40 protein-coding genes, 2 tRNA genes and 1 other RNA gene (1 of these 43 running past the window's edge) are annotated in these 48,262 nt (G+C 44.7%); 29 read left to right on the top strand and 14 right to left on the bottom strand.

What is annotated here, in order from left to right:
- Together MSG33_RS12115 and MSG33_RS12110 are read right to left on the bottom strand one after the other, a co-directional pair.
- A tRNA-Tyr gene (locus MSG33_RS12115) sits at positions 1-67 on the bottom strand.
- A 92-nt stretch (positions 68-159) separates the two neighbouring features.
- Positions 160-244 (bottom strand) — tRNA-Tyr (locus MSG33_RS12110).
- A 284-nt stretch (positions 245-528) separates the two neighbouring features.
- On the opposite strand from MSG33_RS12110, the gene MSG33_RS12105 reads away from it, so the two are divergent.
- From MSG33_RS12105 to MSG33_RS12095, 3 genes are all read left to right on the top strand, one after another.
- Positions 529-1,638: an efflux RND transporter periplasmic adaptor subunit gene (locus MSG33_RS12105; protein ID WP_104971436.1), complete on the top strand. Its 1,110-nt coding sequence runs from the start codon at positions 529-531 to the stop codon at positions 1,636-1,638.
- Positions 1,638-4,751 carry a multidrug efflux RND transporter permease subunit gene (vmeF, locus tag MSG33_RS12100; protein ID WP_248381184.1) on the top strand — a complete coding sequence of 1,038 codons (3,114 nt, stop codon included), beginning with the start codon at positions 1,638-1,640 and terminating at the stop codon, positions 4,749-4,751. The genes MSG33_RS12105 and vmeF overlap by 1 nt, the downstream gene beginning before the upstream one ends.
- 222 nt (positions 4,752-4,973) lie before the next feature.
- The gene (locus MSG33_RS12095) at positions 4,974-5,171 is read left to right on the top strand and encodes a type II secretion system protein (protein WP_005390570.1); all 198 of its coding nucleotides are present in this window, start codon (positions 4,974-4,976) and stop codon (positions 5,169-5,171) included.
- A gap of 90 nt (positions 5,172-5,261) precedes the next feature.
- Here MSG33_RS12095 and MSG33_RS12090 read toward each other — a convergent pair whose 3' ends face one another.
- Positions 5,262-5,837: a porin family protein gene (locus tag MSG33_RS12090; protein WP_012842010.1), complete on the bottom strand. Its 576-nt coding sequence runs from the start codon at positions 5,835-5,837 to the stop codon at positions 5,262-5,264.
- A 213-nt stretch (positions 5,838-6,050) separates the two neighbouring features.
- Between MSG33_RS12090 and MSG33_RS12085 the strand changes: the two genes are divergently transcribed.
- Positions 6,051-6,368 carry a DUF1244 domain-containing protein gene (locus MSG33_RS12085; protein ID WP_005390574.1) on the top strand — a complete coding sequence of 106 codons (318 nt, stop codon included), beginning with the start codon at positions 6,051-6,053 and terminating at the stop codon, positions 6,366-6,368.
- A 63-nt stretch (positions 6,369-6,431) separates the two neighbouring features.
- On the opposite strand, the gene MSG33_RS12080 is transcribed toward MSG33_RS12085, so the two are convergent.
- Entirely contained in the window at positions 6,432-7,526 is a 1,095-nt protein-coding gene (locus MSG33_RS12080; protein WP_005390576.1) for a PLP-dependent cysteine synthase family protein, read from the bottom strand.
- 138 nt (positions 7,527-7,664) lie between these two features.
- On the opposite strand from MSG33_RS12080, the gene MSG33_RS12075 reads away from it, so the two are divergent.
- Positions 7,665-8,129, top strand: coding sequence for an Lrp/AsnC family transcriptional regulator (locus MSG33_RS12075; RefSeq protein WP_053807138.1), 465 nt, complete (start codon positions 7,665-7,667; stop codon positions 8,127-8,129).
- A gap of 461 nt (positions 8,130-8,590) precedes the next feature.
- On the top strand, positions 8,591-11,632 hold the full coding sequence (locus MSG33_RS12070) for a cadherin repeat domain-containing protein (RefSeq protein WP_248381183.1): 3,042 nt from the start codon (positions 8,591-8,593) through the stop codon (positions 11,630-11,632).
- A 64-nt stretch (positions 11,633-11,696) separates the two neighbouring features.
- On the opposite strand, the gene tesB is transcribed toward MSG33_RS12070, so the two are convergent.
- Positions 11,697-12,557 (bottom strand): acyl-CoA thioesterase II, encoded by an 861-nt coding sequence (gene tesB, locus MSG33_RS12065; protein ID WP_005390581.1) that lies wholly within the window; start codon positions 12,555-12,557, stop codon positions 11,697-11,699.
- A 240-nt stretch (positions 12,558-12,797) separates the two neighbouring features.
- Between tesB and MSG33_RS12060 the strand changes: the two genes are divergently transcribed.
- The gene (locus tag MSG33_RS12060) at positions 12,798-13,232 is read left to right on the top strand and encodes a YbaY family lipoprotein (protein ID WP_248381182.1); all 435 of its coding nucleotides are present in this window, start codon (positions 12,798-12,800) and stop codon (positions 13,230-13,232) included.
- A 30-nt stretch (positions 13,233-13,262) separates the two neighbouring features.
- Here the strand turns inward: MSG33_RS12060 and MSG33_RS12055 are convergent, their stop codons facing one another.
- Positions 13,263-13,565: a DNA base-flipping protein gene (locus MSG33_RS12055; protein ID WP_005390592.1), complete on the bottom strand. Its 303-nt coding sequence runs from the start codon at positions 13,563-13,565 to the stop codon at positions 13,263-13,265.
- A gap of 257 nt (positions 13,566-13,822) precedes the next feature.
- Here MSG33_RS12055 and MSG33_RS12050 point away from each other — a divergent pair, with 257 nt between their 5' ends.
- From MSG33_RS12050 to udp, 7 genes are all read left to right on the top strand, one after another.
- Positions 13,823-14,566 (top strand): hypothetical protein, encoded by a 744-nt coding sequence (locus MSG33_RS12050; RefSeq protein WP_005390598.1) that lies wholly within the window; start codon positions 13,823-13,825, stop codon positions 14,564-14,566.
- A gap of 152 nt (positions 14,567-14,718) precedes the next feature.
- Positions 14,719-16,722: a GGDEF domain-containing protein gene (locus tag MSG33_RS12045; protein ID WP_248381181.1), complete on the top strand. Its 2,004-nt coding sequence runs from the start codon at positions 14,719-14,721 to the stop codon at positions 16,720-16,722.
- 137 nt (positions 16,723-16,859) lie between these two features.
- Positions 16,860-16,956, top strand: an RNA gene (gene ffs, locus MSG33_RS12040) — signal recognition particle sRNA small type.
- Positions 16,957-17,164: 208 nt separating this feature from the next.
- Positions 17,165-17,899: an RNA methyltransferase gene (locus MSG33_RS12035; protein WP_248381180.1), complete on the top strand. Its 735-nt coding sequence runs from the start codon at positions 17,165-17,167 to the stop codon at positions 17,897-17,899.
- A gap of 248 nt (positions 17,900-18,147) precedes the next feature.
- A complete protein-coding gene (locus MSG33_RS12030) occupies positions 18,148-18,567 on the top strand; it encodes a CBS domain-containing protein (RefSeq protein WP_005390603.1) in 420 nt (139 codons plus the stop codon).
- Positions 18,568-18,745: 178 nt separating this feature from the next.
- Positions 18,746-21,052: a zinc/cadmium/mercury/lead-transporting ATPase gene (locus MSG33_RS12025; RefSeq protein WP_248381179.1), complete on the top strand. Its 2,307-nt coding sequence runs from the start codon at positions 18,746-18,748 to the stop codon at positions 21,050-21,052.
- A gap of 305 nt (positions 21,053-21,357) precedes the next feature.
- Positions 21,358-22,116 carry a uridine phosphorylase gene (gene udp / locus MSG33_RS12020; RefSeq protein WP_012842006.1) on the top strand — a complete coding sequence of 253 codons (759 nt, stop codon included), beginning with the start codon at positions 21,358-21,360 and terminating at the stop codon, positions 22,114-22,116.
- 156 nt (positions 22,117-22,272) lie between these two features.
- Here the strand turns inward: udp and MSG33_RS12015 are convergent, their stop codons facing one another.
- Positions 22,273-23,433 (bottom strand): DUF1887 family protein, encoded by a 1,161-nt coding sequence (locus MSG33_RS12015; protein WP_005390608.1) that lies wholly within the window; start codon positions 23,431-23,433, stop codon positions 22,273-22,275.
- Between the two features lie 163 nt (positions 23,434-23,596).
- Positions 23,597-25,588 carry a methyl-accepting chemotaxis protein gene (locus MSG33_RS12010; RefSeq protein WP_248381178.1) on the bottom strand — a complete coding sequence of 664 codons (1,992 nt, stop codon included), beginning with the start codon at positions 25,586-25,588 and terminating at the stop codon, positions 23,597-23,599.
- 267 nt (positions 25,589-25,855) lie between these two features.
- Between MSG33_RS12010 and hinT the strand changes: the two genes are divergently transcribed.
- The 7 genes from hinT to MSG33_RS11975 all read left to right on the top strand — a co-directional run bounded on the left by hinT (position 25,856) and on the right by MSG33_RS11975 (position 32,074).
- Entirely contained in the window at positions 25,856-26,206 is a 351-nt protein-coding gene (gene hinT / locus MSG33_RS12005) for a purine nucleoside phosphoramidase (protein ID WP_005390611.1), read from the top strand.
- Between the two features lie 71 nt (positions 26,207-26,277).
- Positions 26,278-27,675 (top strand): hypothetical protein, encoded by a 1,398-nt coding sequence (locus MSG33_RS12000; protein ID WP_104974316.1) that lies wholly within the window; start codon positions 26,278-26,280, stop codon positions 27,673-27,675.
- Positions 27,675-28,067, top strand: coding sequence for a YcfL family protein (locus MSG33_RS11995; RefSeq protein ID WP_248381177.1), 393 nt, complete (start codon positions 27,675-27,677; stop codon positions 28,065-28,067). The genes MSG33_RS12000 and MSG33_RS11995 overlap by 1 nt, the downstream gene beginning before the upstream one ends.
- Positions 28,068-28,133: 66 nt before the next feature.
- The gene (gene lpoB / locus MSG33_RS11990) at positions 28,134-28,724 is read left to right on the top strand and encodes a penicillin-binding protein activator LpoB (protein ID WP_005378467.1); all 591 of its coding nucleotides are present in this window, start codon (positions 28,134-28,136) and stop codon (positions 28,722-28,724) included.
- A 24-nt stretch (positions 28,725-28,748) separates the two neighbouring features.
- Positions 28,749-29,630 carry a thiamine kinase gene (gene thiK, locus MSG33_RS11985; RefSeq protein WP_225462306.1) on the top strand — a complete coding sequence of 294 codons (882 nt, stop codon included), beginning with the start codon at positions 28,749-28,751 and terminating at the stop codon, positions 29,628-29,630.
- Positions 29,631-29,705: 75 nt separating this feature from the next.
- Complete coding sequence (ycfP, locus tag MSG33_RS11980) at positions 29,706-30,245, top strand: alpha/beta hydrolase YcfP (protein ID WP_012842003.1); 540 nt, start codon at positions 29,706-29,708, stop codon at positions 30,243-30,245.
- A gap of 539 nt (positions 30,246-30,784) precedes the next feature.
- Complete coding sequence (locus tag MSG33_RS11975) at positions 30,785-32,074, top strand: NAD(P)/FAD-dependent oxidoreductase (protein ID WP_006742157.1); 1,290 nt, start codon at positions 30,785-30,787, stop codon at positions 32,072-32,074.
- Positions 32,075-32,155: 81 nt separating this feature from the next.
- Here the strand turns inward: MSG33_RS11975 and MSG33_RS11970 are convergent, their stop codons facing one another.
- The 4 genes from MSG33_RS11970 to MSG33_RS11955 form a co-directional block, all read right to left on the bottom strand.
- On the bottom strand, positions 32,156-32,704 hold the full coding sequence (locus MSG33_RS11970) for a GNAT family protein (RefSeq protein WP_005390628.1): 549 nt from the start codon (positions 32,702-32,704) through the stop codon (positions 32,156-32,158).
- Positions 32,705-32,867: 163 nt separating this feature from the next.
- Complete coding sequence (locus MSG33_RS11965) at positions 32,868-33,638, bottom strand: peptidoglycan binding protein CsiV (protein ID WP_006742156.1); 771 nt, start codon at positions 33,636-33,638, stop codon at positions 32,868-32,870.
- Between the two features lie 7 nt (positions 33,639-33,645).
- Positions 33,646-37,107: a transcription-repair coupling factor gene (gene mfd, locus MSG33_RS11960; RefSeq protein ID WP_248381176.1), complete on the bottom strand. Its 3,462-nt coding sequence runs from the start codon at positions 37,105-37,107 to the stop codon at positions 33,646-33,648.
- 5 nt (positions 37,108-37,112) lie between these two features.
- Entirely contained in the window at positions 37,113-37,682 is a 570-nt protein-coding gene (locus tag MSG33_RS11955; protein WP_046874711.1) for a hypothetical protein, read from the bottom strand.
- 249 nt (positions 37,683-37,931) lie between these two features.
- Here MSG33_RS11955 and lolC point away from each other — a divergent pair, with 249 nt between their 5' ends.
- From lolC to lolE, 3 genes are read left to right on the top strand one after another with little or no spacing between them, the layout of a single operon-like run.
- The gene (lolC, locus tag MSG33_RS11950) at positions 37,932-39,140 is read left to right on the top strand and encodes a lipoprotein-releasing ABC transporter permease subunit LolC (protein ID WP_248381170.1); all 1,209 of its coding nucleotides are present in this window, start codon (positions 37,932-37,934) and stop codon (positions 39,138-39,140) included.
- Complete coding sequence (lolD, locus tag MSG33_RS11945; protein ID WP_005378457.1) at positions 39,133-39,840, top strand: lipoprotein-releasing ABC transporter ATP-binding protein LolD; 708 nt, start codon at positions 39,133-39,135, stop codon at positions 39,838-39,840. Before lolC ends, lolD begins: the two co-directional genes overlap by 8 nt.
- A 2-nt stretch (positions 39,841-39,842) precedes the next feature.
- Positions 39,843-41,087: a lipoprotein-releasing ABC transporter permease subunit LolE gene (lolE, locus tag MSG33_RS11940; protein ID WP_048626175.1), complete on the top strand. Its 1,245-nt coding sequence runs from the start codon at positions 39,843-39,845 to the stop codon at positions 41,085-41,087.
- Positions 41,088-41,235: 148 nt separating this feature from the next.
- On the opposite strand, the gene MSG33_RS11935 is transcribed toward lolE, so the two are convergent.
- Positions 41,236-41,745: a DUF2062 domain-containing protein gene (locus MSG33_RS11935; protein ID WP_005390643.1), complete on the bottom strand. Its 510-nt coding sequence runs from the start codon at positions 41,743-41,745 to the stop codon at positions 41,236-41,238.
- Positions 41,746-41,753: 8 nt separating this feature from the next.
- Between MSG33_RS11935 and MSG33_RS11930 the strand changes: the two genes are divergently transcribed.
- From MSG33_RS11930 to kdsB, 5 genes are read left to right on the top strand one after another with little or no spacing between them, the layout of a single operon-like run.
- Positions 41,754-44,012 (top strand): DNA internalization-related competence protein ComEC/Rec2, encoded by a 2,259-nt coding sequence (locus tag MSG33_RS11930; protein ID WP_248381168.1) that lies wholly within the window; start codon positions 41,754-41,756, stop codon positions 44,010-44,012.
- Between the two features lie 31 nt (positions 44,013-44,043).
- Positions 44,044-45,792, top strand: coding sequence for a lipid A ABC transporter ATP-binding protein/permease MsbA (gene msbA, locus MSG33_RS11925; protein ID WP_005390646.1), 1,749 nt, complete (start codon positions 44,044-44,046; stop codon positions 45,790-45,792).
- A gap of 5 nt (positions 45,793-45,797) precedes the next feature.
- Entirely contained in the window at positions 45,798-46,805 is a 1,008-nt protein-coding gene (lpxK, locus tag MSG33_RS11920) for a tetraacyldisaccharide 4'-kinase (RefSeq protein WP_248381166.1), read from the top strand.
- On the top strand, positions 46,786-46,965 hold the full coding sequence (locus tag MSG33_RS11915) for a Trm112 family protein (RefSeq protein ID WP_005390649.1): 180 nt from the start codon (positions 46,786-46,788) through the stop codon (positions 46,963-46,965). Before lpxK ends, MSG33_RS11915 begins: the two co-directional genes overlap by 20 nt.
- Positions 46,965-47,720: a 3-deoxy-manno-octulosonate cytidylyltransferase gene (gene kdsB / locus MSG33_RS11910; protein WP_248381164.1), complete on the top strand. Its 756-nt coding sequence runs from the start codon at positions 46,965-46,967 to the stop codon at positions 47,718-47,720. Before MSG33_RS11915 ends, kdsB begins: the two co-directional genes overlap by 1 nt.
- 77 nt (positions 47,721-47,797) lie before the next feature.
- Here kdsB and MSG33_RS11905 read toward each other — a convergent pair whose 3' ends face one another.
- Positions 47,798-48,262 carry the final stretch of a SpoVR family protein gene (locus tag MSG33_RS11905; protein WP_006742146.1) on the bottom strand. Its footprint extends 1,095 nt past the window's final position, so 465 of the gene's 1,560 nt are visible here — the last part of the coding sequence; its start codon lies off the right edge, out of view — the gene reads right to left on this strand; its stop codon occupies positions 47,798-47,800.

The raw sequence follows: 48,262 nt of genomic DNA, 5'->3' as shown, positions 1-48,262 counted from the left end.
GGACGGATTCGAACCATCGAAGGCAGTGCCGGCAGATTTACAGTCTGCTCCCTTTGGCCACTCGGGAACCCCTCCAGGGTGTTTTATACTTAAAAGATAGTTTCCCAACCTAGCTTTCAAGTTGTTCTTATGTTTAAAGGAAAAACACAAGAAAGAATATGGTGGAGGGGGACGGATTCGAACCATCGAAGGCAGTGCCGGCAGATTTACAGTCTGCTCCCTTTGGCCACTCGGGAACCCCTCCAGAGGATTTTTATACTTAGCAAGATGTTTTCCCAACTCATCTCCCAAGTGCGGAGCGAATCATAGCAAACTCGCTCAGGCTGTAAAGCGTTTTTCTTGCGTTTTTACGTTGAATGCTGTCTTTTTGGGCAAAGATGGTAGAAAGTCAGCGTTTTGTGCGTCCTTTGAACAGAAGAGAAACGCTCTTTTTACTTGAATTTACACTACTTGACGTTAAACCACGTATCTACTGATAAAATGTAAGCAGTTTAATGACATAAGTTTATTCGTTTAGAAGTCAATATCATGAGCATGAAAGCCACGTTATCGTTATCTGTTTTAACGCTTTCTATATTAATGAGTTCTCCATCAGCTTTCGCAGCTATGCGAGGCTCAGCAGTTACCGTCGTAACTGAACAAGTAGAAACGCACGAGATCAATCAATCCTTATCGCTTATCGGTAAATTAGAAGCGGCGGAGTCTGTGGTTGTTGCATCGGAAGTCGCCGGCAAAGTGAATCAAATCGCTGTTAAAGCGAATCAAAATGTCCAACAAGGTCAGCTGTTAATCAAGTTGGATGATGATAAGGCTCAAGCTGCTTTGATTGAGGCAAAGGCGTACCTTAAAGATGAACAACGTAAGCTAAAAGAGTTTCAACGTTTGGTTAAGCGAAATGCTATAACCCAAACTGAGATCGACGCACAAAAAGCAAGTGTTGAAATCGCACAAGCAAGGCTGGACGCCGCTCAAGCAAATTTGGCCGATCTTCATATTACGGCTCCATTCTCTGGCACTGTTGGTTTCATTGACTTTAGTCGCGGTAAAATGGTTAGCGCGGGTACAGAGCTGTTGACCTTGGATGACCTTTCCGTCATGGAGCTGGATTTACAAGTACCGGAGCGCTATTTATCGATGCTTTCTATTGGTATGGAAGTCATTGCCAAAACCAGTGCATGGGGTGAACAGACGTTTACTGGTCAAGTCACAGGCATTGATACGCGGATTAGCTCAGAAACGCTGAACCTGCGTGTACGTATTGAGTTTGAAAACCCTGAAAACCTCTTAAAGCCGGGCATGTTAATGAATGCATCATTGGCCTTCCCTGCGATTGAAGCGCCAATTATCCCGGTTCAAGCACTAGAATACTCTGGCACCAAGCGTTACGTATACGTCATCGATGGCAACAATAAAGCGACTCGACAAGAAGTCATTCTCGGTGCTCGTGTCGATAACGAAGTCGTTATTGAATCAGGCGTTGAAGTTGGCGACAAAATTGTTGTACAGGGCATCGTTAATATGCGAGATGGTGTTGAAGTTAAGGAAATTGTCGCACCAGGAAAGTCAAAAACAGCTAACGCAACTGGTAATCAAGGTGTTCAAAGCACGCAAGACGAAGCGGCTAAGGAAGCAAACTAATGTTACTTTCTGACGTTTCTGTAAAACGCCCAGTCGCAGCGTTGGTATTGAGTATGCTGCTGTGTGTATTTGGCTTTGTATCCTTTACGAAACTAGCGGTGCGAGAAATGCCGGACATTGAAAGTCCGGTCGTTTCCATTAGTACGCGTTACGAGGGCGCTTCCGCGACGATCATCGAGAGTCAAATTACGTCTGTATTAGAAGATCAGCTTTCAGGCATCAGCGGAATCGATGAGATCAGTTCGACGACGCGAAACAGCAGTTCGCGTATTACGATCACTTTTGAGCTAGGCTACGATCTCAATACGGGTGTTAGTGATGTTCGCGATGCGGTGGCTCGCGCTCAACGTTCGCTACCTGATGAAGCGGACGATCCAATTGTCTACAAGAATAACGGTTCAGGTCAGGCCTCCCTCTATATTAACCTCAGCTCTGCAGAGATGGACCGCACTCAATTGACGGATTATGCCGAACGTGTATTGATGGATCGCTTTAGCTTGATCTCTGGGGTGAGCTCCATTGATCTCTCTGGTGGTTTGTACAAGGTGATGTACGTGAAGCTTAAGCCAGAGCTGATGGCGGGGCGCTCAGTCACGGCTTCGGACATTACATCGGCACTGCGAAGTGAAAACTTAGAAAGTCCGGGTGGTGAAGTTCGCAATGACTCGACAGTCATGTCGGTACGGACAGCGCGTAGCTATAACACGCCGGAAGATTTTCAGTACCTCGTGATTAAAAGAGCAAGCGACAACACGCCTATCTATTTGAAAGATGTCGCTGATGTTTTTATCGGTGCAGAAAACGAAAACTCGACCTTTAAAAGCGATGGCGTTGTCAATGTTAGTTTGGGGGTTGTTCCTCAGTCTGATGCGAACCCGTTAGAAGTAGCAAAATTAGTTCGAGCTGAAGTTGATAACATCCAGAAGTTCTTGCCGGAAGGAACGCGGCTTGCTATCGACTACGATGCGACGGTGTTTATCGAGCGCTCGATAGAAGAGGTATATAGCACGCTATTTATTACGGGCGGTTTGGTCATTTTGGTGTTGTACATCTTCATTGGTCAAGCTCGTGCAACCTTGATCCCAGCTGTTACGGTTCCGGTATCGCTGATTTCTTCGTTCATTGCCGCTTATTACTTTGGCTTTTCTATCAACTTAATCACCTTGATGGCGTTGATCCTGTCTATCGGCTTGGTAGTGGATGACGCGATTGTGGTTGTTGAAAACATCTTCCACCATATCGAACGTGGTGAATCGCCTTTGCTTGCGGCCTATAAAGGCACGCGGGAAGTAGGCTTTGCCGTTATCGCGACAACGCTAGTGCTGGTGATGGTATTCCTGCCGATTTCTTTTATGGATGGCATGGTAGGTCTGCTATTTACTGAGTTTTCTGTCTTGTTGGCGATGTCTGTGATTTTCTCGTCTTTGATCGCCCTGACATTAACTCCTGTATTGGGTAGTCAGATTTTGAAGGCGAACGTAAAACCAAATCGATTTAATCAAGTGGTCGATCGCCTATTTAGTAAACTTGAGAGTGGTTACCGCTCATTATTGAAAGGCGCATTGAAAATGCGTTGGGCTGCACCGCTGGTGATTTTGGCGTGTTTGGGCGGCAGTTACTTCTTGATGAACCAAGTGCCAGCCCAGTTGACCCCTCAAGAAGATCGCGGCGTGATGTTTGCGTTTGTACGCGGGGCTGATGCCACGTCATACAATCGTATGTCAGCCAATATGGACATTGTTGAAGACCGATTGATGCCATTACTCGGACAAGGGTATCTGAAGTCGTTTAGTATCCAAACGCCTGCATTTGGTGGACAGGCAGGCGATCAAACCGGCTTTGTTATCATGATTCTAGAAGACTGGAACGAGCGAGATGTAACAGCTCAGGAAGCGCTTAACAAAGTGCGTGGTGCACTGGCTGGTATACCTGATGTTCGAGTGTTCCCATTCATGCCTGGTTTCCAAGGTGGTTCGAGTGAGCCTGTTCAGTTTGTGTTAGGTGGCTCTGATTACGATGAACTCCTCGTCTGGGCTGACATGTTGAAAAACAAAGCAGAAGAATCGCCAATGATGGAAGGCGCTGAGATCGATTACTCAGAGAAAACGCCAGAGCTATTGGTTACGGTCGACAGACAGCGTGCCGCAGAACTAGGGGTCAGTGTCAAAGACATTTCTGATACGCTAGAAATCATGCTTGGTGGTAAAAGTGAAACGACTTATGTTGAGCGTGGCGAAGAGTATGATGTGTATCTTCGTGGTGATGAAAACAGCTTTAATAATGCTGCGGATTTAAGCCAGATTTATCTGCGAACCAATAGTGGGCAGTTAGTGACGTTAGACGCGGTCACTAAAATTGAAGAAGTGGCAGCTTCTATTCGTCTATCTCACTACAACAAACAGAAATCCATCACTATTACAGCCAACTTGTCAGAAGGCTACACATTAGGAGACGCGCTGAATTACCTTGATCAACAAGCGATAGACAACTTACCAGGTGACATCTCGGTGAGTTATTCTGGCGAGTCAAAAGACTTTAAAGAGAACCAAGCGAGTGTTGCTGTCGTGTTTGCGTTGGCATTGCTTGTGGCGTATCTCGTGTTGGCGGCTCAGTTTGAAAGCTTCGTGAACCCGTTAGTGGTGATGTTTACGGTGCCGATGGGCGTATTTGGTGGCTTCCTTGGCTTGGTTGTGATGGGGCAAGGCATGAACATTTACAGCCAGATTGGCATGATCATGTTGATCGGCATGGTGACGAAAAACGGCATTTTGATTGTCGAATTTGCCAACCAGTTGCGAGACCGTGGTGTTGAATTCGAAAAAGCGGTTATTGATGCAGCTGCGCGACGTCTACGCCCGATCTTGATGACAGCATTTACCACGCTTGCTGGTGCCATCCCACTGATCGTTTCGACAGGGGCAGGTTATGAGAGTCGTATTGCTGTGGGTACCGTGATCTTTTTCGGGATGGGATTTGCAACATTGGTGACCTTATTTGTCATCCCGGCTATGTACCGATTGATTTCGGCGAAAACACAGGCGCCAGGTCATGTAGAAGCAGAATTGAACAAAGCACTCAGCCACGATACAAAAGGCCGTATTGCTCATCCTTAGCCGCTGTACGTAAAGCTTTGATTGAAAACACCGAACAAAAGTTGTTCGGTGTTTTTTTATATTGAGAGTGATTACTTATAGATCTAATGATTATTTTTGTTTATTATTTCGCCGCTTCTTCGAGGGGCACAGGACTCGCTCATCGTATTGACTGAATGTCGGGTCTTGTTAGGTGTCATGCCGGGAAAGCAGCATATACCTATTATTATTTGAGGTGTTCTCTTGAAAAAAGTACGTGGTAGTTACATGGTAGAAATGGTTTTAGTTGCGGGTGTTATGGCGTTGTTAGCGACCACTGCACTTCCGACGTTAACGAATGCACTAAAAGATCGTCAAGATGGCATTTTACACTCTCTCGATGCCGGGCAACCAAGTAGCCATGTGAATCAAGAGACAACAGAAAAGTTCTCCGCTCAGTAACTGATGACACTCCGTAGATTGTAAAACAAGCCGAGGTAAAAACCTCGGCTTGTTTGTATTTCAATTCTGGTAACTTGGTGCTACCTAATGTTAGAAGCGTTTCCCTAAGCTAACTTGCACACCTTCGTAGCTGTCGTAAAAATCTTCAAAGCCCATATCTGCGACATTATAGATGTACTCTGCGCGCAACCAGATGTCTTTGCTCATATCCCAATGGACACCAGCACCGATATTGAATAGTGCTCCTGAATCATCGGTGACTTTTTGTTGGTTTGGAACGTACATTTCTGCCTGAGTCCCTAACGCGGTCACGCGGCCAAACAAAGAAAGTGGCGTATCGCCAAGGTTATCACTGGTCAATACAGCTGACATACCCGCTTGGTAATAGTGCAAATCCAAATCTGTTTTCAGTTTGTCGTTCTTAAGTTCGTTTTGGGAATAGCGAAGCACACCTTCAAACGCAAGGTATTGATTAACATGATAGCCCCAACCAACAGTGATATGTGGTGTGGACCACTCATTGTCTCTGTCTGAGCCAAAATAGGGTGTATCAAAACCGACGTTACCAGTACCCAGATAAAAATAAGATTGATGAGTTTGTTCTTGAGCAGCAAAAGTCGGCACACTGATGGTCAAGGCAGACAATAATAGAATGGCGTTTTTCATAACTTGACGATAACCTTTGTAAAAGACCGTTGTAATGAGTTGTGTTAATATTAATTTAATCAATAAGATAGATGGCGTTTATCATATCAGCTTTTACGCAAAGGTAGTCATTTAGACTGGGAATTGTTGCGCTAAAGCAGACTTCCTAGGTTGGAGAACTTACTATTCGGTATGGTGACTAACGTCAATCAAATAAGAGAGAAGGAAAGGAAAGTGGCTGAATTCAAATATAAAAACCTGACTCAAGAAGAACAAGATAAGTTAGACGCGGCGACATTTCGTCGTTTATTGGCGCATTTAGACGCGAATAAAGACGTGCAGAACATCGACCTCATGATTCTTGCGGGCTTCTGTCGCAACTGCTTTAGCAAATGGTACAAAGCTGAAGCGGAAAATCTCGGTGTGGATTTAGATATTGATGACGCTCGCGAACGTGTTTACGGCATGACTTACGATGAATGGAAACAAAATCATCAGCCAGCGGCAACGCCAGAACAATTGGCGGCGTTTGAAGCGCGTCAGAAAAAGTAATACTCATTTCCAAAAAACAGCTCGCACATCAGCGGGCTGTTTTTTTACATTCGAATTTACATATTAAGCGGTAATTGGACCGCAACATGCAGGTTCGACACAGCCTTTCGCTTGAATGACTTCAAGTTGCGCGAGGTAAGGTTGAATATCACCGATGTTCTCTTTTACCCATGCTAAGTCGTAATACGTATCTAAGTAACGCTCACCAGAGTCACATAAAAGTGTCACGATAGAGCCTGTTTCACCGCGTTGTTTCATTTCGCAGGCCAGTTGAAGCACACCGTAGAGGTTCGTCCCCGTTGATGCGCCTACTTTACGCCCAATCAGTTGAGAAACCCAATGTGCAGTTGCCACACTGGCAGCGTCTGGAATTTTGCGCATCTCGTCAATAACACCTGCAATAAAGCTTGGCTCGACACGTGGTCGACCGATGCCTTCAATTTTGCTGCCGGTCTCACCTTTTAATGAGTGATTACCTGACTGGAAAGCGTCGTAAAACACCGAGTTTTCAGGGTCTACGACACAAAGTTTGGTGTCGTATTTTTGGTAACGAATAAAACGGCCAATGGTTGCAGACGTGCCACCAGTTCCTGGGCTCATTACTACCCAATTAGGAATTGGGTGATCTTCTAGTTCCATTTGGCTAAAGATAGAGTTCGCAATGTTGTTGTTGCCGCGCCAGTCAGTCGCACGTTCAGCATAAGTAAACTGATCCATGTAGTGGCCATTTAACTCTTGAGCCAAACGTCGAGACTCGTCATAAATCTGATCTGAGCGCTCTACAAGATGCGCTTTACCACCGTAAAACTCAATTTGTTCAATCTTTTTACGTGCGGTGGTTTTCGGCATAACAGCAATGAACGGTAAGCCAAGCAAGCGAGCAAAATACGCTTCTGAAACGGCAGTGCTGCCTGAGGACGCTTCAATCACTGTGGTTTCAGGACCAATCCATCCGTTACAAATCGCATAAAGAAACAACGAGCGTGCCAATCGGTGTTTCAGAGAGCCTGTTGGGTGCGTGCTCTCATCTTTTAGGTAGATATCGATACCATCAAGAGAAGGCAGTTCGAGTTTAAATAAATGAGTATCAGCAGAACGTTGAAAGTCTGCTTCAATTTTACGCACTGCATTGTTGATCCAGTTGTGGTCAGTACACATGGCGTCTCTCCTTGGAAATCGATAGATAAGCATTAGATGGGAATAATTTACCTATAATATGAGAGAAAAACTTTGCTATAGTTGCTGGTAATGAATGTTTTGATAGAAAAATTTTCTACATTTTGTGGGTTTTATAGGATGATTTTGGATCGAGTCGATAAGCAGCTGCTTGCGTTGTTACAAACCGACAGCACCTTGTCATTAAATGAGTTAGCAGAGCAGGTAAATCTGACAACGACGCCATGTTGGAAGCGTTTGAAAAGGTTGGAAGAAGAAGGCTACATCGAAAAGCGCGTGGCGTTACTGAGTGCAGAAAAACTCGACCTGTCTTTTATCGCTTTTGTTCAGCTAAAAACCATCGATCACTCCGAAGATTGGTATCACCACTTTGTTACAACAGTGAGTGATTTCCCTGAGGTGATGGAGTTTTATCGTATGGCCGGCGAGTATGACTACATGATGAAAGTGCTAGTCAAAGATATGAAGTGTTTTGACGAGTTTTATAAGCGCTTAGTTAATAGTGTAAAGGGGCTGTCTAATGTGACTTCAACATTTGCTATGGAATCCATTAAATATACGACTGAGTTACCACTTCTCAACTAAATAGCTTTATACGAATTTTATTTAATGGTTACTCTATCTGTTAGCATTTTAAATGTTAACAGGTAGCAGGGTTATTCTAACTACGTTACTTTTTACTGGGTTGGAATAAATATAAACGATATTTATTCTCTCTTCTATTTCCGCATTAACTGTTTGTTTTTTATCCTCCATCAAGCACTGATACAGCAAAACGCATGAAAAAATAACGCAATTTTTTCTCTTTATTTTTCGTGTTTTATTTTTATTGAATATTCATTTTTACTAAATTAATTAATTAGTTTGATTTAAACGTTTGCTTTGTGTTGTTTTGTGTATTTTAGTCACCACTTCTGAACATTTATTTTTATGCGTAATACAGTAGCAAATACTTAAGTAATAAAGTACTCAAAAATGGATATAGTGATTAATAAAACATCGTATTATTATCGCTAGCACTTATTTGTGACAAAGTGTTTCTAAAAATGAACAGAAAATATTATTTGCTTTTTCTTGCGGCTTTACTCGCTGGTTGTGGTGGTGGAGGTGACTCTAAAACGAACAATACAAAGACACCAACTACGATAACAAAGCAGAGTCGTCCACAGTTAAAAGCTGAAGACACGGTATTGAAGTTTGAGGGCGTGGGAACCGTTACAGAGGCAAAATTGAGCAATGTACATGGCTCGGTGTCTTATCAAGTCATTGACTCTAATCCGCTAAATGTTGTGAAAGTTAATGACTCTGGAATGCTACAAATTTTGCGTCCAGGAACGGCAACAATTCTGGCTACGGATAGCAGTTCTGCTTATGAATCCTCTGAAGCACGATTTTCTATCACTGTGGAACGAGGTATTAACACAGACCTTTCGGTTAGTGATCTAAACTTCAATGCAATCGAATCTGAAGGGAAAGCGCTGGCCGTTCGTGGCCAAAAAGGTGAATTGAGTTATGAAGTAGAAAGTGGTCATAACTTGATTCGGGTTGATCAGAACGGTTCGGTATATTCATTAGGCTCAATTGGTCAGGCGTCGGTACTGATTACTGACTCAGGTAACGAGCTTTATCTGCCGAAGCAAGTTCGCGCGACGGTGAAGCTTCATGGAGTAGCATCCGGGCAACTTCAATTCGCCTTGCTGGAAGACGAATATAGAAAAGGGCTGACGTTAGAACCTGCACGTTTAGATAAAGCTCAAACGCAAAGCATCACATACAAAATTATTCGCAGCGAACCAGACAACAAAGTTGCCGAGTTACTCAACCCTGAGTCAGGTGTGCTCCTTGTTCATAATGTTGGGCAGTTAACCGTTGAAGCGACAGCAACTTACAGCGATGCCTTTCTAGATAAGCAGCAAACGGCGCAATTTGTTGTGGATGTAAAACAAGGTCAACGCGAAGCAATCAGCGTAGCGGATGTTGTGAAAACTTATGAGGAAGGTGGCCGAATTTTCCCTAAGGTGACGAACGCTCGCGGCGACTATTCACTGCGAATTATTAGCGGCACAGATGTTATCGCTAAATCTATGAGCAGTGAAGCACTGCTGATCAAAGGTGTAGGTACGGCTGAAGTTGAAATCTACGAGCATGAAATGCGTAATTATCCTGCAAGCAAAGCTCGCTTCAATGTTGAAGTTAATCGCGCGCCTCATCCAGTGATGAACGACATTGAAATGTCGCTTATTTATCAGCCTAGCCTCTCAATTCCTTTGGCATTTTCAGGACAAAAAGGCAACGTAAGCCTAGTCGGTAGTTTACCGGACGGTTTAAGAATGACCGATGGCAAATTAGAAGTAGAGACGGCTGGTGAATATAGTCTTAAGTTTGAAGATGATGGTGGGGATTTATATCAACCAATTCAGTTTAATGTAGTCATCAAAGTAGCGAAAGCTGCGGGACAAGCCATGGTGACTCAAGATTATGAAATGGTGTATAGCAAAGACTATAGCTTTGATCTTCGTCGTGACTTTGGTTTAAGTACAAGTAACGATCATGTAGAACTCGTTGATAACACTGCTACAGATGTTATAGAGGTTACTGCGGATGGACGTGCCTATGTTTACAAAGCGGGTAAAGCGACGTTAACAGTTCGCAGACAGGAGAGCGCGAATTATACTGCGGGTCCAGATCAGAAAGTGTACGTTAATATTCTGAGTGCGCCGAGTCGGATTGATGTGCAATCCGAAGTGGAAGAGACTTGGAAAACCAGCCAGCCTTATGTTCAAAAACCGACCATCTCTGGTACGGTTGGCGAAGTTTCGTATCGATTTGCAGAAAATGCAGCAACGGATGTGGTTTCCCTAGACAGCAAAACGGGCGAGATGCGCATCCTCAATGCTGGCAGCACAAGAGTTGTTGTATCGGATGCGGGGGACGATAAATTTACTCCGGGTGAAAGCAGTTTCTCTGTCACGATCAAACAGGGCACAAACCCTGTATCGATTGCTTATCCAACGGTAGACTTTTCAGCGGGTACTATTATCTCACCAGTGATGAGTGGAGGAGAGGCGAAAGCCAGCTATCGTCTTATTAACCAAAAAGATCCTGTGGTTGAGTTAGTCTCTTCTGAAACGGGGCGTTTGAAGATTTTGCACGCAGGCGAGTACCAATTAGAAGTGACGTTAACTGCACGTAACTATACAACTAAAACCGTATTGGTTAACGGCACCATTAATAAAGCGGATCATCCCGGTCTTACCACGAAACTTCAAACCGTTGAGTTTACGCCTTTCAAGGCAATTGACTTAGATTTCGGTAGAACGGTCGGTACTCGCACTTACTCATTTGGCGATACTGTGAGCAAAGATCTTGCTACGTTAGACAATGCGAATTCTGAGTTGACGCTAACCAATTATTCTCAATACCATTCTATTGCGCTAGATATCTCTGAGAGTGAATCGCGAGATTACAAAGCGTTACCAAGAACAAAAGTCACGGTTAGTGTCGATTTGGCAGAGTCGGGTGTTGCAGATAAATACACACAACTTAATAGCGAACAAACCGTCATTGTGAGCACGCTTAGTGCCCCACAGTTTGCCAATTTAGAAGAGAGTGAATTTGGTATCTTGGGTTCGCGTTCGGTACGTGAACCGACGGATGACGAGCTGCAAAAACACGGTAAAGGTAAGGTTGTGCTATTTATGTTTAAGCCAGTTGGTAGCGATGACCAAAGACAAGAAAAGGCTGCATGGGTGCATGTTGCTCGATTCGATGGATGTACATCAGAGCTATTTGCTGATGACCTTAAGCCTTTTAATGCAATTAGTTATGATGATCCAGGGTATTGCACCAGCGGTAGCACTATCCGTATGACTCGGTTCTTAGTGATTGATGATTCTAATTTGGAAGACATAGAGTATGAGTTGGCTGCACCAATCATTACTTACCGTCGTGGGGTGCGTGAATTTTTAGTAACGGATAAAGGTGGATTCTATGCTGACCCAAATGTCGTTTACGGGAAAAGCGAATACGGTTACCCGAAATCACTTTACGAATGGTCGGTCATTACTATGAAGTATCAACCGAATTAATCATCGTTTGATACCCACTAAAAAGGAGTGCTGAGCACTCCTTTTGTCGTTTAAGGTTTAGCGGTTACTTGGTATAGCGCATGACTCCTTCTTGTACGGCAGTCGCTACCAAATGACCTTGCTGGTTATAAATTTCGCCACGCACTAAGCCTCGAGTATTACTCGCCGTTGGGCTTTCTATTGCGTACAAAAGCCACTCATCCATCTTGAAGGGACGATGGAACCAGATTGAATGGTCAATGGTGGCAACTTGGAAGTTTGGCGTCATTAATGACACTTCATGTGGGTGCATTGCTGTCACGAGGAATCCCCAATCTGATGCGTAGGCCAACAGGTACTGATGAATAAGCAGGTTCTCTGGCATTTCACCATTGGCACGAATCCAAAGATACTGTTTAGGCTCTGCTTTTTTGGGTTTTAGGGGGTTGATGACCGTAACAGGACGGGTTTCAATTGGCTTTTCACCACAAAATGTTTTGCGTAGTCGCTCTGGCAGGAATTCGGCTATATGGCTAGCAAGCTCACTCTCAGAAGCGAAGTTTTCTGGGCCAGGAATGTCTGGCATCTCCTTTTGATGATCAAACCCAGGTTGATCGCCATGGTAAGACGCCGTTAGGTAGAAAATAGGGCGTCCATTTTGAATCGCCTTAACGCGTCTGGTGCTGAAGCTACGGCCATCCCTTAGGTTTTCTACATCATAAATGATGGGCTTTTCTGGATCACCAGGGTACAAAAAATAGCTATGGAAGGAGTGCACCGCGCGTGTTTCTTCAACGGTGTAGCGCGCAGCAGAAAGCGCTTGCCCAATCACTTGGCCGCCATACACTTGAGGCAAACCTAGGTTTTCACTTTGGCCACGAAACAAGCCTTCTTCTAATTTTTCGAGTTGTAGTAGGCTGAGCAATTCTCGTAATGGTTTACTCATTGTGTCTCCTCACCGTTGTCTTTCACTCCAACTTACCTCAACAGTCTCACTCTTGTGAAGTGCCATAGTTAAGAACTATTGAGTAACTTAGAAATAGTATTGTTCCGATTATGAAACAAAATCAATTGTTTGATAAATTCTAACTCAGTCAAACTATTGTCAAATAAACTGGCAGGAAGCAGACAGTTTTATATTCCACACCTATAATTGCTCCGGTTTAATACTCTTTTCGAGGAAGATATGAAAAAAACACTACTGCTTGTTACTTCTTTACTCTTTGGGGCTGCGTTAGTGGGTTGCCAAACTTCTCAAAATACAGAAATGGAATCTGCAGAGGCGTCAATGAAGACGATTACAGGTACAGTGGCTTACCGCGAGCGTATTGCTCTGCCGCCAAGCGCAGTGGTTACCGTCGCGTTAGAAGATGTGTCTTTGGCTGACGCGCCAGCAAAAGTACTAGCAAAACAGACATTCGAAACGGAAGGTAAACAAGTACCTCTTTCTTTTGAGCTGAACTACGATAACAATGAAATCAAACCAAACCATCGTTACAGCGTTCGTGCGCGTATTGAAGTGGATGGTAAATTGCGTTTTATCAGCGATACACATAACGGTGTAATCACAGATGAAGCACAAACTCACCAGTTGGATATTCGTCTAGTTGGTACGCGTTAATATCAAACTTAGCGAACAAAAAATGGCAGCCTAAGGCTGCCATTTGTATTTTCTTAGCGAAATTTTTCCAATCTCAGATACTTCAATTCCTTCGGCTTCTAATTTCTTTGTTTGTCGTTCTAAATTACTGCCTTTTAAGGATATTTTTCCTTGACTATTTATCACTCTAAACCACGGGAGTTTGCTGTCCTCTGGCAAATTACCAAGCGCCTTACCAACATGTCTTGCGTAGCCCGGGTAACCTGCCATTTTTGCGATTTCCCCGTAGGTGGAGACTTTTCCTTTTGGAATTTGGTGAATTACAGCAAAGATTTGCGCTAAAAATTGGTCCATACTCAAAAGTGTCTATTGTGGATTACTAAGGAATGGTAAACCATCGGACTTGTATATTGCTAACGGTTCTTAACGTTTATATTGCCCGCGATTGACTTTTGTTGATCATATTTTCTCTTCAGTCGTGCCGTATGTTAATGAGCGTTAAAAAGCATAAAACAAACACAAGCTAAGCTTGAATCTAGACCCTCTCAACGACTTTTAATCCCAGTTTTTGCCGTTGAGTTACCAAGTAGGTGGGGAAGCCAGGAGGCGCTATGATTTTATCGACACTTCAATTTTTCATTACGACTTTACTCGCAGTGGTGTGCGTTCGAGCGATGAGTTTGAGCGAGGGAGATATTCCCGTTCTTGCACTCATGATCCCGGCGTTGTGGATCTTGCCACAAGGCGGGTTTGCAGGCTTGGTATTGCTGGGCGCAATGATGGCTTTTGGCGCTACGCTCTCAATGCAGCCAATCGCGCTATCGATTGGTATTTTGATCCTTTTCCCACTTTTAATGGTAGTGTTCTCTCGTAGAAGTTCGTTGGGCGTCCTGCTCACCGCAGGCCTAATCGTACTTACTCTACAAGTCGGTATTATGGTCACGCAACAAGGTGGGAAACTGGATGGATCCGCTTGGGTTACAGTGGTTCAAACTGTCTCGGTCATGGCGATGTGGTGGTCTGCTGTACATTGGACCCCATCCAATAAGCATAGCTGGTGGCCGATGCTGTTGTTGTTCCCATTATGGATTGCTGGCTTGCCATATGCCGTTCTTGTGGCATTGAGCGTGACAGGAATGCTGGCTTCAATGGAAACCCTCGCGAAGCTTAAACACTCCATTCGTTGGAGTAAACTATTGTGCTGGACGTTACCGACCGTTGGCTTTGCTGCCTTAGTGGTAAGTCCGACTACAGATGTACCAAACCCTGTTTTTGTTGTTTGGATCTGTTTGTTAGGAACGGCTTGGATGACGGACTATATCTTACGTAGCAGCGATGAACAGGCAGAATTATGAGTATTTCGTCAGGTAAAAAGTGACACGTGCGGCAGACTATCGAATTGGTTGTGGAACAAAATGAAGATTAGTATATGTTCTTCATTTCATATTTACTAAACTTCCAATAATAATAACCACAATATAAGTGGTTGATTTAAGATAAGTTTGTCATGACTACCTTTGCTCGAACACTGTTGCTTTTTACTTGTTGCCTACTGAGTTTGAATGTAAAAGCTGAATCACCTTTAATTGCTCATTATAAAGTTGCGACAGAAGCGGATGATGTCGTCACCCGTGTTCTTTTTAATGCTGCATCGAAAGAGTTCGGCTTTACCGTTCAATATGTGAACTATTCCAGCTTTGATGCCATTCTAAATTCCGTCGCGAATGGGGAAGCGGACTTTGCTGCGAATATCACTTACACAGAAGAGCGTGCTCAACGCTTTAGTTACTCCCGTCCAACTAATATCGAATATACCTACCTTTTTGGTTTAAAAGACTCGACGTTGAGTGACATTTCACGAGTTGGCGTCCCTAAAGATACGGTTTATGCCGAATTACTCAAACAATACTACCCGGAGCTAAAACAGGTCTCTTATCAAGGTCATGAGCAAGCGGTAACGTTACTGAGATCAGGCGTTGTTGAAGGCGTAGTCGATGCCATCAATCAGCTTAAGCCGATGCTGCTGGAGGGCTTTGACGCTAAGATGTTGAATGATCAGATTTCGATAAAGCCAGTATCGATCATCAGTAAAAAAGATCATCACCTCGAAGAGTTGGATACGTTCGCTACGTTTATTCATGGGGAAGGAGTGCAAAAGCAACTTCGTGAAGAGATCTCCCAGTATCAATTTGAATTAAGGCGAGCGGCATTGCGAGAATCTATTCGCTTATTACCTCTCGATTTTAGTGAGCCTATACGGATCAAGCTCGAATCTATCTTTCCATATGTTGTTTACAACGAAGACGGCAGTATCGAAGGGATGACGGCAGATGTCGTCCTGAGAAGCTGTGAGATCTTGGCATTAAACTGCGTGATCATTAGTGAGCCAAATGAAAGTTGGGGTTCCATGTATCATGAGTTTATGCAGGGGAATTTTGAAATTTTAGCGCCGTTAACGGTCAGTCGCGAGCGACATGAATTTAGTTACTTTCCCAAGCCCCATTACTCACCAGCATCCGTTATGGTCAAGCGTTTAGGTTACAAGCCGAACACTTACTCTCATGTGTCACAGTTGATCTCTGAGCGGATTGGCGTGGTTGAGGACGACTTTTTCGACCAAATGATGACGCAACTTTTACCGCTAAAAGAGCTGAAACGTTATCGTAACCAACAAGAACTCATTCAGGGTTTATTGAATGAAGAGGTCGATTACATTCCGATGGATATCGCGATGCTCAACCACTTTTTACGTCTGAGCGAGTTGGTTCCGATAGAGCAGGACACGGCGATTGGTGAGTTTTACCAGTCACAACTTTCTGTTGGATTGGTGGCGAACGAGAAAGGTGCCATGCTTGCTCCTTTTTTCAGTCGAGCGATAGCGATGTTGGAAGTTGATAAGATCATTGCCCAGTACGACCTGCGCCCAGATTGGCGTACCGCGCTTGAATATGAGGTTCGGCTGGCGACGCAAACACAGGCTGTGTTTGTCTTTGTATTGTTGTTTGCGATTTGCGTTTCGCTTTATCTTTACCGTCAATCGAATACCGACAATTTAACGGGGTTAAGAAATCGCCGCGCGTTGCAAGTAAAACATCGAAAAGGCGTAAACAAAGAGCTATCCATACTTTACTTAGATATTAACCACTTCAAACGAATCAATGATACGTACGGTCACCGTGCTGGTGATGAGGTGTTGCAATTATTGGCGCTAAAAATTCATTATGTATGGTCAGGGAAAAGTTACCGGATAGGGGGAGATGAGTTCATCTTGTTGGGCTACCCGACTCAAGCAGAATTAAATAGGGCAATGAAAGAGCTCAGCAGAATTGATGTAAAAGGCAAACTGTGTAGTGAGTTAGAGTCTGTGGGTATCTCTATCGGTGTCTCTGCAAAAAGAGAACAGCACATGAGCTTAGAGCAAGCCATGCATTTAGCTGATGAAGATATGTATTCAAGTAAGCAGTCAACACGCCGCTATCCTTCTTCGCATCGTTACGTGGCTCAATCATAGAGGAATGAATTGATCGAGTTTTGTCCAAACGGTAATGAAATGACGAAATTCAAGGTTTTTGCTCTTGCATTATGAGGGCTGATACTGAATAATCGCCCCATCGATTGAGGCAAGTCCTCTCGAAAAGAATTATGGGGCTCTGGTCCTCTCGCAACAATAGCTCGTGAACTCGGTCAGGTCCGGAAGGAAGCAGCCGCAGCGGGTGACTTGTGTGCCGGGATGTGGCTGGGGTCCCACCCTTTAAAAGCCCTGCGTATATCGCAGGGCTTTTTTCGTTTTTGAACCCTCTTTTACTGCGTTTGCTCTTCAAAGTCTTCTGATGAATCAAGTTTCTTGAGGTTATTTAAGTATAATTTATAATCTCACGCGCTTGATACCGAACTGTCGTGAAGATTGTTTCGAGTACATTCGCCGAATAACCATTTTCACCTGGGATACTTTAATGATTTCAAAAAACCAATTAAAACTGCTTCGTGCTTTAGGTCAAAAGAAACAGCGTAAAGCGCATGGCTTATTCCTAGTTCAGGGTGAAAAGAACGTTTTAGAGCTGGCAAGCAGTTCATTAAAGGTGAAGCATGTCTTCGCAACCGAGGCATTTCTCGAACAAAACGCTAGTGCGCTAAGTGGTTTTGATTGCATTGAAGCATCGCTTGACGACCTCACCAAAGCGAGCACTCTCGTGAGCAATAACGCGGCCATTGCAGTGGTTGAAATCCCGAGTGTAAAAGTGCCTCAAGCAAAAGACTTGATGATTGCGCTAGATGGTGTATCTGACCCAGGTAATCTAGGAACGATTATTCGTGTCGCAGACTGGTATGGCATCAAGCAAATTATTGCGAGTACAGATTGTGCTGATCCGTATAATCCTAAGACGATCAGCGCGACCATGGGCAGTTTTGGGCGCGTACAAGTGAGTCTGGTGGATTTGCCAAGTTACTTAGAGGAAGCCAACTTGCCAGTTTATGGCGCGTTTCTGGAAGGGGAGAGCGTTCATAAAACGGAATTCGCTGCTGAAGGTATTTTGTTGATGGGCAGCGAGTCCCACGGCGTACGTGAAGAAGCTGCGAAGCTCGTGACAAATAAGATCACGATTCCGGCATTTGGTGGTGCTGAGTCGCTGAATGTCGCAATGGCAACCGGTATTATTTTAGACAATATGCGTCGACATCATTGTTAATGTAACTATGCGCCAATAATGAAGCCAGTCAATTTGACTGGCTTTGTTGTATTTACCACCTGTTAAAAATGAGCCCATTTGCAAGTTGTACTCAATTAAACAACAGTGAATGCCGATGATGACTTAATTTTGATTCAGATCAATAGGCTGCACCTATAAATAAAATTACTCATTTCCATTTAGTAAATTCAGGAAATTAGGCGACACTTATCTAAAGGCCGCAATAAAATGCCCTTAAGGAGATAAGAATGCATTCATTAAAAGTAAAAGATTACATGACGTTGCAAGCGGTGACCTTCACTAAAGATATGTCACTTTCGGCTGCTTTGAATAAAGTCATGCAAAGCGTCACATTAGGAGGCCCCGTCATTGATGAGAATGAAAAGGTAGTTGGATTCTTATCAGAACAAGACTTGTTAGATAAATTGGTGAAAGCGAGTTATCACTGCCAAGACACGCATACCGTTCAAGAGTGTATGCATGACGATGTTTTATCTGTTTCTCCAGACATGTCAGTGATTGAGTTGGCTGACATGATGAAGATTGGTAAGCCAAAAATGTATCCAGTGGTTGACGGTAAAGGTAAATTGGTTGGCGTTATCACTAGGCGAGATGTGCTGCGCGCCATCGGGATGACTTTAAATGAGTGTTTTAAGCATCCAGTTTAACCTTTTTGATCAAATATCATAGGTGCTTGATTTTAAATAAGTCATTTAGAAAGACGCTTCGGCGTCTTTTTTATTTTCAATCGACGAGTTTTTAAAAAATCACCTTGACCTTGGAGCTAGCTCTAAGGTTTATCCTTAGTCATAGGCAAAGAGCCTACACCAATAAGGAAAATAAATTATGTGTACGAAACATCAAGGTTGCCAATCTAGCAAAATCAAAACTGCGGTGCCGCTTGGCGCGAGCGAGTCGTGCTGCGCACCAGTAAAATCTTCACTCAACATTTCTCAAGCTGGCGTAGAAGTGTCTGAAAGTTCATGTTGCAGCGGAGGGAGTTGTAGCGCCGACCCAGGTGAGGAAGAAGAGCCCTCAAGGGAGAATGATTCCTCAATTCGAAACTCGTGGCTTGTGTCAGGTATGGATTGCCCTTCATGTGCACAAAAGCTTGAGAAGGCTATTACGTCTTTGGAAGGTGTTAGCCAAGCAAAAGTCTTGTTTGCAACAGAAAAACTGGTTGTCGATTTTGACGATCGCGAGCTGACCTCTACGATAGAGCATACAGCCCAACAAACAGGTTTTCCGCTTTCTTCACTCGATGCTCCAAAACCAAATACCGCAACGAAGGGCTGGCGTGGGGTAGTAAAAGACAACATTCAAATTCTATCTATTGCTAGTGCGATGGCTGTCGCGGCAATAATTTCTAAGATCGACCCTCAAATAAGCACTTGGTTATTCACGTTGACCTGTTTACTGGGTTTATACCCAATTGCGCTCAAAGCGTTCAAGTTGGCGCGTAGCGGTACGCCTTTTGCGATTGAAACGTTAATGAGTGTGGCAGCGCTCGGCGCTTTATATTTAGGTGAAACCGCTGAAGCGGCAATGGTGTTATTGCTTTTCCTTATTGGTGAAAAGTTAGAAGCATATGCATCATCCCGCGCTCGAAGTGGTGTCCAAGCGCTAATGGACTTAGTCCCAGAAAATTCAATTTTAATTGTTGATGGTGAGCGTAAAGAGGTGCCTGCAGCTCAGCTTAAGCCGGGGGATATTATAGAAGTTGCCCCCGGTGGTCGTTTGCCAGCGGATGGTGTGTTGCAAGATGCGCTTGCAAGTTTTGACGAAAGCGCGTTAACGGGAGAATCCGTTCCCGTTGAGCACCAAACGGGTGGCAAAGTGATGGCCGGGGCTGTGGTTGTCGATAAAGTCGTTCGTTTACAGGTGACCTCTCGCCAAGGCGAGAATGCGATTGACCGAATTCTCCATTTGATTGAAGAAGCAGAATCTCGTAAGGCACCATTAGAACGTTTTCTGGATAAATTCAGCCGTTGGTATACGCCGCTGATGATGTTGGTGTCCTTGATGGTTATCGTCACGCCACCACTGTTGTTTGCTCAACCATGGGAAACGTGGATTTATCGAGGACTTGCCCTGTTACTGATCGCCTGTCCGTGTGCGTTGGTTATTTCAACGCCTGCAGCGATTACTTCTGGCTTGGCGGCTGCGGCGAAGCGGGGGGCATTAATCAAAGGTGGTGCGGCGCTTGAGTTGCTTGGTAAGGTTGAGTCCGTCGCATTTGATAAAACCGGTACATTGACGCAAGGTAAACCACAGGTGACCGACGTCTTTGCTTTCGGTGTAGATGAAGACAAGTTACTTAGTCTGACAGCCTCAATCGAAGTTGGCTCAAGCCACCCTCTAGCGGTTTCTTTAGTTAATAAAGTGCAAAAGCAGGGGCTTCCTATTCCTGAAGCGCTAGATAAAACCGCACAAGTGGGCTCTGGTGTCACTGGTTACGTCGATGGGAAAATAGTCCAAGTAGTCACGCCTTCTAAGGCCGATTTCCCACTTTCTCAAGAAACCGAAGAGCGAGTGGTGACGTTGGAACAACAAGGTAAAACGGTTGTTATTGTGCGTTACGATTACGAGGTCATTGGCGTGATCGCATGGCAAGATACATTGCGCCCAGATGCCCAAGAAGCTATCGCTACGTTGAAGGAGCTTGGGATAACGTCGGTGATGCTAACCGGTGACAACCCGAGAAGTGCTGAAGCAATGGCGACCAGAATAGGCTTGGATTATAAAGCAAGCTTATTACCAGCAGATAAAGTGCATTACGTCGAGAAACTATCACAGCAACACACCGTTGCAATGGTGGGAGATGGTATTAATGATGCGCCAGCGATGAAAGCTTCGAGTATCGGTATTGCGATGGGAGGCGGTACGGATGTTGCGCTGGAAACGGCCGACGCGGCATTAACGCACAATCGTCTGATTGAGTTACCTGCCATGATAGAACTATCGCGTGCGACGTTAAGTAATATTCGTCAGAATGTTGCGTTAGCGCTTGGTTTGAAAGGTGTTTTCTTGGTGACAAGTTTATTGGGCATTACGGGTCTATGGGTGGCAGTATTAGCCGACAGCGGCGCAACTGCACTGGTTACGTTAAATGCGTTGAGATTGCTCCGTTTTGAGTCCAAGCAGGCCAAGTGACCTACCTAACTAGCTAATAAAAAGCCCGAGGCATTTGTGTCTCGGGCTTTTTTAACCGTATCGACGAAATTCAATAAGATGTCTAGTTTGTTTTTGAAATCACGCATCGCTATGCAACAAAATGAGCCAAACTCTCTAAAAGTGTGATCATTGCTTGTTTTGGATGAAATTATAGTTTCATTACATTTTCTCATTGTGATTATGATCACTCTATGTTGGTGAAAGGTTCGCTACAGTGCATTTGTACCCAATAACTGATTAATGAGCTTATTGTTCATAAAATAAGCCACAATAAGGAGCGACTTATGTCTCAAGCTGTATTTCATTTAGGTGTTACTGAAGCTGATCTTAATGGTGCGACTCTAGCCATCATTCCTGGTGATCCAGCGCGCGTTCAAAAAATCGCAGAACAAATGGAAAACCCAGTATTTCTAGCAAGTCACCGTGAATACACGCTATACCGTGCCGAATTAGACGGTAAACCTGTTGTGGTTTGTTCTACAGGTATTGGTGGCCCTTCTACCTCTATCGCAGTTGAGGAACTCGCGCAGCTTGGTGTTCGTACTTTCCTACGTGTTGGTACAACTGGCGCAATTCAACCGCATGTAAACGTAGGTGACATGATCGTAACGACGGGGTCAGTTCGCCTTGACGGTGCGAGCCTGCACTTTGCGCCAATGGAATTCCCAGCAGTTGCTGACTTTGAAGTAGCAACTGCAATGAAAGCGGCAGTAGAAGAGTCTGGCGCTGCGGTTCACATGGGTGTGACGGCTTCAAGTGATACTTTCTACCCAGGTCAAGAGCGCTACGACACGTTCTCTGGTCGCGTTGTTAAGCGTTTCCAAGGTTCTATGCAAGAATGGCAAGACATGGGCGTACTTAACTTTGAGATGGAGTCTGCAACATTGCTAACAATGTGTGCGAGCTCTGGTCTAAAAGCAGGTTGTGTGGCGGGTGTAATCATCAACCGTACACAAAAAGAGATTCCAGATCATTCAACTCTGAAAGAGACGGAAGCTCGTTCAATTAAGGTGGTAGTAGAAGCAGCGCGTAAAATGCTGTAAGCCGCGATAATTGGCATTTTAAACAAACGGAAAAACCAGAGGCATGCCTCTGGTTTTTTTCTACCTATCTAAACCCACACTTAAAAATTAGGTATAAAAAAAGCAGCCTGTAACGCTGCTTTTGATCATTTTGAATTCTAGCTTTTATCGCTGATGTTAGATCTCGTCCGAGCCACCTGCGTCTTTAAACCAAGCCGTTAGGTGCGTTCTTAAGTCTTTAAGCTCATCAGGGCCAATCAGAGCTAGCCCCAAATCTTCTGCACGAGTAATGTCATTGTGACGAAGCGGTCGGAAGCTCACCAGCATTGCACGTGCTTGTAAACCACCTAGCAGATCTCTGAGGGATTCTAGCTTGTACAAGGTGTCATCGCCGTCATCTCGCATACCTTTGGTTTTACACTCAATGATGTGGAGCTTGTTGTTTACCACTGTTGCAACATCCAACTCATTGCGTACTTCACTTTCACCAAGTTTGCGATAAACCTGAACATTCAAAGAGCGATCTTGAATCGTCGGCATCGTATCTTGAATTTGCTTGACTGTGCTGTGTACCAGAGTCTCTAACCATTCACCGTTTGAAAAGCGGCGTGCATCTTCATCAGCAAACGTTAGAACGCCATTCTCATAAGTGGCGATTTGCGCTTCCACTAAGTCCGAAAGCAGCATATTGAGCTCACGGTAGCCTTGTTGCTTTTCAGAAAGCTCCACATCAAGTTTTTGCTCTTTGCGGCATGTGGTTGCAAGGTAGTTAAGAGTCGCTAAGCCTGGACCAAGTTCAAGCGCATTTGAGGCCCAGCGTTCACCAAGTTCATACAGTTTTTTATCAAGAAGAGGAGGTAAATCAACGTGGTGGAACTCGCCGCGTGCGCCGAAGATAGTGAGGTAGTCAGCAATCGTAATGTGGTCTTCGACTTGAGTATCTTCTTTGCCATCTGGGTATAACCAGCAAAGCTTATCGCTACTTGGCTCAACCACAAAAATTGGCCAGCGATAGGTACGGAAAACCTCGTACACAGACAATAAGCGATGACGAAGACCGCAACTGGCGTTCAATTTCACATCTTCGCCGCGCTCATGGAGATCTTTTGCCAGTTTTTGAATCGCTTGTTTGATCAGCGAAGTATTGACGGCGGATGGGATTTCAAAAAATTCGGAAGTAATGTCTCGTTGCTCTAAAACGGCACTCAGTCGGTCAAATATATCTAACTGGCTCTTGTCTCCGATGAAGACGATATGTGTGCTTAGCGTACGATTATCTAATAGAGGAGTGACCAATCTCACTGGGTCTTGGTCGATAATACCAACATGAACAGCCATAGATTTTCCTTTTTATGAGGCCGCTCGAAAAGAGATGTGCAAGGGGATGAGCTGGCCATATTAATCATATGTAGACATGGCTGATAAAAAACAAGGGCGACTTAACAAAAAGTCGCCCTTATACAGTTGATTGCACTGATTAATGCTCAAATTTATAAATTATTTATAACTTAAAGCGGTGAACCAATTCATTCTGTTGATGAGCCAAGTGAGTCAGGGATTCACTGGTCTGTGCGATGCTCGACATAGCTTGGAAGCTTTCATCGGCGATACTATTGATATCTTCAATACTGCGTGCAATGTCTGCTGAGGTTTCACTTTGCTCTGCTGCCGCTTGCGAAATATGCGTACTCATTTGGCTGATTTCGATGATTAGCGCTTGAATCTCTTCCATTGAGCTGTTCGCTTTTGATGCTTGCTCAACAGACATCTCCATATCGCTCATACAGCTTTGTATTACGTGATTTGCTGACTGAGAGCTGGATTGCAGATTACTGATCATCGATTCAATTTCAGTGGTGGACTGAGTGGTTCTGGATGCAAGCACACGCACCTCATCGGCCACTACCGCAAAGCCGCGACCTTGTTCGCCAGCGCGAGCCGCTTCAATTGCTGCATTCAATGCCAGTAGGTTAGTTTGTTCAGCAATGTTGCGAATCACATCGAGGATAGAACCAATTTGACCACTCATTTTTTGCAATTCAGAGACAGCGGAAACGGATTCGTTCAAACGCGTTTCCAGTTGATTTATGGTCGAGATATTGCTGCTCATGACATTTCTGCCGTCTTCAGAGGCAGATTCGACACGCTGCACCATTTCTAGTGAACCTTGTGCACTTTGAGCGACTTCTTGCACTGAGTGAGACATTTCCGTCATTGCGGTCGCAACGTTTGCTGTTTGCTCACGTTGTGAGCTTAATTTGCTTTGCGCTTGCGAAGACGTGCTTTCGTTTGTTGCTGCGGTCGAAGATAGGTTCTCTGACGCTTCGTTGAGTTTCACTAAGATCTCGTGAAGACTGTCGGCTAGTGAGTTAATGTGTCCACTCACTCGGCTGAACTCGTTGTTATAGCGAATATCGATACGTTGTGTCATGTCACCTTCAGTCAGGCTTTCAAGCACTTTTAGAATACGAGTCAATGGTTCGCGAACGCTATGCGCGATGTGGTAGCCAATCGCTGTGGCAAGTAGCACGACGACAACGCCAATGATGATGGCTTTCGTCACACCCGCAGAATAAATGTCACCAGCGTCTGCTAACGATTCATTAAGTTTATCCGTTGCGGTTGTCGTAAATTGCTCAAGAATCGCCATGGTTGAATCAACTTTATTCGCTAGGTTGGCGATGTTGTTGTATAGCGCTGCACGAGCATTGAGGTAATTATTGTGCTGGTCTAAGACACCTCCACGCATTCCCACGTCGCGTGTGAATTGTTCTACCGACTCACCAAACGCTGTTTTTAGTTCAGGTAATTGAGTAACTAAACCACGGAAAGCATAGTTCAAATGAGTCACTGCTTTGCGGTTTTTGGTCACGGCTTGTGTAACAAACTCAGGATCAGAGCTGGCGAGGGCATCAGAGGTTATAACTTCGGCATCTTTTAGCTTAATGAAGTAACTCTTCGCCATGACTTTGACAGAAATGCTAGTTTGATCTGCCACATATTCTTTAAGGCCGACCGACAACTCGGTATTCAGCTTTTGGAAGCGACGTGACGATTTTTGCACTTTTTCTTGCGCAGCGAACATCGCTTCGTAGTTGTCCATGGCTTCAAGAGCTTCAGTAAAATAGCTCTGCTCTAACGCTTTTAATTGTGAAAACGGTTCGGCAAGAGAAGGATAGATTTGGCTCGCAGTTTCCAGTTGACCCAAAGTGGATTCGAAACGTTGTTGAGATCTAGCAAATTCCTGACGCATTTCATCCATGCGTTGTTTATTCTCTGTCGTCAGAAAATCTTTAAACGATTTGTCGGCAGAAAGCAGTTCAACACTGGTTTGGTTAGATAACGATACCAGTGGTAGAGATGATTTAGACACGGTGCCAAACTTCCCGTGAATATCACTCATTCCTCCCATCATAATGGCAATTGTGACGGCAAATAGGATGATGATCAGAGCAAAGCCTGCATACATCCTTTTAATAACTGAACCTCGCATAAGTGAGCTTCCTCTCCCAAAATAGACAAGCTACCCAAGAATTTTGAGCTTACTTGGGTATAAAAATAATAATTGTCTTAAAAAAGTAACAAAATTCATTGGATTGTATTGAGTTTGTGACGCGCATTTTATGACGCACACGACAAAAAAAGCTTCGTTAATTAGCGTTTGATTAATAATGTTAAGTGAACACTGTTTTTATTGAGCTCCGCTTTTGGTTGGCGCATACTAATTGGGGTCTAATTACCTTTATAAAATGGAGTCCTCATGGCGGAAGAAACGATCTTTAGTAAAATTATTCGTAAGGAAATCCCTGCCGATATTCTTTATCAAGATGAGTTGGTGACTGCGTTTCGCGATATTAACCCGCGCACACCGAGCCATATTCTCATTATTCCGAATAAATTGATCCCAACAACGAATGATGTTGAAGCTGAAGATGAAGCAATGATGGGGCGTTTGTTCACTGTTGCTAAAAAACTGGCGAAAGAGGAAGGCATTGCGGAAGACGGCTATCGCCTGATCGTTAATTGTAACCCGCACGGTGGCCAAGAGGTTTACCATATTCACATGCACCTATTAGGCGGTCGTCCTCTAGGTCCAATGGTATTGAGCTAAGCTTTAAAAAGTGGGTGGCGCAGTTCACCCACTTCTTTTTCCTGTCGAATGACACATTTGTGGAGATAAATGTGAAACTAGGTGTAAAGCTGTTAGGGCTGATGAGCTGGGCTTTAATGGCCTCTGGCTGCGCGAATTTGTCTGCGGGCAATCTGTTTAGTCACTACAGCAACCAGAATCAAGAAGTTTATCAAGCCGTTGTTGCAGGGGAATATGCGAAAGCGAAACAACTTCAATCGAGCGAAGTGGGTGGCGAGATACTTGGCAACTTTGAAAAGGGCCGTATTTCTTTTCTTGCTGAAGATTACCCGACAAGTTTGAAAGCACTGGAAAATGGTGAGCGTGCCGTTCGTGTTCAGCAAGATCGCGCGACTATTTCTGTGTCAGAGACGGCAACGAGCGTCGGCTCCCTCGCAGTGAACGACAATCTCCAAGATTATCATCCCGCCGATTATGAACTTGGCTTTCTGCACCTTTATCTCGGGCTAAACTATTTACAGAAAAACGATTTGGAAGGGGCGCTTGTTGAAGTGCGTCGAGCCAATCAAGTTCAGGAAGCGGCAAGAAAGGCGCGTGAAAAAGAACTAAAAGCAGCAGAAAAAGACCTGAAAAAGCAAGGCATGTCTGCCAATTTAGGCAGTGTGTTGGCGAGCTACCCTGATGCTGGTAAAAAACTAAGCGCAGTACAAAACGGCTATTTGTTCTATCTTTCTGGCTTGTTATATGAAGCGTCACGAGATTTAAACAGTGCTTATGTTGATTACCGACGAGCACTCGCTGTGATGCCAGACAACAAACAAGTTGTTGAAAGCACGTTGTACGCCGCTAAGAAACTAGGCATGCGTGAAGACTTACGCATGCTAGAGAAACGGTATGGTAAAGCACCTTCTGGGTTAACTCAGTCTCAAGGTCGAGTCATCGTTATTGATGAACAAGGCGTTGTGGAGGCTTTGAAAGGTTGGCGTATTGATCTACCGATTTACGACAGTCGCGATAATGGGGCCATTTATTCGTTGGCGCTTCCTTATTATCCGAATCGGGGTGCGCAACGTTTTAGCGATGTGGTTTTAAATGGTCAGGTATTGCCTTCTAGCACGCTGACTGATGTTAATGCGATGGCACAAAACGATCTTAATGAACGTCTGACTACAATGGTGATCCGTCAAGCTCTTCGCGTTTGGGCAAAAGATCGAATCCGAAAAGAGGCGGCGAAAAAAGGCGATGATGTGGGTAACATACTTTTCAATGTATGGAACACATTGACCGAGCAGCCGGATACGAGAAGTTGGCAAACATTACCAGCGCAAGTGAAAACGGCATCAAAAGTCGTGAAACCGGGAACACAAAGTTTAAACTTGGGTGATCAAACCTATCAGTTTGAAGTGCCTGCACAGCAGACTACATTGGTATGGGTATCTCGTCAGGGAACACACTCAACCGTGTGGCATAAACAGCTAGGGAGACTGTAATGAAAGCATGGCTTATTTGTTTAGCAATGGCTATTGGTTTAGTTGGATGCGCCGAAAACACGGCTGGTATTCGAATTGATGGTCAAACGCAAAAAGTATTTTTTAATGATAACGTTTTGGCTAGTCGCTTATTAGTTGACAACATCACCACCACTTACGTTGATGATCGTCCACGTGGAGTGGTGCAACTAAGCAGTAACTATAAAGGTGACCAGCACATTCTTTACCGCTTCTATTGGTATGACAATAATGGTTTAGAAGTGAATACCAAGCCTGGCCCATGGCGCAAAATGATTGTGCGAGGGTTTGAGCAAGTCACATTATCTGAAGTTACTGTGAATCCAAATGGCACTAAATTCCGTGTTCAAATTAGAGAAGCACAAGACAATTAATCTTAACGGCTTTGCCGAAGCTGCCGCGCTAACGATGCGCTGGTATTGAAAAACTAAGGAACTCTCATGAAAAAAAGTATTATTGCTCTTTTAGGTCTTGCCGTCATTTTGGGTGGCTGTTCTAACAAAGTCTCTTACGGCGATGCGCAAGCAACAGAAACCACGACTATCGATTTTGGCTCAACAGATTTACAAAAAATCGCGGCTGAAATGGTGGATAGCATGATGATGTCGGGTTCTGTAGCAGCAATTACTCGTGATCAACGTCCTATCGTTTTTGTTGAGCGAATTAAGAACAAGACCAGTGAACACATTGACACTGAATCCATTACCGACACTATTTCTACTAAGATGCTGAACTCTGGTAAGTTCCGCTTTGTTGATATGGACCGTGTTGAGTCTGTGCGTGAACAGCTTAACTTCCAAAACACGGATGAGCTGGTTAACCAAAGCACAGCGATCCAATTTGGTAAAATGGTGGGTGCGCAATACATGCTTTACGGTAACCTATCTAGCATCGTCAAAAATGCAGGTAGCGATAAAGATGTATACTACAAGATGACCATGCGCCTAATGGACCTAGAAACAGGTTTGATTGAGTGGGCGGATGAAACGGAAATTCGTAAAGCGCAATCGAAGAGCTTATTCGGTCTTTAATCGATACTGATGGAGAAGTCATCAATGGCATGGTTTTCTTGGCAACAAGCAAAACAGTTAGATCCGAGTCTTAATGCTCTCGATGGCTTCTTTACTGAGCCTCCGGTAAAAGTTCAAACCGTTACCGGGGGGCTAACCAACCGTTGTTGGCGGTTGGAATCCTCTCAAGGCCTTGTATACATCTGGCGACCGACCAGTAATGTTTGCAAGGCTTTTTCAATTTCTCGCCACAATGAATATCAAGTTCTGAATGCTATCTCTTCATTAGAAATTGGCCCCAAGCCAGTGTTTATCCACGAGCAAGGTTTACTGGTGGAATGGATCGAAGGGCAAGCACTTTCGGATGTAGGGCTACCAGTAAGAGATTTATTATCCATTGCGGCGACCATTCATCAGCACCCGATCAGCGCGCTCCCTTTGGTTCCATTTTCTTATATTTCTCGCATCGATCATTATTGGCTTGAGCTTGATGGTCAGTATGCGGATACGGAATTTGAGGCTCTATACATGAAGTGGCGCACGGAACCGAGTGTAGTGCCGGTTCCACTAGCTCTTTGTCACTTTGACCTGGGGTGTTACAACCTCGTTCGAGGAGATAGTGGGGTGAAAGTCATTGATTGGGAGTATGCTGGTATTGCTGACCCTAGGCTTGATTTGACCTTGACTATTCAAGTCGCGGATGCGCCTGTGGAAGAGGCGGTGAAACAGTATTGCCAAATTCGAGGTATCGAAGATGCGTCTCTTTGGTTAAGTGGTGTACAGGCGTGGCAGCCAAGAACCCTAGTGATGGCGATGCTTTGGTATTTACTGGCCTATAAATTGTGGGGAGATGAGCAATACTTAAACAGTGCGTATGAGTTGAAAGGCTCATTGTGTATGGAAGATCACTGTTTTGAGAACTCGTGATATTTTCCCCTTTAACAGTAAGGAAATAGTGGTAGTTTTAATAAAAGTACCAGATACACACAGGGAGAGGTACACATGATTATTTACTTACACGGCTTTGACAGTACAAGCCCGGGTAACCACGAAAAAGTTCTTCAACTGCAATTCATCGACGACGACGTTCGTTTTATCAATTACAGCACCCTTCACCCAAAGCACGACATGCAACACTTGTTAAAAGAGGTGTCTAAAGTTATCGATCAATCGGATGATCCAAACCCGTTAATCTGTGGGGTTGGTTTAGGTGGTTATTGGTCTGAACGAATTGGTTTTCTATGCGGTATCAAGCAAGTGATGTTTAACCCGAACTTGCACCCAGAAAAAACGATGGCTGGTCGAATCGATCGCCCAGAAGAGTACGAAGATATCGCAACAAAATGTGTTGATCAGTTTCGAGCGAAAAATCAGGCGCACTGCTTGGTGATTTTATCCAAAGATGATGAAGTGCATGACAATGCGAAAACTGCAGCTGAGTTAGAAAAATACTATCAAATCATTTGGGACGAAACGCAGTCCCACAAGTTCAAAAAGATCTCTCACCATTTACAAGCGATGAAGGCATTTAAAAATACTTAAGAGTGTTTGAGTGTGAACAGTAAAGCGGCATTTTTTATCGGCTGCTTTGCTGCGACCCCCTCTTGTGAGTATGCCGAGTCACTTTCTCTTTAAAGGCCTCATTTTCTTGGTTTAGCGCTTAGAATATTGTGTTCTCCTTACCGTTTTCTTACTTCCATCCTATGTGGCACGAATACCTTGTTGTAGAGTAGTCGAAAAGTAGTCAATCCGTACTCGTCACACGGATTTTGGTTGCCTTCAAAGTACGTCTCTATATAATGAACCAGACTAAAATAATTTGATAAATATCAAAAAAAATTGAGAGCGAGTAATAAACTTGCCCAAAAATCTCTGGCGTCGTATGCTTACCAGACAAATATGCTGATTCCTAACAAGTTATTGATAGATAAAGAATAAAATTAGGCAGCAGTTTTTAATCCAAATAAATTGAGACACCTCTAAGAACCAAGAATTCATCGGTTGGATGTATGGCACAGCATGCCTGTGAGCCATATGTCGAGCTGAACCCCATATATTCATTTTTGTAGAGGAAAATCATTGTGACACGCATTATCGTTGTAGGCGGCGGTGCTGGTGGTCTTGAGTTGGCAACTAAGCTTGGCCGAACTCTAGGTCGCAAGAACCGTGCGCAAATTACGCTAGTAGATCGTAAAGCGAGCCACTTGTGGAAGCCATTATTACATGAAGTTGCAACTGGCTCTTTGGACGAAGGGGTGGATGCTCTGAGTTATCGAGCTCATGCAAAAAACCACAGCTTCGACTTCCAAATGGGTAGCCTTCAAGACATCGACCGCGAACGTAAAGTGATCATCTTAAGTGAGCTTAAAGATGAGCATGGTGAGCTTCTGATGCCAAGCCGCGAGCTAGAATACGACATTCTGGTCATGGCGATTGGTTCAACATCAAACGACTTCAACACTCCTGGCGTTCGTGAGAACTGTATTTTCCTAGACAGTCCAGAACAAGCGCACCGTTTCCGCACAGAAATGAACAATGAGTTCCTAAAACTGCACGCGAAAAACGGTAACGGTACGGTGGATATCGCGATTGTTGGTGCTGGTGCAACTGGCGTTGAGCTATCTGCAGAACTACACAATGCCGTTAAAGAGCTGCGTACTTACGGCTTTGGCGATCTTGACTCTAGCAAGCTGAACGTCAACCTGATTGAAGCGGGTGAGCGTATTCTACCTGCGCTTCCTCCACGTATTTCGGCTGCTGCTCATCAGGAGCTGGTGAAGTTGGGCGTAAATGTACGCACGGCAACCATGGTGACTAAAGCTGAAAAAGATGGCCTCACCACGAAAGATGGTGAGAAGATCCCGGCACAAATCATGGTTTGGGCTGCGGGTATTAAAGCACCAGATTTTATTAAAGATATCGCTGGTTTAGAAACGAACCGTATCAACCAGCTGGTAGTGAAAAATACACTACAAACGACGCGTGATGATGACATTTTCGTTATTGGTGACTTAGCACAATGTACTCAGGCTGATGGTTCGTTTGTTCCACCACGTGCGCAAGCTGCGCACCAAATGGCAAGCCAAGCATTCAGCAACATCGTTGCGAAGATCAACGGACGCGAGCTGAAAGATTATGTGTATAAAGATCACGGCTCATTAGTGTCTCTAAGCCGTTTCTCTACCGTTGGTAGCTTGATGGGCAACCTAACCAAAGGGTCGATGATGGTAGAAGGCCGTATTGCACGTGTCGTTTATATCTCATTATATCGAATGCACCTGATGGCGTTGCACGGCGTATTTAAAACCGGACTGATGATGCTCGTGGGCCGTATCAACCGAGTACTGCGTCCAAACCTTAAGCTTCACTAAGACGCCAAATTCACATCTACGCGGATTGCGCGGATGCATCTTCGAAATATAAAAAGCCACCGCAAGTCGGTGGCTTTTTGTTTATGTTAGATCTGCCGGTAAAAGTGAGTACACAACGCCATCCTTAGGCTTACCATGAAAAATAAACCGGTTTCTGGCGATGGTTTCTTTTTGTGCACCGACTGACTCAATTAAGGTTTGGCTTGCTTCGTTGTCGGGGTCACAGACAATTTCCAGTCGAGTTAAACTCAGCTTTGCAAAGCAGAATTCAGCCAAGGCTCTAACGGCTTCTTGAGCATAGCCCTGTCGTTGATAGCGGTCAGCAACCCAGTAGCCAATACTTGCCATATTAAACGTGTGATATAACTCGTTTACGGCGGCCATTCCTACTAGCGTGTTACTTTGTCGTTCATAGATACCGAAACCGAAAGCTTCTGTTTTTACCCAGTTAAGTCGGGTTGCCAACAGGAAGTCCTGTGCATCTTTCAACGTAATGTTTTGATTACACCAATCTAGCCACTGGTGTAGGGAAGGGGATTCTGCAAGCAAACGTTGTAGTAAGTGAGCTTCTTCAGAAGGGATGAGCTTGAGCGCTAAGCGGGGCGCAATGATTTCAAAATCTGGACTCATGAACTGATACGACTTCCATGTTGAGTTTAAGTAATTTGAAAACTGTCTACTTCATACTGTAACGCAGTTATTTTCCTTGCCCTGCGTTGGTTAGGAATAACTGAGGACATAACAGATAAAAACAAAGCGCAGCAAATGCTGCGCTTTGTTGAATCACTCGTGCTTATCGAACGCGACGAACTTGAATGATCATGCCCATCAATGGGTTGTCTAGGTAATGAGTCTCACTACTACGCATACGGCGTTTTTGATCCATTCGGTAGCTCTTGAGGAACTTTTCTTCTGTTATTGTAGGGGAGATTTCCGCCAAGTTACCGACTTGAACATTGCCATCGACCTCACCTAAATCATCCGCCAATTGCTCAGTTGAAGTTGGTTCAAAACGCACTTCTCTAACACTTGGCTCGCGCAGGTCTAGTGTCGTTTCAGCGAATAGATAATGCTGCACGTAAATTTGGAATCGACCATCTAGTTCATACAAAGGGCCGCTGACTGTCTCCTCACTGTAACCGTCAGTGGAAAATGTCTGAGTACTGCCATTGATTGGACTACCATCTGCGTGATAAGAATCAGAGAAATCTCGTCCACCAACAATACGGAAAATTGGGGCGCTAGATTTGCCTCGGTCACCTTGACGCCATGCTACGTGTTTAAGCACTTTAAACCCAGCATGGTTGTTTAATGCCGCTTCTTGCGCATTCAGGCGGAAAGATGAGCGTGGCAGTAGTGTTACGCCTTTAGAGCGACGGTATGATTCACTCTCTAAGCTGCCGACATTTTCCATATCGATTTTTGGCAGTTGATTCGGCCAAGATTCAGTGGTGCTTTCAGCGTCGACTGCTCGCTTGAAAATGATCACTTCAATATCAAATTGACGCTGTGCCCAAGAAGGCATTGAGACACATAGAAGCAATAACGGGATCAGTATTCTCATTCGACTATTAGCTCGTTGGTAATAAATTCTGTTTAAAATCATTCAGTAAGTCTTGAACAAACTGAATGCGTTTACGTCGGTCCGCCAATGGTACGCTAAACTTGAACTTAGTTGGACCTTCCATTGCAAATTTTTGCGGCTGTGATTGCAGCAGTTTAACCAAATACGCTGGATTTATGTCAGCATCAGGGTAAAACTCGATAAATCCACCTTTATCATGGGCTTCTATCTTTTTCGCTTTTAGGCTACCAGCCGAAATTTTCAATTCTGAGACAGCAAGTAAGTTCTTCGTCGCGTCTGGAAGCAGTCCAAATCGATCGATAAGTTCCACTTTGAGCTCTGAGAGTTCTTCACCACTCGTAACGCTCGCAATACGTTTGTACATCGACAGTCGTGTATTCACATCCGGGATGTAATCGTCTGGCAAGAGCGCTGGGATTCGCATTTCAACTTCAGTTTGTTCACGAAGCAGTTCGTCCAAAGAAGGTTCTTTACCTTCTTTCAATGCTTGGACTGCTTGTTCCAGCATTTCCATGTACAGTGTAAAACCAACCGATTGAATTTGCCCACTTTGCTCGTCACCAAGCAGCTCACCAGCCCCACGGATTTCCAAGTCGTGAGTTGCTAGAGTAAAGCCTGCGCCTAAGTCTTCCAGTGAAGCAATCGCATCAAGACGCTTGATAGCATCTTTGGTCATGGCTTTTGGGTGTGGCGTTAATAAGTAAGCATAGGCTTGATGATGAGAGCGTCCAACACGGCCACGCAATTGGTGCAGTTGCGCTAAACCAAGGTTGTCTGCACGATCCATAATAATGGTATTCGCCGTTGGTACGTCGATACCGGTCTCGATGATCGTTGTACACACCAACACATTAAAGCGCTGATGGTAGAAATCATTCATGATGCGCTCTAGTTCGCGCTCACGCATTTGACCATGTGCCACGGTAATTCGTGCTTCAGGAATAAGCTTTTGCAAGTCTTCCGCGGTTTTCTCGATAGTCTCTACCTGATTGTGCAGGAAGTAAACCTGACCACCACGCATGATTTCACGCAGTACCGCCTCACGGACCACAGATTCTTCTCTTTGACGAACAAAGGTTTTGATGGCTAAACGACGCGCTGGAGGTGTCGCGATGATCGACAGATCGCGCATGCCACTCATGGCCATATTCAGGGTACGTGGAATTGGTGTTGCGGTGAGGGTAAGAATATCCACATCCGCACGCATTGCTTTGACTTTTTCTTTTTGACGAACCCCGAAGCGGTGTTCCTCGTCAACGATCAACAAACCTAAATCTTTGAATTTAATATCGCTTGAAAGCAGCTTATGCGTACCGACGACAATATCGACTTTACCATCTGCAACGTCTTGCAAAATGACTTTTTGTTCTTTGGCCGATTTAAAACGAGACAGTACTTCAACTCGGATTGGTAAGTTGGCAAAACGGTCACGGAAGTTTTCGAAATGCTGCTGAGCAAGCAGGGTTGTCGGTACGAGTACGGCGACCTGTTTACTGTTATCCGTTGCGACAAATGCTGCGCGCATAGCAACTTCCGTTTTACCAAAGCCCACGTCACCACACACTAGGCGATCCATCGCTTTTGCTTGGCACATGTCTGACAAAACGGCATTGATGGCCATCGCTTGGTCATCCGTTTCTTCAAATGGGAATGTTGCTTTAAACGTTGCGTATTGCCCACGATCTAGCTCAAATTTGAAGCCAGGTTTTAACTCTCGCTTAGCGTAAACATCCAGCAACTCGGCCGCGACATCACGCACTTTTTCTGCCGCTTTACGACGTGCTTTTGCCCAAGCCTCGCCACCCAATTTATGCAGTGGTGCACTTTCTTCAGCACCGCCTGAATAACGGCTAATAAGGTTTAGTGATGAAACTGGTACGTAGAGCTTGGCATCGTTTTGATACTCAAGGGTGACGTATTCCGTTTTCATGCCACCGGCTTCAAGTGTTTGTAAACCGATGTAGCGGCCAATACCGTGATCAATATGAACCACGGGTTGACCGGGTTTCAATTCCGCAAGGTGGCGAATAACGGTGTCACTGTTGACTGCTTTTTTATCTTTGCGGCGTCGCTGGATAACGCGGTCACCAAGTAGATCACTTTCACAGATCAGAGCGAAGTTCAGCTCTTCGTGAATGAATCCATGCTCTGCAGCGCCTAAGATCAAACTGAAGCGATCACCCGAATCTAGAGCTTGGTAAAGTGAGCCATGTACGACTGGGCGAACTTTGATGCCTTGCAACAGTTCCGTTAGTGCTTCACGACGACCTTCTGACTCTACCGAGAAAACAATTTTGCCGCTGAATTGCTCACTGAATTGACGAAGACGCGAAAGCGGTTCTTTATTTTGTTGCTGAACACCAAGCTCGGCTAACGATTGTACTGGTAGGTTTTGACGACCAGCACGCTTAGCCACTTTCTCTAGGCTCAATTGAGCCATAGGGAGCTGTTTTAGTTGGCTGAAGAGTTCGTCTTTTTTCAGCCAAAGTTGTTCAGGAGTCAAAAGAGGACGTAGCGGATCGATTTTTTTCTGGTCGTACCGATATTCGACATCGGTTAAGAAAGTATTGACCGCAGATTCAATATCACCATATGTGATGACTTGAGAGTCTTCTGGCAAATATTCAAATAAAGTCTCGGTATGGTCAAAAAACAGCGGTTGCCAATACTCAATACCCGCGGGCCAAGTGCCTTTGGTCACTTGCATGTAGATCGACTCTGGCTCTCGGCGTGCTTCAAATTGGGTGCGCCAACGTGTACGGAAATCCTCAATCGCTTCTTTAGTGGTTGGGAACTCATGCGCAGGCAGCAATTGGATTTGCTGAATATCGTCGATAGAGCGTTGGTTCTCTGGATCAAACGTGCGAATGGTATCTATCTCATCATCAAAGAAGTCGATGCGATACGGGTCATCGCTGCCCATAGGAAAGAGATCCAGAATCGACCCACGGCTCGCGTATTCACCTGGCCCAAATACTTGGTCTACGTGGCGGTAGCCCGAATTTTCAAGTTGTACACGTAGTTTCTCAAGCGAGAGTTGATCGCCGGTTTTCACCATTAAGGTATGTCGCAATAGAAAATCACGTGGCGACTGTCGCTGCAGCACAGTACTGACCGGCACGATGGTAATGCCATTGCGTTGGCTTGGCAGTTGGTATAGGCGCGCGATACGCTCAGAGATAATTTCTTGATGCGGAGAAAAGTTATCGTAAGGCAGCGTTTCCCAATCAGGGAACAGGCTTACTGTTTGGTCGGTGAATTGCTCAATTTCTGCCTGAAGCTTTAAAGCGATTTGCGGGTCAGGCACGACGAGTAGCGAGTGACTCGAATGCTGCTTGGCTAGCTCAGCAATAGCTAGAGGTAGAGCCGCGCCCGGTAAATTACCTAGCTGTTTTTTGTCGCCACGCTCAGAAGGATTGGTGACGGAAAGAATCGTTGCTTTTGTCATAGGAGTTATTTTTTATCTCGCTCCATCGAGCGCTGACGTAAAAGTTTTTGTTGTTGATATAGTGCCGCCTTTATCAGCAAATCTTGGTCAGATTCACGTAGCATCTTATATCTAAGAGTGATAATGAAATCTTGCTCTGAAGCATCACATTCTTCTACTTGAGCGTAACCGTAAATCGCCGCAGCAGGGTGATCGAGGAACAGTTTAACACGAACGAGTTGTTGAGTAGTTAACGCTGTATCTGAGCGGAAACTGAGTTGACTAGCACCAAACTGCGTCGTTTGATATCGAATGGAGGCGTCATCTTGTTGTGAAAGCATAAAGCTCAACAAGAGGTTAAGTTTCGCGTTTTGCGTATCAAGCAAGTTGATAACATGCTTTAACTCTTTGTTTTTCAGCTCTAGACGCGCGTTGTCTGCCAACATATCTAAGTGACTAAATTCACTGGCGACAATAAATGGTGCTGGAATTTCGGAGACAAATGTTTCTTCATCTGGCAAAGCAAAGTCCGCACTCAACGTTTCGACGTTGATGGTGAGGTTATGATGGACGGTAAAGTATTCTTGCTCTGTCATATAGTCGATCCTTTTGCCAGTGAGCGCTCCCTGTTCACTCAACAAACAAAGAGAAGTAGGGCACTGATTATCGCTAACTGAATGAAGTTATCAAGTTTACCTGATTTGTCCTTGAACTTTTTGCCCTAAATACAGACTTATTGCATGTCGTTGACAAATTTAGCGATTCTCTTGTCTTCTTAATGAGAAGAGTAAGGTAAGATAATCTGCTAAAGCTTTATATCAAAACAACCAGTTGGTTTGTCTTATATGTATCATCCTATCTCATTATTTATTGGTTTGAGATATCTTCGGGGCCGCTCTGGAGATAGGTTCAGCCGATTTGTTTCTTATATGTCGACTGCGGGTATTACGATCGGTGTAATGGCGTTGGTGACGGTTCTTTCTGTGATGAATGGGTTCGAATCGCAGTTAAAAGAGCGCATTTTAGGTGTGCTACCTCATGCCGTTGTTTCGCAACACGATGGAAAAACGCCGTTGACCGAGTCTGCCCCTTCATTTGTTCAAGCGATGTCGCGTGAATCTGAACCGGAGCCTATCGTTCGTGGAGAGGCTGTAATTCAGAGTTCTGCGCAACTGACGGCAGGTTACCTCATTGGCATTGAACCAAAGAAAGGCGATCCGATCAGCAACCATTTGATTGCTGGGCGATTATCGTCACTTCAAGCGGGCGGTTACAACGTCTTTTTAGGTCATAGCTTGGCGCGCTCGCTAAAGGTATCAATGGGGGATAAAGTGCGCTTAATGGTGACCAACGCGACGCAGTTTACCCCACTTGGCCGTATTCCTAGCCAGCGCAATTTTACTGTCGCTGGTATTTTCAATACGGGATCGGACGTTGATGGTCAATTAATGATTGTTAACATGACGGATGCATCTAAGCTGATGCGTTTTCCGAAAGACACGGTTTCTGGTTGGCGTGTCTTTTTCTCTGATCCATTTATGGTGACGGATTTTGCTGATCAACCCATGCCTGACGGGTGGCAATGGAGTGATTGGCGCGAACAGCGTGGTGAGCTTTTCCAAGCGGTGAAAATGGAAAAGAACATGATGGGACTCATGCTAGGTCTGATAGTGGGCGTTGCTGCATTCAATATTATCTCCGCCTTAATCATGGTGGTGATGGAGAAGCAATCAGAAGTCGCAATATTGAAAACTCAAGGCATGACTCAATCTCAAGTGATGACCATTTTCATGGTGCAAGGTGCAAGCAGTGGTGTAATTGGCGCGATTGTTGGTGGTGCTGCGGGCGTGATCTTGTCACTTAACCTGAACGCTATTCTTGAATCTGCTGGTGTGGCGCTATTCAGTTTTGGTGGTCATCTACCCATCTTGATTGATTCACTGCAAATTCTTTTAGTGGTGGTGTTGGCGATTGCTCTTAGCCTTGCTGCTACGCTTTATCCTTCTTATCGAGCATCTTCTGTTAAACCTGCTGAGGCACTTCGCTATGAATAAGCTATTAGAATGTCGTGATATTCGTAAAGTCTACCGAGAGGGTTCGTTAGATACGGAAGTGTTGAAAGGCGTAAGTTTCGATATCGATAAAGGGGAGCTGGTTTCTATTGTTGGCTCTTCTGGTTCTGGGAAAAGTACCTTATTGCATATTTTAGGGGCGTTAGATGACGCAACTCATGGTGAAGTTGATTTTCTAGGGCAAAACCTATCAGCTTTAAGTTCGAATAAACAGGCGGCTTTACGCAACAAGCACCTTGGTTTTGTATACCAGTTTCATCACTTGTTAGCTGATTTTACTGCGCTTGAAAACGTGGCGATGCCACTGATGATTGGCGGTGCTAAAGTAGCGGATGCAAAACAGGCGGCTAAAGCGCTGTTAGATAAAGTTGGTTTGAGTCATCGGATGCAACATAGACCCTCCGAGTTATCGGGCGGTGAGCGTCAGCGTGTTGCGATTGCGCGTGCATTGGTGAATAAACCTGATCTGGTCTTGGCCGATGAACCTACGGGGAACTTAGATCATAATACGGCACTGTCTATCTATGATTTGATGCGCGAGCTCAATAAAGAGTCAAACATTGCATTTTTGGTTGTCACGCATGACAAAGAGCTGGCAGCGAAAATGGATCGTCAAATGCACATGCAAGATGGTTTGCTCGTAGATCGTTTTGTGACTGATACTGCGTCTGCGGAGGGCTAATTTTGTTTTCATCTTTAGCATTGATGATTGGTGGTCGCTTCAGTCGAGCGAAAAAGCGCAACAAGATGGTGTCTTTCATTTCGCTTTCTTCAACGATTGGTATTGCGGTTGGTGTAGCCGTGATCATTATCGGTCTTTCTGCAATGAATGGCTTTGAGCGCGAGCTGCAATCGCGTGTGTTGTCAGTTATTCCACACGGTGAGTTGGAAGGCGTTAATGGTCCGCTTCATAACTACACCAAAACGATGAATCAAGCCCTAAACCATGAAGATGTTGTTGCGGCAGCGCCGTACGTTCGTTTTACGGGGTTAGCAGAAAAAGGCAGTAAGCTAAAAGCGATAGAAGTTCGTGGCGTAGAGCCTACTTTCGAGCAAGCGGTGTCGAGCTTATCGAATTTTATTGACCAAGAAGCTTGGCAAAACTTTTATGCCGGTCAGAAGCAAGTGATCTTAGGCCGAGGTGTTGCAAACGAGCTAAATGTCGCAGTGGGGGATTACATTACGTTGATGATTCCGCAAACAGGCGGCGCAAACAAAGTGCAGGCTCCCAAGCGTGTGCGCGTGAAGGTGTCTGGGTTCTTAACGTTGAATGGCCAAATAGACCATTCTTTAGCGTTAGTGCCATTAGCGGATGCTCAGCAATACGCGAGGTTAGGGGAAGGGGTCACTGGCATTTCACTAAAAACGGATGATGTTCTCAATGCGCCTTCTATTGTTCGTGAGGTAGGTAGCATGGTGGATGTTTACGTGTATTTGAAAAGCTGGCAGCAAAAGTTTGGTTTTTTGTATCGCGATATTCAGCTCGTACGCACCATTATGTACTTGGTGATGGTACTCGTGATTGGTGTGGCATGTTTTAACATTGTGTCTACGCTGATGATGGCAGTGAAAGATCGAGCCGCAGAAATTGCAATTTTGCGAACAATGGGAGCAAAAGATAGCCTAATCAAACGTATCTTTGTTTGGCAAGGCGTGTTCTCTGGTGTATTTGGCAGTCTCGTCGGCAGTGTTATTGGTGTCTTAGTGGCGTTAAACCTGACTCCGTTAATTAAAGGGTTAGAGAGCTTAATCGGTCATCAGTTTTTATCGGGTGATATTTACTTCGTCGACTTCTTACCATCACAGTTACACTGGCCAGACGTAGCATTGGTGTCGGTGACGGCGATCGTTTTGAGTTTGCTTGCAACGTGGTATCCCGCTTCTCGCGCCGCGAAGTTAAATCCGGCAGCGGTGCTGAGTTCTAAATAACCAACCGTTTTACAATACGAGAAAAGCAAAAAGGACCGAATTCGGTCCTTTTTTGTATTTATCCAACTTGAGCGACATCGTGTTTCATTCTAACTGTTAGGTGCCCCTCAACTGATAGCGCAAATGCTGATTTTTATGCAGTAACGTCTTATCTTATTTTGCGTTTTTGCCAGCTCCGAACCACTGAGTAGCGCCAAAGTCCTCTAATGCCGAAGTAGCCAATAATCGCGGATACGACACCACAGATAGCACAGCCTAATAAGAATGGAGGGCCAATAGTGCTCATCTGTTGCATGATGAATTCCCACGAAAGTTCAAAGTGGAAAGGTTGCGGAGGAACATGCATCACTAAAGCGCCAAGCTTATACGCAAAATAAAACAACACAGGCATGGTGATAGGGTTGCTTATCCATACCAAAGCGACGGAGAGAGGTAAATTGACGCCAAGCATGATTGCCAAACCTGCAGCCATGATCATTTGGCTTGGTAGCGGAACAAATGCCATAAATAGCCCGACAGCAAAAGCCCCGGACGCAGAGCGACGATTTAAACACCACAAGTTCGGGTTGTACAACACATTGCCGAAGACCTTCAATGCTTTTTGGCGTTTGATCAATTCATGATCTGGCATGAAGCGTTTTATCAGCTTTCTAGGCATAGGACAGCATGACTCTATCAGAAAAAAGTTGGACCTTGGCGTTATTTGTAGCGAGCGTAATTTCGTCAGCTTGGTGGCCGACAATACCAGATTGGCGTTGGTTGCTGCTGGGAATAATAACCACTGGCTCAATAATCAAATTACGTCGTGGCTTAATTAGCATAGGCGCAATTGCGGGCTTTATGGTTGTCATCGTCCACGGCAATGTATTGGAGTCTCAGAGACAAGCCCTTTTTCAAGCAGGGGAGAATATTACCATAATTGGTAAAGTTGACAGCCCTTTTACGCAAATAAGTCACGGGTATGAAGGCATTGTGGCTCTAAAAAAGGTAAATTCTCAAACTCTGTTACCTTTTCTTAAACCTAAAATCCGTCTTATTACGACTTTTCCCCTCGATGTTAACAGTGAGTTTACGACATCCGTCTCGTTAAAGCCGATTACAGGCCTACGCAACGAAGCTGGTTTTGATGCCGAAAAGCACGCAATGGGTAAAAGCATTATCGCACGTGGTGTTGTTAACAAGGATGTTACCTGGATTATTCGTTCTACTACATCTTTGCGCCAAGCCATTATCGCTGATGTTTCGGAGGATGTGTCCTCCCTTCATCATTTCTCGTTAATAAATGCGTTAGTTTTTGCCGATCGCTCTTGGTTATCTAAGGAGGATTGGCAAGCACTCAGAGACAGTGGTTTACTGCACTTGGTCTCGATTTCGGGCTTACATATTGGTATGGCGTTCACTTTTGGGCTAGTGGTGGGCGGTGCCATTCGTTATACGTTACCTCAATACCAGCTATTGCCTAGCTTATGTGGGCTGATGTTTGCCGTTGCCTATGCTTGGTTAGCGGACTTCTCATTACCTACTACCCGCGCGGTGTCGGTATGTGTTATTTACGTCGTTCTCAAGTATACCTTAGTGCACTGGGCTTCCTGGCGAGTACTTTTGCTCGCGGTAGCGCTACAACTGCTTGTTCAACCTTTTGCATCGTATAGCATGAGTTTTTGGTTATCGTATTTGTCAGTTTGCGCAGTGTTGTTCGCAATCAATTTGATTCGGCATCAAAACGGGGGCTGGAAGGCGAAGTTAAAAGTGCTATTGCTTACTCAATTGATGTTGAGTGTGTTAATCGTGCCTATTAGTGGCTATTACTTTTCTGGTTTCAGTTTGTCATCAATTGCATACAACTTGGCGTTTATTCCTTGGTTCGGATTTATCGTTGTGCCTTTGATGTTTCTGGCCCTGTTCTCATCTTTATTTCTTGAAATGATAGCAAAGTCTCTGTGGCAGTTGGTGGACTGGTCATTGCAGCCATTGAGCACGTCAATTCAGTACGCGATAGGCTCCTGGCAACCCATTAGTATAGAAATGACAGGGTTGATTCTGGCGGGAATTGTTTGCTTGGTGTTTCAACGATTCATGTTTCAGTACGCGTGGTGTTTGTTACTTGGCATTGTAATTAGTATTAAGCTCACATCGGAATATGATCAGCAACATTGGCGCATTGATGTACTAGATGTGGGCCATGGCCTTGCGGTGATTGTAGAAAAAGACGATAAAGTGTTGCTCTATGATACAGGTAAAGCATGGCAAAATGGCAGTATTGCGGAGCAGGTCGTCACTCCGGTCTTGCATCAACGAGGTTATGAAAGCATCGATACGATGATCCTCAGCCATTCCGACAATGACCATGCAGGAGGACGCTTGTTCATTGAAGATGCCTTTTCGCCACAGCGCAAACTCAGTAGCCAAAATTTTATCGGATATGAGTCTTGTACTCGCGGCGATCATTGGAAATGGCAAGGGTTAAATATAGAAGTACTTTGGCCTCCTGCTCTTGTTCAACGCGCATATAATCCGCACTCTTGTGTGCTACGTCTTACCGACCCTATTTCTACGTTCAGTATGCTTTTTACTGGTGATATTGAGACCATTAGTGAGTGGATCTTGCTCAGGGAGCCTGAAAAGTTAAAAAGTGATGTGATGTTGGTCCCTCATCATGGTAGTAAAAGTTCGTCGAATCCTCGCTTTATTGAAGCGGTAAATCCGAGTGTGGCCGTTGCTTCTTTGGCAAAAAATAATCAATGGGGAATGCCGGCAGAACATGTTGTTGCAGCATATCGCAAGCTTGACATTACTTGGCTTGATACTGGGGAATATGGTCAGGTAAGCTTCTCTATTCACCGTGATAATTGGCGCTCAGAAACCAAACGTAGCGATACATTTGAGCCTTGGTATAGGCAGATGCTGCGTAAGGGAGTAGAATGAGAGTCTTAATGTAAGAAAATAAAGCACTTCTATGTCGATAAATACTGATGAAACGACTTGGCAGACGTTTAAGCGTCTATGGCAATTTATTCGCCTTTACAAGTCAGGTCTTGTCGTTGCAGTCATTGCATTAGTTATTAATGCTATATCAGATACCTATATGATTTCCCTATTAAAACCATTACTAGATGAAGGTTTTGGGAACGCTGAATCTGATTTTCTACGCACGCTTCCATTGATTATTTTTGCCATGATGTTTGTCCGTGGCATAAGTGGATTTGTCTCCACATACTGTTTGAGCTGGGTATCCGGCAATGTGGTTATGCAAGTCCGCCGCATGGTATTCAATCACTTTATGCATATGCCAGTGTCTTACTTCGATAAGGAAAAAACGGGCAATTTATTGTCACGTATTACCTACGATTCAGAGCAAGTATCTGCGGCAACCAGCCAGGCGTTAGTGAGCATCGTTCGTGAAGGTGCAAGTATCATTGGCCTGTTAGTCCTGATGTTTTACAACAGCTGGCAGTTGTCGTTAGTGCTGTTTGCTGTTGCTCCCGTTGTCGCGTGGGGTATTGGTGTCGTTTCTAAACGTTTTAGAAAAATATCCAAAAATATGCAGACAATGATGGGCAACGTGACTGCGTCAGCAGAGCAGATGCTGAAAGGCCATAAAGTCGTGTTGAGCTACGGCGGCCAAGATATCGAACGTAAACGATTTGAGAAGGTCAGCAACCAAATGCGTCAACAAAGCATGAAGTTGGTGACGGCTCAAGCGGCGGCTAACCCTATCATCCAAATGATTGCGTCACTTGCTATTGTTGCCGTTCTTTACTTAGCAAGTATTGACTCGATTAAAGAGCAACTGACTCCAGGTACATTTACCGTTGTCTTCTCTGCGATGTTTGGTTTGATGCGTCCGCTTAAAGCGCTTACTAACGTTACCTCTCAGTTCCAACGTGGTATGGCCGCGAGCCAAACGCTCTTTGCGTTGATTGACCTTGAGCCTGAGAAAAACGAAGGTAAGTTGACAGTTGAACGCGCAAATGGCGATGTTTCAGTTAAAAACGTAAGCTTTACTTATACTGGCGCAGAAAAGCCAGCATTGGAAAATGTCAGCTTCGATATTCCAAGAGGGAAGACCGTTGCGCTGGTTGGTCGTTCCGGTTCCGGTAAAAGTACCATCGCGAACTTGTTCAATCGTTTCTATGATGTTGATAGTGGCTCCATCACATTAGACGGACATGATATTCGTGAATACGAGTTAAAGAACTTGCGTCAGCAGTTTGCGCTAGTATCACAAAATGTTCATTTATTTAATGACACGATTGCAAACAATATTGCTTACGCAACGGATGGAAAATACGAGCGTAGTGATATCGAGAAAGCGGCAAAACTCGCGCATGCTATGGAATTCATCAGCAAAATGGATGATGGACTTGATACCATGATTGGTGAAAATGGCGCGAGTCTATCTGGCGGTCAACGTCAACGTGTCGCTATTGCACGTGCTCTATTGCGTGATGCACCGGTATTGATTCTTGATGAGGCGACCTCTGCTTTGGATACGGAATCAGAACGCGCTATCCAAGCTGCACTAGATGAGCTGCAGAAAGACAAAACGGTACTCGTGATTGCGCACCGCTTGTCAACTATCGAGAAAGCCGATGAGATTCTTGTGGTTGATGATGGCGCCATCATTGAGCGTGGCAACCATGCCGATCTTATTGCAAAAAATGGTGCGTATGCACAATTGCACCGTATTCAGTTTGGTGAATAGACGCGGTGGTTGAAAAAATCTGGTTTGAAAACCATCCAATAAAATACCTCTTGTGGCCGCTTTTGTGGCCACTGAGTGTATTATTTGGAGCAATAAGTAAGTCTAAGCGAAAGCAATATCAAACAGGCCGTAAGCAAGCCTACAACGCGCCTATCCCTGTTATTGTTGTCGGCAATATCACGGCTGGTGGTAATGGCAAAACACCAGTTGTGGTTTGGCTTGTTGAGCAACTGCAACAGCTTGGGCTTAAGCCAGGGGTCGTTTCTCGTGGCTATGGAGCAAAAGCTCCTGCCTATCCGTTAGTGCTAAAAGAAGATACGCCTGCGAAACATTGTGGTGATGAACCTAAGTTGATTCATCGACGCACAGGAGCGCCTGTTGCGGTAGACCCGGTGCGTGCAAATGCAGTGAAAGCACTGCTAGAGTTAGGTGTGGATATCATTATTACGGACGATGGGTTGCAACATTATGCGTTAGGCCGTGATATTGAGTTAGTGATTGTGGATGGGAATCGCCGATTTGGGAATGAAAGCCTCATTCCGCTTGGCCCACTTCGTGAAGGGGTCGAGCGTCTTGCTGAAGTCGACTTTATCATCACCAATGGCGGTCAAGCACATACGGGCGAAATCGCAATGACTTTAGCGCCATCTAAAGCCATTAACCTCAAGACTAAGCAACTTGTGGACGTTTCTGAATTAAAAGAGCTAGTGGCATTTGCAGGGATTGGGCATCCACCACGATTTTTTCATACACTAAACTCGATGAACGCAGATGTTAAAGTCACAAAAGGTTTTGCTGACCATCAAGACTTTAACCAACAAGAATTAGAAGCATTGGCTCAACAAGGAGCCAATGTGATTATGACCGAGAAAGATGCCGTCAAGTGCAGACATTATGCGCAAGATAATTGGTGGTATCTGCCTGTATCTGCCCAGTTTGAACCAAACGATGCAGAGCAAATTTTAAATAGAATAAAAGAGGTTAAAGCGGCTTATGGATCACCGTCTGCTTGAGATTGTAGCTTGCCCTGTTTGCAAAGGTAAGCTGACGTACGATAAAGAGAATCAAGAGTTGATCTGCAAATTGGATCGCCTCGCTTACCCAATCAAAGAGGGTATTCCCGTTCTGCTCGAGCCTGAGGCTCGTACTATGAGTATGGATGAGGGACGCTAATGTCTTTTACGGTTGTCATTCCTTCGCGTTACGCATCGAGTCGTTTGCCTGGTAAACCGTTGGCGGATATTGGCGGTAAGCCAATGGTTCAGTGGGTTTACGAGCAAGCGCTACAAGCGGGTGCGGAAGATGTTATCGTGGCAACTGATGACGAGCGTGTTGCTGATGCTGTCTCGTCGTTTGGTGGTAAAGTCTGTATGACCTCTCCCAATCACGAGTCAGGTACTGAACGCCTTGCTGAAGTTGTTGAAAAGATGGCTATTCCTGCAGACCACATTATTGTTAATGTGCAAGGGGACGAGCCTTTGATTCCACCGTCTATCATTCGTCAGGTTGCTGATAACTTATCGGGATGTGATGCTCCGATGGCGACATTAGCCGTAGAAATAGACTCGGAAGAAGAAGTGTTTAATCCGAATGCAGTTAAAGTTGTGGCTAATGAGCAAGGCTATGCGCTGTACTTTAGCCGAGCAACTATCCCTTGGGATCGCGATAACTTTGCCAAACAAGACAAAATCATTGCCAACCCATTAATGCGTCATATTGGTATTTATGCTTATCGAGCTGGTTTCATTAATACGTATGTAAATTGGGCTCCGAGCGCATTGGAGCAGATCGAGTGCCTTGAGCAACTACGAGTGCTTTGGTACGGTGAAAAAATTCATGTAGCGGTAGCGAAAGAAGCGCCAGCAGCCGGCGTTGATACGCCAGAAGATCTAGAGGCGGTGCGCGCTATTGTGGCGAAGCAAGCATAACTAAAGGTCACATTGAATTAAGAACGAGAAAGGCTCCTGAATTAGGAGCCTTTTTGTTGCTTATATCCAAGTATTAGTTAGATGTTTGTGTCATATTGATTCCGTTTAGGGCAGGTCGCTAAGACTTCTCGGTGACCTGTGTCTTTTACTTCTTGCAGAATGACATCAAATCCCCACAATCTGTACACGTGTTTCAGAACTTCTTCATAACTGTCATCAAGCGGGATTCGGTTATGAGGTACGTATTGCAACGTGAGTGAGCGGTCACCACGAACATCGACATTAAATACCTGAATGTTTGGCTCAAGATTAGATAAGTTGTACTGAGCGGCTAAGGTTTCTCTAATGCGTTTATAACCCATCTCATCGTGTATCGCGGCGACTTCAATAAAGTTTTTGTGGTCATCATCGTTGATCGCAAACAGCTTGAAATCACGCATTAATTTCGGAGAAAGGTATTGGCTAATGAAGCTTTCATCTTTGAAATTATGCATCGCGAAATGTACTGCATCTAACCAATCCGTTCCTGCCAAGTCCGGAAA

It is taken from the genome of Vibrio sp. 1CM7H, from assembly GCF_023161645.1.
Taxonomy (GTDB): domain Bacteria; phylum Pseudomonadota; class Gammaproteobacteria; order Enterobacterales; family Vibrionaceae; genus Vibrio; species Vibrio diabolicus.
The sequence above is the reverse complement of the archived record's forward strand: the minus strand, read 5'-3'. Positions and strand labels throughout refer to the sequence as shown.

Bases quoted from the DNA above. Each gene is read 5' to 3' on its own strand.
- MSG33_RS11935 (WP_005390643.1), bottom strand. From the start codon at position 41,745: ATGCCTAGAAAGCTGATAAAACGCTTCATGCCAGATCATGAATTGATC.
- MSG33_RS11965 (WP_006742156.1), bottom strand. From the start codon at position 33,638: ATGAGAATACTGATCCCGTTATTGCTTCTATGTGTCTCAATGCCTTCT.
- MSG33_RS12070 (WP_248381183.1), top strand. From the start codon at position 8,591: ATGAACAGAAAATATTATTTGCTTTTTCTTGCGGCTTTACTCGCTGGT.
- MSG33_RS12075 (WP_053807138.1), top strand. From the start codon at position 7,665: ATGATTTTGGATCGAGTCGATAAGCAGCTGCTTGCGTTGTTACAAACC.
- MSG33_RS12035 (WP_248381180.1), top strand. From the start codon at position 17,165: ATGATTTCAAAAAACCAATTAAAACTGCTTCGTGCTTTAGGTCAAAAG.
- MSG33_RS12105 (WP_104971436.1), top strand. From the start codon at position 529: ATGAGCATGAAAGCCACGTTATCGTTATCTGTTTTAACGCTTTCTATA.
- MSG33_RS11955 (WP_046874711.1), bottom strand. From the start codon at position 37,682: ATGACAGAGCAAGAATACTTTACCGTCCATCATAACCTCACCATCAAC.
- ycfP (WP_012842003.1), top strand. From the start codon at position 29,706: ATGATTATTTACTTACACGGCTTTGACAGTACAAGCCCGGGTAACCAC.
- kdsB (WP_248381164.1), top strand. From the start codon at position 46,965: ATGTCTTTTACGGTTGTCATTCCTTCGCGTTACGCATCGAGTCGTTTG.
- lolD (WP_005378457.1), top strand. From the start codon at position 39,133: ATGAATAAGCTATTAGAATGTCGTGATATTCGTAAAGTCTACCGAGAG.
- MSG33_RS11930 (WP_248381168.1), top strand. From the start codon at position 41,754: ATGACTCTATCAGAAAAAAGTTGGACCTTGGCGTTATTTGTAGCGAGC.
- MSG33_RS12055 (WP_005390592.1), bottom strand. From the start codon at position 13,565: ATGGACCAATTTTTAGCGCAAATCTTTGCTGTAATTCACCAAATTCCA.
- MSG33_RS12060 (WP_248381182.1), top strand. From the start codon at position 12,798: ATGAAAAAAACACTACTGCTTGTTACTTCTTTACTCTTTGGGGCTGCG.
- MSG33_RS11915 (WP_005390649.1), top strand. From the start codon at position 46,786: ATGGATCACCGTCTGCTTGAGATTGTAGCTTGCCCTGTTTGCAAAGGT.
- MSG33_RS11970 (WP_005390628.1), bottom strand. From the start codon at position 32,704: ATGAGTCCAGATTTTGAAATCATTGCGCCCCGCTTAGCGCTCAAGCTC.
- tesB (WP_005390581.1), bottom strand. From the start codon at position 12,557: ATGAGTAAACCATTACGAGAATTGCTCAGCCTACTACAACTCGAAAAA.
- MSG33_RS12030 (WP_005390603.1), top strand. From the start codon at position 18,148: ATGCATTCATTAAAAGTAAAAGATTACATGACGTTGCAAGCGGTGACC.
- MSG33_RS12090 (WP_012842010.1), bottom strand. From the start codon at position 5,837: ATGAAAAACGCCATTCTATTATTGTCTGCCTTGACCATCAGTGTGCCG.
- MSG33_RS12050 (WP_005390598.1), top strand. From the start codon at position 13,823: ATGATTTTATCGACACTTCAATTTTTCATTACGACTTTACTCGCAGTG.
- MSG33_RS12080 (WP_005390576.1), bottom strand. From the start codon at position 7,526: ATGTGTACTGACCACAACTGGATCAACAATGCAGTGCGTAAAATTGAA.
- mfd (WP_248381176.1), bottom strand. From the start codon at position 37,107: ATGACAAAAGCAACGATTCTTTCCGTCACCAATCCTTCTGAGCGTGGC.
- thiK (WP_225462306.1), top strand. From the start codon at position 28,749: ATGGCATGGTTTTCTTGGCAACAAGCAAAACAGTTAGATCCGAGTCTT.
- lolC (WP_248381170.1), top strand. From the start codon at position 37,932: ATGTATCATCCTATCTCATTATTTATTGGTTTGAGATATCTTCGGGGC.
- msbA (WP_005390646.1), top strand. From the start codon at position 44,044: ATGTCGATAAATACTGATGAAACGACTTGGCAGACGTTTAAGCGTCTA.
- vmeF (WP_248381184.1), top strand. From the start codon at position 1,638: ATGTTACTTTCTGACGTTTCTGTAAAACGCCCAGTCGCAGCGTTGGTA.
- MSG33_RS12010 (WP_248381178.1), bottom strand. From the start codon at position 25,588: ATGCGAGGTTCAGTTATTAAAAGGATGTATGCAGGCTTTGCTCTGATC.
- MSG33_RS11995 (WP_248381177.1), top strand. From the start codon at position 27,675: ATGAAAGCATGGCTTATTTGTTTAGCAATGGCTATTGGTTTAGTTGGA.
- udp (WP_012842006.1), top strand. From the start codon at position 21,358: ATGTCTCAAGCTGTATTTCATTTAGGTGTTACTGAAGCTGATCTTAAT.
- hinT (WP_005390611.1), top strand. From the start codon at position 25,856: ATGGCGGAAGAAACGATCTTTAGTAAAATTATTCGTAAGGAAATCCCT.
- MSG33_RS12015 (WP_005390608.1), bottom strand. From the start codon at position 23,433: ATGGCTGTTCATGTTGGTATTATCGACCAAGACCCAGTGAGATTGGTC.
- lpoB (WP_005378467.1), top strand. From the start codon at position 28,134: ATGAAAAAAAGTATTATTGCTCTTTTAGGTCTTGCCGTCATTTTGGGT.
- MSG33_RS12025 (WP_248381179.1), top strand. From the start codon at position 18,746: ATGTGTACGAAACATCAAGGTTGCCAATCTAGCAAAATCAAAACTGCG.
- MSG33_RS12045 (WP_248381181.1), top strand. From the start codon at position 14,719: ATGACTACCTTTGCTCGAACACTGTTGCTTTTTACTTGTTGCCTACTG.